We start from the raw sequence: 57,671 nt of genomic DNA, 5'->3' as shown, positions 1-57,671 counted from the left end.
GTCCGCGTCTACGGCACCACCCGCAAGGACGCCCTGGCCAAGCTCACCGAGAAGATCGCCGCCAGCAACCTCGGCCTGCCCGTCGCGGCGGCCGACATCACCCTCAGCGCGTGCCTGAAGTACTGGCTGAACGGCGTCGCCGTCCACCAGGTACGGGAGAACACCCACACCCGATACGCCGCCTGCGTCCGCCTCCATCTCAACCCCGGCCTCGGGGCCAAAAAGCTCGCCCGCCTCACCGCCCGCGACGTCCGCACCTTCCTCGACCGCCTCCGCCTCACCTGCCAGTGCTGCGCCCAAGGACGCGACACCGACCGGCACTCCTGCTGCGCCATCGGCGAGTGCTGCAACAAGCGGCTCTCCCCGCTGACCGTGACCTACGTCCACTCGGTCCTCAAGTCCGCCCTGGAGCACGCCGTACGCGAAGACGACCTGCCCCGCAACGTCGCCCGCAACGTCAAGACCCCCGCACCCCGCCCCCGGCGCTTCAAGCCCTTCACCGCGAGCGAGGCCCGGCAGTTCCTCCACGCCGCCAGCAGCGACCGGCTCCACGCCCTGTACGAACTCGCTCTGCGCACCGGACTCCGCAAGGGCGAACTCCTCGGCCTGCACTGGGAAGACCTCGACCTCGACACCGGAACCGCCGCCATCCACCGGTCCCTCCAGCGCACCCGCACCGGCGGCCTGACCATCCTGCACACCAAGACCCGCACCTCCGAACGCCGCATCGTCCTCCCCACCGAATGCGTCAACTCCCTGAAGACCCACCGGGAACAACAGGAGGAAGCACGCCAGACCGCGGGGACGAGCTGGTCGGACAACGGCCTCGTGTTCACCACCCTCACCGGCGGCCCTCTCGAACCCGCCAACCTCACCCGCAGCTTCAGCCGACTCCTCGACGGCGCAGGACTTCGACGCATCCGGTTTCACGACCTACGGCACTCGACCGCCACCCTGCTCCTGGAACAGGGCGTCGACCTCGTCATCATCAAGGAACTGCTCGGCCACGCCCACATCGGCGTCACCGCCGGCGTCTACGCCCACGTCCGACTCCGCCTCCAGCGCCAGGCCATCGACACCCTCGGCAACGCCCTCCGCCCCACCGGTAACGACCCCGACGACCCACCCGCCACAGCCGTCGTCCACTGACGTTGCCGTCAAACACCTAAGAAGCCCCGCCGGAAACATCCGGCGGGGCTTCTGCTCTAACAGACGGTCAGGCTAGTCAAACTGATATCTGATCCAGTCCGTTCCGCCTATCGGAACCACTCCTGCTTCCGAAAGCCGCTTGGCATCTGCCGTGTAGTAATGGCTGGCCACCCGTGATCGCGCGCCCGACATGGTGTTCTCCACCCAAGCGCCCTTACACATGGACTTCCTGGCGCGCTCCCGCAACCTTTTCCAAACCGGCACGAGTGCCACTTCATCGGTCATAGCCGCCAGGACCGACTCTCTCAGAATGGCGTCCGATTGCTCACCAAGGTTGATGAATAGAGAGTCCGGATTCCTCTTTACGTAATCGAGGGATGAAGTGGCACTCAGATCGACGGAAGAAGGGTTCAGGGAAATACGATCAATGCCGTCACTGCATCTCGTCTTTCCATCTTCTTCCCGAACCCCACCCACCAGTTGCACTTGATAGGTGGGGAAGAAGCGCTCCTCCACCAGGGGCATCCCCGAGTCGCGGGCCCACTCCAAGGCCATCTGGTAGATCTCTTGACGGTCACCGTGGAACTGAAGCGTTACTTTCATCGCGACTCGCTAGTTGTAGGCAACGAAGTGCATTGGGATCCCGATACCTTCAAGATCCTGTAGCGCTTCCGCTTCTCGTTTGATTGGGGCATCAGATCGCATCGTCTGCTTTCCGACGTTGATCCCATACATGCTACCGTCTGATCTTTGCACAAGAACATCAGGGCGACGAGAACCCTTGAATCCTCCAGGCGTAGCAAACTCCCTTTCAGGCAACCTGCCACCTCCCGCAATCACCTGCCCATCCGTTACCTGGTCGCCAACCTCGGTGATCTTCAAGTTGTGCGGCCCTGTACCTGCCGGCTTGGGTCCACGCATCATTGCGGGCTTTCCACCGTTAGCGCAGTCGCATATCGACCTATGGCTAGGGAGGGATCCACCACAGTTATGTACCAGGACCGGCGTGGCCCCCGCCAGCACATAGTACGTGTGGAGGTCGTCGACGGTGAGGTTGTAGACGGTCGTTGATTTGGTGTGGTGGGTGACCGCGGTGATTTGGGTCCAGGCGCCGGTGCTGGTCTGGAGCCATTGGCCGGTGGTGAGGTCGTCGGCTTCGATCCAGCGGCCGAGGGCCGGGACCCAGAAGGGGTGGCCGTCAGTGGCTGTGAGGGTGCTGGTCTTGCCCGTGTCGAGGGTGATGTCGACCAGTTGTTTGTCGCCCGTGCCCCTGATCAGAGCCGTGACCGGGCGGGGGCCCGACTCGCCGGTTTCCGGGTCGGTGGCGAGGACCTGGTCGCCGATCTTGATGTCCTTGATCGGTTTGCGGGTGCCGTCCGCGAGGAGAACCGGGGTGTCTGCCGTAAAGCTGTTTTTGGGGACAGTCAGGCAGGAGTCTCCCCGGGACAGCCATTTGATTTTGCCGATCATTCCGCCGGCGCAGCCCAGTGCCGCTGAGGCGCCGACTTGGCCCCAGTTGACCTTCCGGCCCGACAGCCGTTGGCCCAGCCAGTCCAGGCCCGCCTCGCCGAGGCCGCCGATGACGCAGCCTGCCAGCATCGGGGAGTTGCCCGTGGGGTCCGTGTAGGTCGTCGGGGAACTCAGCGCGTACTGGTAGAGGTTCGTGCGGCCCGCGTAGCCGATCGGGTCCTGGGAGATGAAGCGGCCGGATTCCGGGTCGTAGTAGCGGTTGCGGTAGTAGAGCAGGCCCGTGCCGTCGGACTCGCGGCCCGTGAACGTGTACGGGTTCGTCGAGGTCGCCCCGGACGCGGTCGGCTGGCCGTACGGGTCGTACGTGTAGCTCGTGGCGACCGTGCCGTCCGCGTTCGCCAGGCCCACCACCGTGCCCAGCGCGTCGGTCAGGTAGACCTGCGTCGCACCGTTCTCCGTACGCGTCAGGTACTCGTCCAGGCCCGACGTCGCGACCGTCGCCTTCGCGGCGCCCGCACCGTCCTGCTCCACCAGCGGGTTCGAGCCGTCGGTCAGGTACTTCTGCGTCGCGTCGCCCAGCTTCTTCGAGCTGCGGATACCCAGCGGGTCGTAGCCGAAGACACCCGCAGGCCCGTCGCCAACAGGGGTGAGGGCTGATAGTTGGCCGCGGGCGTTCCAGTCGTACGTCCGTTTGCCGTCGGACTTCAGCTGTCCGTCCGCGTCGTACGTGAACGAACGGCCGCCCAACGACGTGACCCGGTTGTCCTTGCCGAACACGGCCCCCGTCTCAGCCGCCGGCAGCGCGACCGAGGCCAGGCTGCCGGTGAGGCCCGTCTGGAGGCCGCGGGTGTCACGCGTGTACGTCAGGTCGCCGACCGCAGCAGCACCTCGGGTGTAGTCGATTCCCGAGACCACGCCCGTCTTGTCCAGCGTCGTCGTGCGCGTGATGCCGCCCGGCAGACTCGCCGTCTTCTCCCGGCCCACCGCGTCCAGACCGAACCTCACCTCCTGCCCGCCCGAGGTGACCGAGGTCAGGATGCTGGAGGTGTCGTACCCGTAGACGGTGGTGGTCCCGGCCGCCGTCATCTCCTTGCGGCGGTCCGCAGCGTCGTAGTCGTAGCCCACCGTCCCTGTCGGGCCGGTGACCGTCTTCAGCCGGTCGTAGGCGTCGTAGCCGAAGCTCTCCGTGCCGGCCTGCGTGTCCGTGACCGTCTTCGGCAGGTCCACCACGTCGTAGGCGTACGTGGCCGTCGACTCGGCGACACCCGCCGCGTTCACGCCGTACTTGGTGTTCTTCGCCCGCCCCAGCAGGTCGTACTCCGCCGTCGCGACCAGGCCCGCACGGCTCGTCGCCTTCGTCAGCCGGCCCGCCGCGTCGTAACCGAACAACGCCTGCGCGCCCAGCGGGTCCGTCACCGACTCCGTGCGGTCCGCGTCGTCGTACGCCCAACTCGTGCTGTTCTCACGGGCGTCCGTCAGCTTGGTCAGGTTGCCGTTCTCGTCGTAGTCGAGCGTCGTCGACTGGCCGAGCGGGTCGGTGATCTTGCGCGTCTGGTTCAGAGCGTCGTAGGTGATCGTGGTGCGGGAGCCCGCCTCGTCCGTGATCACCGTCGGCCGGCCCGCCGCGTCCAGAAGTTGGGACCCGGTGCGGCCCTCAGCGTCCTTGACCGAGACCAATTCGCCGTTGCGGTAGGTGTATTCGGTAACGGCGTCCGACGCGTCGGTGACCGTCTTGATCTGCCCGTCCGGCGTGAACGTGAGGGTCGTCTTCCGGTTCTCCGGGTCCCTGACCGTCCGCAGATCACCTTCCGCGTCGTACTCAAGAGTGGTCGTGTTGCCCAACGGGTCCGAGACAGAGGTCGGTTGGTCGTACGGGCCGTTGTAGACCGCCGTACCCGACTGACGCGCCTGCGCCGTACCCGCCAGCTCCGTCGTACGGGTGACGTAACCGTTCGCGTCGTACGTCAGCTCCGTGCGCCGCCCGTACGGATCGGTCACCGCGTCGATCCGGTGCCTCGGGCCCCGGTCGTACTGCGTGGCGCGCGCCAGTGAACTCCCGTACGCCTCGGTGTCCTTGACACCGTAACCGTCCGCGTCGAACTCCACCCGCCGCACCGAGCCACCCGGCTGCGTCACACTCGCCGACGTCACCTTCCCGCCGGTCTGCGCGTACGCGAACGAGTACTCCGCGCCCTCGGTGAGCGTCTGGCCCTTCACCCGCCCGTCGGTGTGGAAGGTGTTCTTCATGTACGTGATACCGCGCGCGTCCGTCGCGCTCTCGATGCGGTTCGACGTGCCGTCGTAGGTGTACCGGCTGAACTTGCCCGCCGGATCCTTCACAGCCGCCAGCCGGCCCGCGGTGTCGTACTCGTAGGAGGTGGTACGGCCCGTGTTGTCCTTCGCGGACGTGACGCGGCGGTGCTGCGGGTCGTAGGTCAGCGAGATCCACTTGCCGCCGGAGCTGGTGATACGGGTGATCTCACCTCGGTTCTCGCCGTTCAGCCGGGTCAGCGTCGTCGTGTTCCCGTGCCGGTCGCGGATCTCCTTCAGGGGCGCGTACTGCGGGAACACCCACACCGTGCCGTCGCGGAAGGTCAGGTCCCAGCCGCCCAGGCCTCCCTTCCATTTGATCTTCGATCCCTGGAAGGCGGACGAGGTGTCGAGCGGCTCGAACACCGCGTCCGTCCAGCCGGTCCCCGAGGAGGTGCGGGTGAAGTGGACCGCGCTGCCGCCCGGTATGTAGAGGTCGACCTCCTGCCACGATTTCTTGGAGTGCAGGAACGCGTTGTAGGAGAAGTCGCGGCCGATGCCGAACGCGCGCTTCTCCTTGTCTGCCTGCCAGTACGTGCGAGTGAGTTCGACGCCGCCGTGCGCGTCCGCGACCGCCAGGTCCGTACGGGAGTCGGTGAGCAGGCCCGTCGACAGCTCGACCGGGTCACCGGACAGCCAGTCCATCACGTCCTGGAGCCAGGAGATGTCCCACGGGATCAGGTCGTCCGTGTGGAACATGGCGCCGTGGAAGGCCCAGACGCGGGTCTTCTTGTCGGGTACGACCTGGCGGCCGTCGGCGGACACCTCACCCCCGCCGTAGACGTGCCAGCCCTTCTTCTTCGGGTCGTAGTCCTGGAACTTGACGCGGGTGCCCGGGGCCTCACGCGTGTAGTTCGGGTAGACGATCTGCGCGCCCTTGGGGAAGACGTACGTACCGCCCGGCTGCACGGTGAAGTACACCGGCACGATGCCGTTCTCGGGCAGCGGGAACGGCGGCCGGTCGATGGGGATCGCGGTGATGCCCAGCTCCGTGACCGGCTTGCCGTTCTCGTCACGGACCACCGAGCCCTTCGGGATGCGGACTTCGAGACCCGGGATCTTCGGGGTCTTCAGTACGACATCCGCCTTCGCCGGGGCGGCGAACCTCACCGTGTTCTTCGTGTCCAGCGGTGTCATCCACACCGGGAATCCGAGATCGACCGTCCGGCCCGCCTTCGGGCTGATCCGGATGTCGTAACGGCCGTAACTGCGCCGGGAGTTGTTCGCGCTCGCACCGTCGACCACCAGGGTGGTCGACGTGTCGGCGATACCGCTCAGCAGGAACCGGCCGCGCGCGTCCGTCTTCGCCGACCTCTTGCCCACGGAGACGGTGACCTCGGCCAGCGGCTTCCCGTCCAGCTTGAGGATGTGGCCGGTCAGCGCGGTCTTTCCGAGCGGGGCACGGAGTGCGGCCGGGCCCTTGGGCGCGTCACCCCGTCGTGCCAGCCAGTCGTAGCCGGCGAGGTTTCCCTTGTCCGGCTGCCAGGCGTCCGGACCGCTCGGGGTGCTGCGGGCGGCGGGAGCGGCGGTGTCGGGTCCCGCGTCACCGTCGGTCGGCTTCGCCGACTTCTCCGCCTTGGACGCCGCCGCGGTGAGACCGAGCGTCCAGGTACCGGTCCTGAGGGTGTTCGGGTCGACCGACAGCGTGTAGGTACCCGCCGCCGGAAGCGTCGGCAGCGCGTACGTCACCGCCGACGCGCTCATCGAGCGCCCGTCGACCAGCAGCTTGCCGTCCGGACCGGCGATCGACAACGACCAGGCGCCGGGCGGGGTGTTGAGCCCGAGAGTGACCTTCTGCCCCTGGGTGCCCGTGAACGTGAAGTGCCCGTTCTGGCCCGCCGTCGCGAGGTTGACGGCCTTGCGCGTACCGGTGGTGGTCAGCTCGCCACCGTTCACGTTGGGCACCAGGGTGGCGGTCGTCTTCCCGGTGGCGGGCGCGTTGGGCCGTACGAACAGCAGGTGGGCGCCGGCGGCCAGCGGCGGCAGCAGGTCCCCCTCGGCCGCGGATGTGCTCAGCGAGCCGAGGTCGTTCTCCGCACCCGCCGGTGCGCGGTGAACGAGTTCCGACGTGGCGGTGAGGGTGGTACTGCCGAAGACGACCGCCGCGCCGTAGCCCGCGGTGGCGTTGACGGTGTACTGGAGCTGCTGTCCCGGGCGGGTGATCTCGCCGGTGAGCGCGGGGGTCGCGGTGGAGAGGGCGCCGGCCACGACGGGCTTCGACAGCCAGAGCGTCATCCCGCCGGTCGCGGCCTCCGAGGGCTCGAACACCAGCGAGTACGCCGCTCCCGCCGTCAGACCGTTGAGATAGAACGTGTCGGACGCCTTGCTCGCCAGGCGGCCGACGTCCGTGCCCGCGCCCCCGTCGGGACCGATGAGCCTGATCTCCGTCGACTGGGCGATGGTGTTGGCCGTGATACCCAAGCCGAGGGAGGCCGAGGTGGGTGCGGTGAACCGGGCACGTACCAGCTGTCCGGCGCGGGCCGCCGTCGTCACGAGTCCGGCCGCGTCGACGGTGACGGCGGCCTGCGTCTCGGTGGAGAGCGTGAGGCCCGCCGATCCGACCCCGCCCTTGTAGGGATCCAGCACGACCCGGTAGGTGCCGGTCTCCGGCAGCGCGGGCAGCGGAATGGTCGCCGAGTCACCGGCCGACACGTTCAGTTCGTCGATCACCTCGGCGCCGGACGGCGCGAAGACGCTCAGATCGACATACTGCCCGAAGGTGTTGCCGGTCACACCGAGTGAGAGAGCGGCCCCGGCCTGTCCCTGGAAGGAGGATTCCGCGTTCTGACCGAGCCGGCCGACGCTCGCCGTGATAATGCCCCCGGTCGTCAGCAGCGGGGCCAGGACCACGAGAGGCGACAGGGTCAGCGCGAGCTCACCGGCTCCGATGTCGCTGGTCGGCCGTACGACGAGCGTGTAGGTCCCGGTGACGGGCAGCGGATCGCTGTCCCACTCGTCCCCGACGTCACCGTCGGACACGAGCAGGTAGTCCACAAGCGCGCCGTCGGGCCGCAGGATGTCGACTCGGGTCGACGAGCCGAACCCGGTGGCCGTGGCACCGAGGGACACGCGCTGACCCGCTGTGCCGGTGAACTGGGCGCGTCCCTGCTGGCCCGGCCGGGTGAGTGAGACCTTGAGCGCCGCTCCGGCAGGGTCGAGCGTGCCGGCGTCGGCGTACGGCGACGCGGTCACGGTGACCGTGCCCTTGGCGTCTCCCTCTCCGGGATCCAGCATCAGGGTGTACGTCCCGGACTGGGGCAGCATGTCCAGGTCGATGCCGCCGTCCCCGCCGGCGGACATGAAGCTGTTGTCGACCTCCGAACCGTCCGGTCCGTAGAGACGGGCCCACAGCGGGTGCGGCAACTGCGTGGCGTCGATCCCGAGGGAGAGCGACGTCCCCAACGTGCCCGGGAAGGTAAGGAGTTGATCCTGCCCCGCGCGGTCGAACACGGCCTGCGCAGCCGGTCCGGAGATGGTGAAGGAACTCGTCACCGGCGTCGAGAGCGTGACCACGGCCGTACCGAAGTTGCCCGATCCCGTCTCCAGCACAAGCCGGTACAGGCCGGCGGCCGGCAGGTCCTCGAACTCCGCCTCGCCCTCGGATCCGTCGAAGGTGAAGGACTGCAGACGGTCGCCGAGGGGGTCGATCAGCCGTGCCCTCGTCACGGAGTTGAAAGTCCCCTGGGTGATGCCGACGTTGAGATCCGTACCGGCGGCGGCCTCGAAGGTGGTCTCGGCCATGTTGCCGGGTGTGGTGACCGAGAGAGTCGGCGGGGTCTCGTCGTTCAGCGACGACTCGACGGACATCTCCATCTCGCCGGTGGCGGAGCGTACGTCGAAGCCGGCGGCGGACACCGCCTCACCGTCGGGAGTGGCGACCTGCACCGGGCCGTCCGCCGCTCCGACCGGTACCTGCACCGTCAGGGAGGTGTCGGTACGGCCGGTGACCTCCGCGACCATTCCGCCGCCGAAGCGCACGACGGTGTCGGCGGCGGCGAAGTTGGCGCCGGTGACGACCACTTGGCTGCCCGCGCCGCCGAAGGCCGGCTCGATCTTCGAGACCGAGGGGCTCGGCGCGAAGGTGAACGACTCGGGTGACTCGGCCGTTGTCCCGCCCGTCGTCACCGACACCTTGCCACCCGCCGCACCGGCGGGGACCGTCACCACCAGGCGGGTCGACGTGGCGGAGGTGACCGTGGCCGTCGCCGTACCGAACTTCACCACGTTCGACGCCGGTGTGGTCGAGAAACCGGTGCCGGAGAGGGTGACCTTCGCGCCCGCTTGGGCGCGGACCGGGACCAGGGAGAGAACGGACAGGGTGCTCGACGCGAAACGGTCGACGCCCAGGCGGTTGCCCGCCGCGTCGTACCGGTAACGAGCCGTCTCGCCCGCCGGGTCCGTCACGCCGACCAGACGCGAGGCGGCGTCGTACGCGTACACGGCGTTCTTCGTCGTCGGCTCGGCGGCGGCCCGCGCACTCGCCGGAGCGACCGGGCCAACTGGAGCCGCCGGGGGCACGAGTGGTGGAGCCTGGGTCGTCGTGGGCGCGGAGGCCGGAGACGGTGGTGCGGCCTCCGCGGACACAAGGCCCGCCGACAGGGCCAGCGCGAGCAGACCGACCGTCAGAGACCGTCTGCGCGCGGACATACGTATCCCAAAGCGTTCGCCGTGCATGCGCACCGCGCCCCTCCCCAAAACCCCCTCATGAGCCACTAAGGACCCATGACACTCACACTCCCCATGCAAGCGGTCACAACTTACACACAAACTGTCACCGCGGCGAGGAAAAAGATCAAGATCTTGCCAACCGCCCCGACCAGCAAGGCCGGAGACAACCGGACCCCGCTCCACCGTGGCCGGCGGTTCATATTCCGGGCGGGCAGGGCCCGCACAGGCATCCCGACGATGAAGACGCCCTCGCCCCCGGCTTCCGACCGGGCCTCCCGGAGACCTGCACTTGACCGGATCCCGCCGGTGACCGCAACAACGGCTCCGCGAAGGGCTGTTGCCCTCCGATCAATCGCTCAGCGTGCCGAGAGACGCCTCTCACCGTCCGCGGCGATGCGGTCGAGCCATTCGCCGAGCAGGTGCTGCTCCGCGCCGCTGAGCGCTGTCTGCTCGGGCAGCAGGGCGCGCAAGGTTCGGGCGACGCCGGCGGGGCCCGCGTGTCGCACGACGGATTTCTCGTGCGTGACGGCGGAGACCATGGACTCACGCATGGCGGTGAGCAGGGCGGGGTCGCGCTGATCCTCGGGCAGCGACAGCCACGTGAGCACCGCGCCGCGCGCGGTCGCGTGGATGAGAGCGGCCGCGAGCTTCTCGTCGACGCGGAGCCACCCGCCGGCGGCGAGTCGGCGGATGCGTCCCAGCAGGATCCGCATGCCCGCCTGGAAGGCGGCCGATGTCGTGCCGCGTTTGGGCTCGCCGTACATCAGCGCGTACAGCTCGGGATTGGCGAGCCCGAACTCGACGGCGAGGTCCCAGCCGGCACGCAGGTCCTCGACAGGATCCTGAGGGTGGGTGTCCACGCGCTTCGCCGCAAGGAACGTGGCGTAGCCGTGCTCCGCCACCGCCTCGAGGAGCCCGTCCTTGTCGCCGAACAGACGATAGATCGCGGGCGGTTGCGCCCCCGCGGCAGCCGCGACCGCACGTGTGGTCACCGCGTCGCGCCCCTCGCGTGCGAGCAGGTCCGCCGCAGCCTCGAGAACGCGCTGCCGGGTGACCTCACGGGCGTCGGCGGAGGGTTCCGGCTCCGGGGCGGATGGGGGGTCGGCCTTCGAACCATGAGTCATGTATCGATGATATCAGCGGTGCGGTTCCATTGGAGCTATCGATGTTATCGTCATGGGAGTATCGAGGGAAACATCGAAGCAAGAGGAGCGCGCGATGCCTGAGAAGCTGCACGTCGTGGCCATCGAGGAACATGTGGTTCTGCCGGTCCTGCTCGAAGCGTGGACGAGGACAGGGGTGCCGCCGATACCGCAGCTCGGCTACGGCGACGAGCCGTTCGCGCGGCGATTGCGAGACGTCGGCGACCGGCGGCTGGCCGACATGGACGACCAGGGCGTGGACGTCGCGGTCCTGTCCCTGGCCACACCCGGGGTGCAGAACCTCGCGGCGGCGGACGCCGTGAGCGTTGCGCGGGAGGCGAACGACGCGCTCGCCGAAATCGTCCAGGCCCACCCGCGGCGTTTCCAGGCGTTCGCGGCCATCCCCACGCCGTCCCCGGAAGCCGCCGCGGCGGAACTGGAGCGCGCGGTCACACAGCTCGGCTTCCGCGGCGCGATGCTTTACGGGCGCACCGGCGACACGTTGGCCGACGCGCCGGAGTTCGACGACCTGTACGCCGCGGCCGAGCGGCTCCGGGTTCCACTGCACTTCCATCCGCAGACCCCGGTGCGAGCGGTCCAGGACGCCTACTACGCGGGGCTGCCGAACGGAGTGGGGCGTGCGCTCGCGACCGCCGGACTGGGCTGGTACTACGACCTTGGCGTTCAGTACCTGCGGATGATCTTCTCCGGTGTGTTCGACCGCCACCCCGACCTGCAGGTGATCGCGGGACACTGGGGCGAAGTGATCCTGTTCTACCTGGACCACATCGGGATCCTGCGGGACATGGCCAAGCTGGAGCGGCCCCTGGCCGACTACTTCCGCGAGAACTTCTGGGTGGCGGGAAGCGGCACGGTCAGCGAACGCTATCTGCGGTGGACGGCGGAGGTCGTCGGCACCGACCGCATGCTGTACTCGACGGATTACCCGTACACGTTCGGCACACGGCCCGGCGGTTTCCCCTTCCTGGACACCAGCGGAGGGGTCGCCCGGTCGTTCCTCGAACAGGCGCCGTTCACCCAGGAGGAGAAGGCCGCCATCGGCTCCGGCAACTGGGAGCGGCTGACCGGCCGTGCCGCGGCCACCACGGATGCCGGCAGCCGCGCCAGGGACCCCCGAACCGACTGAAGCCGGCAGGCCGACCTGACGGCCCGCCGGAATCGTTCCGGCGGGCCGCGCCGTCCATCCGGGCAGGCTTGCCCATGCCGGCGGCGGCCAGCAGACCACGACAATCACCGGGCGCTGGGGTCTGGAGGACGACCGTGTGAGCTCGCCCAATGCGGCGGATCGTGGTTGCGGAGGGCCGGTGGCCAAGGTCACCATGCGTGGAGATGCCGGGTGGTCATCCCGGCGAAGTGTGGGAGGCGCTGCTTGTGAACACCGCACCGCGGTTCGCGTCGCCATGCGCGCCGGACGCCGACCACTTCGCTTCGCCCACCGGCTGACCTGCTTCGTTCACGGTGGGCGCTTCCCCTCTGGGAGACCACCGTAGTGTCCGAAGACTTCGGGACGGCTGATCGCCGTCCTCCGGCAACGGTTCTTGCCGCCAACCTCGTTTCGATCGCGGGGAATTGCCTCACCTACATGGGCGTCCCATGGTTCGTGCTGACGAGCACGGGCAGCGCCACAGCCCGACGTGGAACGTCCAGCCGGCAGCCCGGAAGGCTGGATCGGCGAGCGCCTCCGGTCGGCACCGGGCTACCCGGACATGCGGGGGCCCTGGCCGACGGCGAGTAGCCGCCTGCCCCGCCGGGGGCGATGTGGCGCACATCTTCTTCCATCCGAACGGAAGCACCGCTCCCGGTCGTGTCCATGTACGACTTCCCGACGATCTGCGGCCCGCCCGCGCTCGCGCTGCATCGATCCGGGTGGAGGGCGCGGCTTGTTCACATGTTCTGGCCGTGGTGATCCACAAGGACCGTGAGGAGTCGGGCCAACTGCTCGCGTTCCGACGGGGTCAGTGGCGCAAGCACCTCGTTCTCCACCCCGGCGAGCAGTTCGTCCAGCTTCAGTAGTTGCCGGTGGCCCTGCTTGGTGACAGCGATCACGTTCTGCCGGCGATCGGCAGGGTTGGGTGAGCGTTCCACCAGCCCGCGATCGGCCAGCTCGCTGATCACCGCGACCATGTCGCTGCGGAAGATCCCCGTGCGGCGACTCAGCTCCGCCTGGCTGGCGGGTCCGAATTCGTCCAGCGTGGCGAGCACGGCGAAATGCCATTTGCGCGCGCCCGCGCGCGCCAGCTCCTCGTTCACCAGGCGATCCGACCGGATCGCGGCCAGTGACAGAAGCCGGGTCCCCAGGTTCCGCAGCCGCGTGGCAGGGGCCAGGCGGTCAGTCGAGCTCGCCATGTCGGGCGTGCCGTTGCTCATGCCGCGATCGTACGTTGCGTTAGTCCCACCAACAAACTATCGTCGCCGACAAGAGAACCGTTAGTGTGACCAACGATTTGGTGTGACGGACGTTGGCCGGCCGAACATCTGGACGCCACTGAAGCAGCCCCTGGAGTTGAGACCATGATCAAGCCGTTCCGCATCGACATCCCCCAGGCCGACCTCGACGACCTGGCCGACCGACTCTCCCGCACCCGCTGGCCCAACGAGGTCGCCGACGCCGGATGGGACTACGGCTTCCCACTGGCACGGCTCAAGGAGCTGGCCGAACACTGGCGCACCGGCTACGACTGGCGCGAGCACGAGGCCGGACTCAACGAGCTTGCGCACTTCACCACCGAGATCGACGGCCAGAACATCCACTTCGTCCACGTCCGGTCCTCGAAACCGGACGCGCTCGCGCTGATCCTCACCCACGGCTGGCCCGGTTCGTTCCTGGAGTTCCTCGACGTGATCGAACCGCTGTCGCGCGACTTCCACCTGGTGATCCCGTCCATCCCCGGTTACGGCTTCTCCGGGCCGACCCACGAGCGCGGCTGGGACATCGTCCGGGTCGCGCGGGCGTGGGCCGAGCTCATGCGCCGTCTCGGGTACGAGCGCTACGGTGCGCAGGGCGGCGACTTCGGCTCGGGCATCTCGACGGCGCTCGGCGCGGTGGCACCCGAGCAAGTCGTGGGGGTGCACGTCAACTACCTGCCGACCCGGCCGGCCCCGGACGCCGACATCCAACTGTCCGAAACGGATGAAGCCCGGCTGGACAAGGTCAGGCAGCTGATGGCGAGCCGTCCGCCGTACCAGGCTCTGCAGGCCCTCACCCCGCAGACCATCGGCTACGCGCTCACCGACTCGCCTGTCGGCCAACTGGCCTGGATCGCCGAGCGCTTCGCACAGTGGACCGACCCTCGCTCGCCCATCAGTGACGAGCGCATACTCACCGACATCTCGCTCTACTGGCTGACCGCCACCGCGGCTTCCTCGGCACGGCTGCACCGCGAGGCTCCGCGGCGGATCGAGCCGTGCCCGGTACCGGTCGGCGTGGCGGTGTTCGCGCACGACATCACGCAGTCGGTACGACCGCTGGCCGAGCGCTTGTACGACATCAGGCATTGGTCGGAGTTCGAGCGAGGCGGCCACTTCGCCGCCATGGAGGTGCCGGACCTGCTCGCCGAGGACGTCCGGGAGTTCTTCCTCACCCGCATCAAGGACGACCACCGGGTCGCCGTCCCATAGGACGCACTGCTGGCCGCGAACTGCCGTGCACTGGGAGCTCGCGGCCATCAGGCCGTTCGCCTCCGAGGTTCACGCATCCCAACAGGCCACGTCCCTGGGCACGTTCACCCGTACGCGTCTGTGCACGCGAGTCCGCACGCCGACAGACCACCAACGCCCGTGCCCCGAACGCCCTTTCTTCACGGCGGGTCCGTGCATCAAAGGGCCCGCGTCCCCAGGCGCAGCCCCGCGTCGCGGGGAAGCACTCCGGGATGCCGGTGTCCGACGGCTGCCCCTGGGGACCACTGACCACTCCCGCATGGTCCGGTGACAAGTGGGGGCTCACCGCGTGTACGCCGGTACCACCGCCGAGAGGCGAGGTCCGCCCGGATGGGCGTTGCTCATGCTGGCTGTATGGCGGCGCTCCGCAGGCGCTGAGCCAGTTTGACCAGTGAGCGTTCCTGCAGGCGCCCGTTGTGCGCGACGCGTACGTCGCCGCGGGCGGCGTCGATGATGGCGAGCTGGCTCCGTAGAGCGGTGTCCAGATCATCGGCGAACAGCGGACGTTCGGCGCCGTGCCGTGGGAAAAGGGCCTCGCCGAAGGCGTCCCCGGCCAGGACGGTGCCGGTGGGCAGCTGCACGCTCGCCGAGCCGGGGGTGTGGCCGGGGGTCCAGAAGGACCGGCCGATGCCGCCGTACTGGGTGAGGTCCTCATCGTCGTCGAGTTCGAGGTCAGGGGTGACCGGTGCCTTCAACCCACGCATGACATTGGCGGCCAGCATCCGGCCGAGGGGCCGGCGCGGGATCACGTGCAGTTGGCCACCGGCGCGCAGCGCGGCGGAATCGGCATGATGGATGGCCACGCGGGCGCCGGTGGCCGCGCGCAGGGCATCGGCAGCGCCGACGTGGTCGTAGTGGAAGTGCGTCAGCACGATCAGCTGAAGCTTGGCGCGGGTCTCGGTGAGCTTGGCGAGCACCTTCGGCGCGAGGGTCGGGGTGGCGGCGTCCACGAGCATCGCCGTGCCGTCGTCGATGACGAGGTAGGCGGTGGAGATGCCGTCCTTGATCGGGTGGATGTCCATGCGAGAAGCCTCCAAGGGTGTTGTTGTCAGTGCTTGTTGGCGTCACTCCGCCGGGACGCCGGCGCGCCGCTGGACCTCACGCAGCGCCATCGCGCCGGTCTCCTGTACGCGCAAGGTCGACAGTTTGGCGAATGCTTGGGTGAGCGAGTCAGTTCGAGATGACCGAGGCGGAGGACAACGGCACTGCACAGAGGGGGAGTCGGCGACCAGAAGCAGCGGCGCGGACATCACTGGCGCAGGCCAAAAGGGGGTTCCCGGGGCGGTTTGAACGGTACGGGCTACGAGGTGATGAACGTGCTGCGGAATGCCCGGCCCTTTGGCCGGCCGTCTCGGCACGATCTCCGCCGACCCCCCGTACGGTCGCCAGCCGGGGCCCGCTGAGGATGTGCAATCTCGGCAAGTCAGTTGGGCTCGCGAAGCCTTGCGATCGAGCTGATGAGCTCCACTTCGGCTTGGGCAAGGTCCGGCCATGGGAACTCGTAGCCGTTGCGCAACAGAACAAAGCCGTGCATGGCTGCCCACAATTGCGTTGCGGTGGACAGGACGTCTTTCACGCCGGAGGATCCGTCGGCGATGCAGAGCCGGACGCCGTCCATGAGGTAGGCGAACGGCCCGGCGTCAGGGTTGCGGTTGTCAGGCTCGTCCGCGGGGGCCGGGCGGGGTTCCGCCCCACGAAGGAGCCGGTTGCGCTGGAAGAGCAGTCCGTACAGATTCGGGTTGTTGACCCCGAACGCCATGTAGGCGCGGCAGCCGGCGATGAGCTGGTCCCGAGGCGTCTCGATTCCTTGTTTCGCATCCGAGATGAAGCGGCCCAGCTGGGCGAAGGTCTCGACGGTGACGGCCTGCACGATCTCGTCCGGGCCGGAGAAATGCAGGTAGATCGACTGCGGTGCGATGCCGATCCGCCGCGCCAGCCCGCGCAGGGTCACCGAACTCGCGTAGCCGTCCTCGATGAGGATCTCCCGGGCGGCCGTCACGATGTCGTCGCGCAGTGCGTGCCCCGCACCTCGGGCGTTTCGCCGTCTGCTCCCGGCAGCGTCTTTGCTCACGGCCGTAACTTTACGCCGCCGCCGGTTCGGTGCGAACGCGTGTCAGCCGAGAGGGTCCGGGACCTCGTCGGCGGTGGCCGCGGCGCCCAGCAGGGCAGTGTCGTCGCCGCGTAGCGGTTGACCGTGGCCGAAGCAGACGGTGTCGACATCGATGTCGGCGAAGCGACGGAAAGATTCACGGGCCAGCGGGCGGTCGTGGTTGAACGGCCCGAGTATGACCTGGCCCTGGTGCTCGGTGGCGATGTCACCGGTGAACAGGACGGCCTCGTTCGGGAAGTGCAACGCGATGCTGCCGTCGGTATGGCCGGGAGTCGACAGGACGCGGGCGCCGATCGCGTCGAGGATCTCGTCGTCGTCGAGCTCGCGGTCGACACGGGAAGGTGCGGCGTCGGGGATGGTGCCGGCGATGTGGACGTAGAACTCCTCCTCGTTGTGGGTGAGGGAGGGAATCGAGCCGTCGATGTCCCCGCGGATGATCGGGGCATCGCCGCGGTGCGCCCAGATGCGAACATTCGGCCAGGTAGCCAGTTCAGCAGCCGAACCGGCGTGGTCGGGATGCCAGTGCGTCAGTACGACGTGGGTCAACGACTCCCGGTCCAGGCCCCAACCGCGCAACGCCTCGGTGATGGCCTCGCCTTGGCCGGCGATTCCGGTGTCGACCAGCACCGCGTCCGACCCGCGGCGCAGCAGGTAGGCCTGCCCAGGTCCCTTGTCGAGCACCATGCGCAGGTCAGGACGTAGATCAACGATGTTCACAGCAGTCTCCCTTGATCAAACCGGATGGATCCCACCTGCGGGTAGCCGTGAGCGCCAGTAACCTCACGGCCTTCACCTCATGGGTGTGATGTTATGGGTGTGATCTTGGCTTGGCAATACCTCGACGGGCGTCCGGCGACGACGGAACCCTGCGCGCTCGCCGAGGAGTTCGGCCGCGCATGGGAGAGACCCGGGGCACCCCGCCTGGACAGGACTTCGGGGATGCGGCTCTGCGACGACGTTGAGGTTGCGTCAAGCCGCGCCCACGGCGGGGGCGGAGCCGGTACGCAACTGGAAGGCGTCTTCGGCGAACGGCACGTTTCGGACGAGGTGCCGGACTTCAATCAACCGGCGAGCTCGGTGGGTGAGGCCTGTTCCGCACTGAGGCAGGCGACCGCGTAGACCGCCTTGACGCTGATCTTGACGGTCTTGCGATCCGTGCGGCGGCGTTTGAGCTGGATGGCTTGGCGGTGTAGTTCCGCATGCTCGCCCGCCATCCTCGCTGTCGGCGTTCGACGGACCCAGGGTGATCTCACCGACCACCAAGGCGCGTTGCAGCGGATCAGGCGGGGGCACCTGCTGGAGGCTGCGGCTCACCCCGGGGGCGGGTGAGCCGCGGCCTGAGTACGATCCGGACCATCACGGCCCTCAAGGAGTACGCCGCCTACCCGATCCAGTCATCGACCGGGGCGAAGCACCAGTCATCGAAAGCCAGTCCCCTGGACCTGAACGCAGATCACCCCAGGAAGGTGCTCAGCCCCTCCACTCCCCAATCCCGTCCCAGGCGACCTCGACATTCCGCAGAATGGACTGCCGCGTTCCGGACTGCTCCATGCAGAAGGCTTCGGCACTATGAAGCACTCTGACCATCAGGGAACGCCCACCTTCCTCGTTCAAGCGTTCCCCGATAGCTCGAACTTCCTCTCTTGTCGTCGACAAGGCCAGGTGGCCGAGCGAGGCGAGCCTCTCTGCACATTTCTCCTGCTCCAGGGAGAGCGTCTGGGTCGCGGCCGCGAGCCTTTCGAACCTCCCTTCGACCGCTTCCGCATAAGCTTGAGCGATACGCCGTTCGCGCCATTTCCTGAACACTGGGTTTCCCAACTTCCAAGTCGAACAGAGCAAGAGAGGCTTGCGCCTATTCGCAAATCACGGGCGCCTCTGCAAGGAGATCCACTCCGGATCCCCAACCCTTTTACATCATAGGCAGGTTGGTCGACCGTGAGGCCGGAACGTTCCCGCTCCAGCCGGCCCGGGATCACCCCGGATAAGGCCAGGGAATACTCGCGGAGCTGGTCACGGACAAGCGGGATCGGCGATGGCGCGTCGGCGGATACTGTTCAGTCGCCCGCGGTGTCCTCGGCCTCCCAGCGAAGCAGGTCGCCCGGCTGGCAATTGAGCACCTCGCAGAGCGCGGCGAGCGTCGCAAAGCGCACCGCCTTGGCGCGGCCGTTCTTGAGTACCGCCAGGTTCGCGGGCGTGATCCCTACGCGGTCCGCGAGTTCGCCCACGGACATCTTCCGCTTGGCCAGCATCACGTCGATGTCGACAGTGATCGGCATCAGATCACCTCGTCCAACTCGGCCTGCATCTGGGCCGCTTCGACGTCACGGGCGACGGCTTGGGCGAGCAGCATTCGCAGCACGAGCACGATGAGCGCCACTCCCAGGATGGCCACGCCAATCCCGCCCATAATGAGGGTGACGCCGGGGTCTTCCCGTTGGCCGGGCGCATTCAGGGCCGTGACCGCGAACCACACAAGTGCGGCCGCGACGATCGCGCCCATGATGAGGTCCACGTACCGGAAGGCGGCGTCGGAGAACACGGTTCCGTGTCGCACCATCGTCACCAGTCGCCATACACAGACCAGGGCCACCTGGGCTGTTCCGATCCCCAGGATCGTGATCACGCGCAGCGGGGTGAGCGGGAGCGACCCGTCCTCCGGGTCGCTCCCGCTCACCAGGGCCCACACCATCAATGCCTGTACGGACACGGTGCCGGTGAGCACCACCACGAGCACGGCGCGCAGCGCGCGCACTGCCAGCTTTCCCATGACCGATCCTTCCATCGAGTTACGATGGAAATCTATCGAATCTCGATAGGTGGAGCAAGGGGTGGGTAGTCACCGCCGTCCGCATCGTCCGCCGACCACGCTGGTGGTGAGTGCTACCTCGGCTGTACCGTTCGGCCAACGCCCGCCCGGCAGAGGTCCGTTGCCGTGGCCGAGATCCGAGCGAAGCGTCACTGGGGGAACGCGGAGCATGGACAGACTGCTGCATCATGAACTCAGAGGCGCGTTCGCGGCGCTTGCGGCCACCGCCGTCGTCGTTCCGGTGGTCCTGGCCGTCCGTGAGCCCCCAGGACCCGGGGCGGCAGCCCTGGCCGCTACGGCGTGCGCTTTTGCCCTTCTGCGGACCGTGCCGGGTTTCCTGCGCGTTCTTCCCTGGCTGACTGACGTACGTATGTACGACGAGGCCCTCCCTCTGCCCGAGCCCCTGCCCGCCCTTCCGGCCACGCGGCTGCGGAAGCAGAGTCCGTTCAACGGGTTGATGTTCCTCATCCTTCTGGTCCCGAGCCTGGTCCTCGCCCTGGTGTGGCATCCCCTCATCGGGTTCATGCCCTTGCTGCCGGCCACTGACTGGCTCGGTCGCGCAGCGCTCATCGCCGACTGGGAGCGCCGCAACGGCCGGATCCTGTGGCGGGGACGGAACGCCGACGAACCCTGGGCACTCTCGACGAGTCCCCGCCTGCCCCACGCCAACGGTCGGCAGGATGGTCTTTGACGGGTTGACCCCTTCACTCACCTGCCGAATCCGACGGCCGCAGGTTGCCAACGGCCAGGTCAGAGCAGGTTCGCGGAACGGGAGCCGGGGTGTCGTAGCGGAAACGTGTAACGATCACGGAACCGCTTCCTGAGTTTGGTGGTCTGCGGATGTCGAGAACGGGGCGCCAGCTCCGTCCCAGGGGCATCAGCGGCCACCACCGGGCGGCCGCACAAGGGAGAAGGAGAGAACGGCATGGCCATTCAGCGTATGGACAACGTCGGCATCGTCGTCGAGGACCTCGATGCCGCCATCGCGTTCTTCGTGGAACTCGGCATGGAGCTTGAAGGCAGGGCCGAGGTCAGCGGCCCCGTCGCCGACCAGTGCACCGGACTCGACGGCGTCCACTGTGACATCGCCATGGTCCGCACCCCCGACGGAAACAGCCGGCTCGAACTCGCGAAGTACCGTACCCCCGCCGCGGTCGGCACCAAGCCACGCGACCTCCCCCACAACATTCTGGGCACCCACCGCGTCATGTTCGCTGTCGACGACATCAAGGACACCGTCGCGCGCCTTCGCCCCTACGGCGCCGAACTCCTCGGCGAGATCGCCCAGTTCGAGGAGAGCTATCTGCTCTGCTACCTCCGTGGGCCCGACGGCATCATCATCGGACTCGCCGAAGAACTGCACTGACCCACCCCACAAGGCCAGGTCGCGCGCCGCAGGCGTGCTGCCGCCGCCGGACCCGGCAGGCGGATGCACGCCGGGCGGCGAGAGGGCGATGAGTTTTCCCGGGTCGTAGAGTCTCAGCACCGTTGTCTACACCACAGGAGGAACACATGGCTCAGCTGCTGAGAGTCCAGAACTTCGGAATCTCACGCGACGGATTCGGCGCCGGTGAGGACCAGAGCATGGAGCGGCCCTTCGGCCACACCGACCCCGGGGCACTCCTCGGCTGGGCCATCGACACGGCGAGCTTCAATTATCGCTCGGACGGTGGCGGTAGCCGGGGCCTCGACGACTACTTCACCCGCGACTACGCCCGCAACATCGGCGCCGAGATCATGGGTCGCAACAAGTTCGGGCCCCAGCGCGGGCCCTGGCAGGACCATGAGTGGCGCGGCTGGTGGGGTGACGAGCCCCCGTTCCACACACCGGTTTTCGTCATGACCCACCACGAGCGGCCGTCGTTCACGCTGTCCGACACCACGTTCCACTTCGTCGACGCGGACCCCGCCACGGTCCTCGAACAGGCACGGGAGGCGGCGGAGGGCAAGGACGTGCGACTCGGTGGCGGGGCCACCGTCATCCGGGAGTTCCTCGACGCCGACCTTGTCGACACCCTGCATGTCGCGGTCGCACCCGTGGAGCTCGGATCGGGGGTACGGCTCTGGGATTCCCCCGACGAGCTGCTGGACCGGTTCCAGCTGGAGGTCGTGCCCAGTCCGAGCGGCGTGACCCATCACCTGTTCTGGCGTAAGTGACACCAGAGCCAGGGGGATGTCGGCATGCGGCCGATGACCAGTGCCCTTCTGCAGCCGTCAGCAGCAGGTGACCGTACGTTCCGCCAGGGAGACTAATCGTCTTATATCGCTGGTGTGTTGTCGCTGGTCCCCCAGCGCCCTTGCCTATCGTGGCGTCCGCCATGCAGGGCCCAGCTTCGGCGCCCGTCCTGCTCTTCTCCCGACGATGGAAGGAGTGAGCGTGGACGCTCGCTTCGGTATGAGGCGGAAAGTGGCGCTTGGGGTCACGGCGCTGGTCGCGGCCGTCGCCTCGGCCGTCCCCGGATCGGCGTCCGCCGTCACCGGCGGAGCCTGGGGAGGCTCGGACCACTGGGGGGTCATCACCCGCAACACCATCGGCTCTCCCGTCGCCTCCCTGCGGAACGGCCCGTTCGGCTCGTTCGGCGTACAGGGCCCCTCCGCGAGACCCCCCTACGGACGGGGCAGTCTCGGAATCGAGGTGGCCGACAGGTCGACCTCCCTCACCCCGCCCAGTGAGCAGGTCAGCTTCGGCAACGAGGTCGACTTCTACGGCGATCGGGTACTGGCGCTGACGAAGGTCGGCTTCCATGTCTTCCAGACCGGCGAGAACGTCTCGTACGGCGGCACGGAGAACATGCCGAACATCAGGTTCGAGATCAACCCGAAGCTCACCGGAGCCCCGGCCACCACCTACTCCTCGATGGTGTGGAACCCGCCTCCCTCCCCCGTGGTGAATCGCTGGAGCCCCTATCTGGACGCCACCACGACCGGCACCTGGTATCTCACGGGCAACGCGGGGACCGTCACCAACTGCCGGCTGAGCGATCTGTGCACCTTCCAGGAGCTCAAGACCGCGCTCAACGACGGCGGCGCGCAGCCGGTCATCTACACCGCTGCCGTGGGCAAGGGTCGCGACTACATGTGGATCGGCGCCGTCGACGGCCTCCGGATCAACCGGACGGTCTACGACTTCGAAGCCGACGGCGTCCGAGCCCGACACGCCCGCTGAACGTCGGCCCGCGCAATAGCCTCCCCCTGCACCCGCACCGTGGTGCAGGGGGCACGCCGATGGGTTCAGCCGATGGGTGACACCAGGTCCCGGCAGTCGTCCTCGTCCGGGTACACGGTGGTGCTTGTCTCAGCGCTCCAGGGCGATCAGTCCGTCTCGCGAGCCGATGACGAGCAAGCCGTCCATCGTCAGGAGCGCGTTGATCGGAGCGCCGACAGGGAGCGCGTGCACAAGCCCGCCCGTCTCCGGCTCCCAGAGGCGAAGCACCCCGTCGTGGCCACCGGTCGCCACGAGCGGCCGGCCCTCCGGCGTGAGGCATCCCGCGATCGCGAGCCGTTCTCTGCCGAAGTACATCGGCCCCATGCGTCATCCCCCGGTGTTGGGCAACACACCTTAGCCAACGTCCACTTGGAAGTGTGCCGATCGACCACTGTGGGTTGCTTTCCGGACTGGCTGTACCTCGTACGGGTGGGGTGCGCCGCGCGCGTGGGGTCGGTCGGCGTGGGGTGGGGTGGGGGTCGTTCGTGGCCGGCGCGCGTCTCGAAGTGGCGCCGACCGACTCGTGGGCGCCGGTGGGGGTTCGCCGGATCCTGTCGGTGCCCGGCGAGGGGGGCAACTGGCCCAACGCACGGCTCCGCGAATGGCCCAGTCGTCCGGGCCGCTCCATGATTACGGTCGGAGGGGAAACAGTACGGCGCCCGCAGACCCGGCCGCCCCCATGGATCACCGAGGAACCTCATGCGAGCCATCACTGTCCAGGACCGCGACGCCGGTGTCGGCGGACTGACTCTCACCGATCTGGCCCATCCGCACGCCGCCGAGAACGACGTGATCGTACGCGTCCACGCCGCCGGGTTCACCCCGGGCGAGCTGACCTGGCCCGGCACCTGGACCGACCGCGCGGGTCGTGACCGTACGCCGAGCGTGCCGGGGCACGAGTTGTCCGGCGTCGTGACCGAACTGGGCTACGGCACCACCGGGCTGACCGTCGGCCAGCGGGTGTTCGGCCTGGCCGACTGGAGCCGCGACGGCGCGCTGGCCGAGTACACGGCGGTCGAGGCCCGCAATCTGGCTCCGCTGCCGGCCGATGTCGACCATGTCACGGCCGCCGCCCTGCCGGTCTCCGGGCTCACCGCCTGGCAGGCCCTCTTCGACCACGGCCGCCTCACCACGGGCCAGACCGTGCTGGTGCACGGGGCCGCGGGGGGCGTCGGTTCCCTCGCCGTGCAGCTCGCCCGGGAGGTCGGCGCGAGGGTGATCGGCACCGGGCGGGCCGCGGACCGGGAGACGGTCATCGGCCTGGGTGCGGACGTCTTCGTCGACCTCCAGGCCGAGCGCTTGGAGGACATCGGCGAGGTCGACCTGGTCTTCGACGTGATCGGCGGTGACATCCTCGAGCGCTCAGCGGCGCTGGTCCGGGCCGGAGGCACGCTGGTCACCATCGCGGAGCCGGTCACCGTGCGGCCTGCGGACGGACGGGCCGTCTTCTTCGTCGTCACCGCCGACCGGGCCCAGCTCGTGGAGCTGGCGGCGCGGCTGCGGGACGGGCGGCTCAAGCCGGTCATCGGCTCGGTACGCCCACTCGCCGAGACCGCCGACGCGTTCGCGCCGCGGAAGCGTGTCCACGGCAAGACGATCATCCGCGTCGGCGAGGACTGAGGAAGCCGCCAGGGTGCCCCGAGGCTGCGCCGGCGTGCGCTCCGGGGGTGCCGGTGCACTGGGCTGCTCGGCCGAGGCCGGGCAAGGTGTGCCGTTGGTCCGGCGTCCGGGCCACACCCTGCCCAGGTCCGCACGGGTCGGAGTCGAACCGTGAGATCGCGAGGTCCAGTCGTTGCCGGTCGAGCATCTCGAAGCGGTTCGCGATGCGCTTGCGGATCCAGAAGCTCGCAACGCCGGCGCCTCGGGCGAGACCGTCCGCTCACCGGTGGGCCACCACCGAGCAGGGGCACCCCCGGGGGTGCGGGGTCATCGGCGGGCGTGGCGTCCCGAGGTAGCTGGTGGCGGCTCCTCGCGACCGGAGGCGGCCTCGTCCTCGCCGGATGTGCCGGCCCCGGACGGCGAGAGACGTCCCGAGCCGAGGACGCCCCTGGCGCGCAACTGCTGTATCGACTCCAGTCCGGCCGGCCGGTAGAGCCCACCGGTCTCCAGATCCGCCTCGGCCGCGCGAACCCGGCGGGCCGACCCCGGGGGCAACTGGGGTACGGCGGGGACCTGTTGCTGGGGGCCTTGGCCTAGTGGCCGGCGCGGGACCGTCATAACCAAGATCGTACGGCCAACGCCTCACTCACCAACTCGCTGGCCACAGCACGGACTTCCGCGTGACGAGCTGGATCAGCCGGGCGCGTCCGAGCAGTCCTCCGTGGCCGCGGTTCCGGCGAACGCCCTGGAGAGGTGTTCACCGATCATCCGGATCGCGGCCTCGGCGGTCTCGACCGGCTTGGTGTGGGTGAACGCGTGGTCGGCGCCGGGGAATTCATGGTGGGTGACGTCGACACCGGCCGCCGCCAGGTCGCGCGCGAAGTCGTCGGCCTCCCGGCACAGCGTGTCGTGCTCGCCGGTCAGAACGAGCGTCGGCGGCAGTTCGCCCCGGCGCGGGTGGAGGGCGGGAGAGGCGAGGGGGGAACTGAGGTCGGTGTCGGCGAAATAGGTGCGACGCATCAGCGACATCATCGAAGGGGAGACCATGGGGCGCTTCCTGACCGAGACGCGTGTCGCGTCCTCGCGTGTCAGGTCGAGGACCGGGTACTCCGCCGATACAGCGGCCGGACGGTGGTAGTTGTCGTCGATCGCCAACAGGGCGACATTGAGGGCGAGTTTGCCTCCGGCGCTGCCGCCCCCGACGGAGACCGCGTCACGGTCCCAGCCCTGGTGTTCCGCATGCTCACGCACCCAGCGGTACGCGTCGTACGCCTGCTCCTCGGCCACGGGGAACCGGACGCGCGGAGCGGTGTCGTAGTCGGGAAGGACGACGTAGCACCCGACCTCGGAGGCGAGATAGCGGGCGACGTTGTCCTCCTGCTGCGGAAGCCGGACGATGAAGGCGCCCCCGTGGAGGATCAGATGCACGGGCGGGCGGGAGCCGGCCGCCTCGTGCCGGGCGATCCGACGGGCAGGCGGGGCGTACACGAGGGTGCGTATCGGTCCGTGGCGGGTGGGGATCGTTGCGGTCGTCGGTCTCGCGGTCGGTTCGGTGGCGAACCGCAGCCGGGCAGAGGAGAACAGCAGGGGCATGAACACCCTGGACAGCGCCTGCATCCGGCGGGCCTGGAAGGCGGCACGCCGTGTGATTCGGGGGTCGCGTCGTGGCATGTGAGGACCTCGAATTCGGGCCGTGGCCGGTGGGTTCGGGTGATGCGAGGCTGTTTCCGTGGGCAGTTCGACCGGATGGTCGGCGCGTACGGGCACGACGGGGTGTTACGTCCCTGGCGCGGCGGCACCTGGGTGCCAGGGGTGCGGCGGCTCGGTGCTCGATGTGTCCTGGCCGTTCAGGGCCTGGTGGCGGTAGTCACGGGGCGGCAGGCCGAAGGCGGCACGGAAGGTGCGGGAGAAGACCGCCGCGTCGGTGAAGCCGCAGCGGACGGCGATGTGGTGGACCGGGGTGGTGCGGTGGGCGGGGTCGGCCAGCAGCCGGCGGGTGCGCTCCAGACGCTGCTCGCGGATCCACGCCGCCAGGGTGGTGGGGTGGCCCAGGGTGCGGAAGACGCTGTGGAGATGGCGGACGGAGATGTGGTGGGCGGCGGCGATCGTACGCGGACCGAGGTCCGGGTCGTGGAGGCGGTGGCGGACGAAGGCCTGGATCCGCAGCGCGAGGGCGCGGGTGCGGGTCTCCGGCGGGAGTTCGTCCTCGGCGTTCAGGTGGTGGGCGAGGGTCGCGGCGAGCAGATCGACCACGACCGACTCCAGGCGGGGCCCGTCCGACGGGTGGAAGCTGCCCGAGTCCTGCCGCCCCAGTTGAACGAGGGCCCCGGCCAGCAGGGCTCCCGGCCCCTCCGTGCCCGATAATCGCCGGGTCACCATCCGGCGCACCTGGTTGCCGGAGAGTGGCAGGAGTTTGAGGGGCACTTCGAGCCCCACCAGGGTGCTCTCCGCGTTGGTGCAGTCGAACGGGTCCGAGGTGGTGACGACGTAGATCTCCCACGGCCCGTGGAACCCGCTCCCGCCCGCCTGACTGACGCCTGTCCCCCCGCTCAGCGGGAGACTCGGATGGCAGATCTCCGGATCGGACCGCCGTATGAGCCGGGGAGTCCGCCGAAAGCTCATGGGCTTGCACCGTCCCGGCCAGACACTCACCTCACCCAGCCCGCGCAGGCGCATCTCCGCCTCGAACTGATCGGTCCGCTCGGTCCTCATCTCCATCGGGCTCATCGTGCTGGCCATCCGATCACGCCACAGGTCGAATCTGTCCTCCGGAGCGACATCAGAGGTCCGGAACACCGTCTCGATCACCAAGTCCCCCACGCTCGACGTGACTCTGTCCTGCGGTGAGACGGACGGTGCCGCCAACTCGGTTTCATCGGGGGTGGCTTGTCTTGATGGGCCGGCCACCGAGTCCGATTCCGTTCAGGCCCTGCGCCGGGGGGGCTGAACGACTGGGCGATCCCGGCCGGAAGAGAGCGACGCCATGCGTATGTCTGCCTATTAGGGGATACAAGCACCTGTTACGGATATGTCCGCGTTCTGTAACGTGACCCGTGTCCTCCGGGAGCTGGCCCGGCGGGTGCGCGAGCGTGTGGGGCGCCTCGGCCAGTCGGGCCGGGGATCCTCTCGCACACCGGCGCGGACTCGCCCGGTGCGCACGTACCTTCAGGGGTCTTCATGTCTTCTTCCTCCCCCCGCCGTCTCATCGCGGGCGCCCTGGCCGCCGGTGCCCTGGTGGGCGCCGCCGCCCTGCCGGCGTCCGCCGAGGACGGCCGCCGGGCTCCCGCCCGCTCCACGGTGGTCCTGGGCGACATCCAGTACGACAGCCCCGGCCGCGACAACCGCTCCAACCGCAGCCTGAACGCGGAGTGGGTGGAGGTCACCAACACCGGCCGCAGCACCGTGAACCTGAACGGATGGACGCTGTCCGACCGCGACGGGAACCAGTACACGTTCACCATGCGGCTCTCGGGCCGCTCGACCGTCCGGGTCCACACCGGCGAAGGCCGTGACAACCGCTCCCACGTCTACCAGGGCAGCCGCTACCACATCTGGGCCAACAACTCCGACACCGCGACCCTGCGCGACAGGCGCGACCGCGTCATCGACACCGAGTCCTGGGGCCGCCGCCACTGACACATGAACGAAGACCGCAGCCCCTCCTCGGAGGGGCTGCGGCACGTAGCGGCGGCGGAGCTCAGCGCTCCAGCTTGTCGTTACGGCAGTTCTTCGGCGCGGACACCGGGTTGCAGCGGGCGACGTCGGAACCGGGGAGAGAGACGTAGAAGTCCCGGTCGTAGCGGGCGGACATGCCGGCCGCCGGGAAGTCGGTGGACACGATCTGAGCCCCGCTCCCCAGTGCCAGCTCCCGCATGGTCGTGTCGCGGCTGAGCACGGTGGTCATCGGAACGTCGGAACGGGTCCGTACGATGTACCCCTTCTCGACCAGGTCCGCGATCTCCGCCGCGTTCGCGCCGCTCGGATCGTTGCGCTTCATGAACGCGGCCGAGGGGGTGCCCGGTGCGGAGTCGGTGAACAGCACCCGGCGTTCGAGGTTCGGGTGGCCGGCCAGGTACGAGGTGCGCACCTCGTTGGTGTTGTCCATCGCGAACATCACCTTGCCCGCCGACTGGGCCACGGTGGGCCAGCCGTGCCGCAGGACGGACTGCTCAAGAGTCAGTCCGGGCCGGCGCACGTCGTCAGGCGTGATGAGCTGCTTCCGGCCGAAGACCGAGCGGATCTCCTCCTCGACCGTCCGGAAGGTCGACTCCTCCCAGGGCGGGCTCTCGACGCCGCCGAGGGCTTCGAAGCGGTCTTCGCTGCCCTTGAACTCCATCATCACCAGCAGCGGGACATGGCCGGGGTTGGACTGCGACCAGCCGCGGATCTGGTTCAGGCACTCGGTCAACCGGACGCAGGTGGTGTTGTAGTCGGCGTCGACCATGTGGAAGACCTTCGTGCCGGGCTCTGCCCAGGCCGGGTTCTCGAGCGGCGGAAGGCCGGCGTTCTTGCGTACCAGCGGCCAGCGGTACAGGCCGCCCTTCGGGTCGGGTACGACGTCGAGTTCGACCGAGCGGACCTCCTGCTCGTCCAACTGCTCGACCAGCGGCGCGTGCGAGTAGTACAGGTTCGGGCTCGCGCCGGGGTCCACCTTCAACTGGGCCTGCTGTTCGGCGCCGGAGAGTTCACGGTGGTAGCTGTTGTGGGTGGCCACCACCTGGATCTCGTTGATGCGTGTGCCGCCCGTGTTGGCGGCCGCCTGCGACGAACCGGTCGATGCCGCCTGCGTGGCGAGTGCGGTGAGAGCGGCGCCGACGGCCAGCCAGCGGGGGAGATACATGTGGTTCCTTTTCGGCCGAGGGGTGGTTGGGGACCACGCCCACGGTGGGAAACCCGGGTGGACCGGTTGTTTCGCCCGACGGCCGATCAGCCATCCCGGAAGTGAATCTTGGTCGTTCCGGAAGCCCGCCTTCCCGATGGAAGAGGCATGAGGCGGCCGTGCCGGCGATATCGGCCCACGATCACAGAGTGGCCATCTCCCGCTACTCTCCGCTCTCACGCTCGGGCGGAACCGATCTTCCGAGAGTGATTAAATAGGGAGAAAGCGGCGGATAATTTCGGGTGCGGTTGATCCTGACCCATCGCGGCCCGAAACCCGTTCAACCGCCTTTGCCGAGGGGGCATAGTGGAGCGTGACGTCTCGCCCTTGAGCACCCCGGGGTCCGAGGCGGTGCGTCTCGCGCGCCGCCACCGCGTGATGGCGGCGGCACTACGGCTTCTGCACACCCGCCTGGGGGCCACCACCAGCACGATCTATCTGCCGGTGAGCACGGGGGACCGCCTCTCCGCGGCCATGTCGGTGGACAACTCCGCGGCCTTCACCGTCGTACCGGGGATGGCCACGGACGATCGGCTGTACTCGTCGTCCACCGCGTATCGCACCGGTGAGGCGGTGGTGCTGGACGAGGGGGGCGTCCACGAGCTGGTGCGTGACGATCCGGCGGTCCTGTTCAGGGCCCCGGTCCCCATGGTCGTGGCGTCGGCCCCGCTGAACACCTCCGTCCACCGTCTTGGCGCGGTGACGTTGCGTTGGTCGCCCCCGAGGCCGGTCACCGCCGATGTGCTGCGTTTTCTGAGGGGCGTGGCGGAGGACCTGGCCAGAGAGCTGGACGCCCAGGCGCGGGAAGGGCTGAGCATGGTGGCGCCCGGGGTTCCGCTCTTCGTACCGGAATCGCCCCTCGCCGAACCGCACGGTGAACCGCGGGTGCCGCCGGAGAACCGGGCGGCAGACCTGTCACCGTCACGACCCGGCGGGCCCCCGATCGCGGGCAGCACATTCCTGTATCAGCTGGTGCAGCTCACGTCGGCGCTGACCGCCGCCATACGCCCCCGTGAGGTTCTCTCGGCCTGTTGGGAGCAGATGGCCCGCCCCTTCGGCGCGAGCGCGGTGATGCTGGGTCTGGTCGACAAGGGGCGTCTGCTCGCCATGGGTGGAGCGGGCTTCCCGAGGGGCACCGTCCGCGGGATCCACGGTCTGCAACTCTCGGCACCTCACCCGGCGACCGACTGCATCACGCGCGTCGAGCCGCTCTTCTTCGAGTCGGCGGAGGCCCTGCACGACAGATATCCGGATTTCGCCCCGGAGGACGATCAGCGGGCCTGGGCGTTCTTGCCGCTGATCGTCAACAAGGAGGCCATGGGATGCGGGGTGCTCGGTTTTCCGGCACCGCTGCACCTCAACTCCCAGGAGCGGGCCTTCCTTCTGATCATGCTGGAGGCCGTCGCGCAGGCGCTGGTACGCGCCCGGTCGCACGACCTGGAACACCGGCTGGCGCAGGGCCTGCAGCAGGGGCTGCTGCCCCGGAGCCTGCCGCATCTGGCCGAGGTGGAGATCGCAGCTCGTTATCTCCCCACCACCGGCGGCGCGGTCGGCGGCGACTGGTACGACGTGCTCTCCCTGCCCCAGGGGGGTCTCGGATTCGTCATCGGGGATGTTGAGGGGCGCGGCCTGGAGGCGGCGGCGGTCATGGGGCAGCTGCGCAGCGCGGTGCGCGCGTACGCCTCCGAAGGGCATGACCCCGCCAGCCTGCTCACGCGCAGCAATCGCCTCCTCACCGAGCTGGACACCGGCCTCTTCGCCACCTGCTGCTGTCTGTGGCTGGACCTGGACACCGGGAGCAGCGAGATCGCCAGCGCGGGCCACCCACTGCCCCTGCTCGCTCCCCAGGGCGACTCCGCGACCGAACCGGCCACATCCGTCGGCCCGCCGCTGGGTGTCGAGCCCGGCGCGATGTACGAGCAGACGGAGGTCGAACTGCCTCCCGGGGGCATCGCCGCCCTCTACAGCAACGGCCTGCCCGATGACCGGTCCGGCGGCTCCCCCGCCGTCGACTGGGTGTCCCGGCGCGTGACCGAGAGCTTCGGGCAGAACCTCGACCTCGTCGCCGAACGCCTCACCGGTTCTCCCGGGATCGAAGCGCCGCGTGACGACGACGCCGCGCTGCTGCTCCTGCGCTACCGGGGGGCGCGCCCCACAACTCACCGGCGTGTGGCGCGTGTTCGGCTGGAACGGCACGAGCTGCAAGGACTTCGGCGTGTCCGTGACGCTCTGCGCGGTCTGGCGGGAGAGTGGAACCTCGGGCTGATTCTCGACCGGTTGGAGTTGCTCACCACCGAAGTGGTGACCAACGCGCTGATCCACGCGGACAGTGAGGTGGATGTCCGGCTGCGGGAGTGCCCGGGAGGCGTCCGCGTCGAAGTACGCGACAGCGACCCTCGCCCGCCGGTGCCCGTGACGATTCTCAGCACCGACGAGTCGGAGAACCGGCAGGCCGAGTCCGGACGCGGACTCCTCATCGTCGACGCCGTCGCCTCCGCCTGGGGCAGCGCACCGGTCGGCCGGGGCAAGATGACCTGGTTCGAACTCGGCGTCGGTACGTAGGTCGTGTGACCCACCCGGATCACTTCTGGCAGGTGGGGTCTTCGGCAGGAAGGTCTCCCGACGTCAGATAGGCGTTCACCTCGGCGTCCACGCAGGCGTTGCCGTACTCCCCGTACATGCCGTGACCGATCGCCCCGCGCACGGTCAGGAGGCGGGAGCCGGTCAGGAGGCGGTGCATGGCCCGGCTGCCCCGGTAGGTGGTCGCCGTGTCGCCGGTGGCGGAGACGATCAGGGCCGGCGCGTCGTTGGAGACCGTGGTCGGCGGTTCGGCCGGCGGGGCGGGCCAGAAGGCGCAGGGGTCGATGTTGTTCGTGACCGGACCGAAGAGCGGGTGCTGTCGGCGGCTGCGCTGAATGTCGCGCCAGTAGACCTCGGTGTCTCCCGGGGCGGCACGGTCCGCGCAGATGATCGCGGCGGCCGGGCTGACGTCCTTCGAGCTCGCGCTGTCGAGGACGAATCGCAGGGAGCCCTCCAGTTGCGGGGTCGGCTCGACGGGAATCCCCCGTGCCGCCCTCTCCAACACCCGTACGGTGGAGGCGAACACGGCCCGCGCGTCTTCGTGGTCGCTGCCGACGCCGAGGTAGATCAGGTACGGGACCACATGCTCGTCGATCCGGTGGGAGCCGACGGACAGGGGCCGGTCCGACGACGCCTCGACGATCCGCCGCACCGTGGCGAGCACCGCCTCGCGGGTGGGTCCCAGACCATGGACACGGTGTCGCGCCGCGGCCCAGGACGCCCAGGCGTTCAGCGCGCGCTCCGCGGCGGGCTCGGTGCCTCGCAGCAGACGGGGTCCGGTCCGGCGCGGATCACCGGCGCTGTCGAGCACCACCCGGTCGGTCCGGTCCGGGAACATCCGCGTGTAGACGGCGCCGAGGTAGGAGCCGTAGGAGTATCCGAGGTAGGACACCCGGCGTTCACCGAGCGCGGCGCGGACGATGTCCATGTCGCGGGCGGTGTTACGGGTGGAGACATGGGGCAGCAGGTCGCCGTGGCGGCGTACGCACCGTTCGGCCAGATCCTTCTGGAAGGCGACCTGGCGGTCGAAACCGGCGCGGTCCCGTCCCGCCGCGCGGAGCCAGATTCCGGCGGGCCAGCCGCAGTCGAGCGGTGTGCTGCGTCCGACGAACCGCGGATCCATCCCTACCAGGTCGTAGCGGGCACCTGTCCCGCCCATGTACGCGCGGGTCTCCAGCGGCATACCGAGTGTCGGCTCACCGGGGCCGCCGTGGTTGAGCATCAGGGTGCCGATGCTGTGTGCGGGGTCGCTCGCCCGGAGCCGCGACACGGCGAGTGTGATCGTCCGGCCGGTCGGCCGCCGGTAGTCCAGCGGAACGGTGACCTCGGTGCACCGGGCGCCGTTGCGGTCGAGCTCCGCGCCCACTTCGTCGTCGGGGCCCTGTCCGCAGTCGGTCCAGGTGAGGGGCTGGTTGTAGTACGAGGCGAGGCCCGGGACGGAGTCCCGCGCGGCAAGCGCCTCGCTGCCTGTGCCGGCGCCCGTCGCGGTGCCCGCGGCGGTGCCGGAGACCACCGTGATCAGTGCCGCGGCGGGTGCGCCCAATCGCCGTACCAGAGCTGATCGTTGACTCCTGGACCGCGTACGAGGCTGCCTCTCGGTCTGCTGCTTGGTCTGCTTCTCGGTCTTTTTCGTCGTCATGACGGCGAAGTTAGGCTCGGCGCGCCACACGCGGGAATGGTGCCCGCTGCCTGCCGGCACTACAGCCCGCTGTAGTGCCCCACCGATCAGCCTGCCGGATACTGAGGGCCCGACTCGCGGACGGAGGTGAGGACATGGGCGAAAGATGGGGTCAACGCCCGCGCGGCGTCGGCTACTTGTTCGGCGGCCTGGCGACCGCCGTCGCAACTGTCCTGGCACTGCCGCTGCTTGTCCTGCCGTCTCCGGCACGCGCCTGGGCCGACCGGCACCGGCGCCGTGCCACGCTGCTGCTTGATGTCGCGGTCCCGGATCGCGACGCCCCGCCCGCCGCAGGCCCTCGCGGCTGGTGGCACCGCGTTCGTACGGACCCGGACGCGCGCCGCGACCTGTGGTGGCTGCTGGTGCATGTGGTCACGGCCCTGCCGTCCGGCGTGGCCGCCGTGGTCTGCCTGGGCAACGTGGTCACCGGTATCTGGGCCATGACGTTGTGGTGGGCGCTGCCGGCGGAGGCTGTGCCGAAGCTTCTCGGCGACATCACCGTGGACGGCTGGGGGACGGCGCTTCTCGCCGCCCCCGCGCAGACCGGCCTGCTGATCGCGGTGTCGTGGTGGGGCCTTCCGCTCCTGGCACGCACACACGCCCGCCTCTGCCTGGCCGTTCTGTCTCCTTCCACCAGCCGTCAACTCACCCGGCGGGTCGAGGTGTTGACCCGTACGCGGACCGAGGCCCTGGACGCGCACGCGGCGGAGCTGCGCAGGATAGAGCGTGATCTGCACGACGGCGTACAGGCCCGGCTGGTGGCCGTCGCGATGCGGCTGGGGGTCGCCGGCGAGTCGCTCGCGGATGCCCCCGAGGACGTACGCGAGCTGGTTCGGCAGGCACATGAGGGGGTCGAGGAGGCGATGAGGGAGCTGCGTCATGTGATCCGCACCGCTTATCCGCCGATTCTGGCCGACCGCGGTCTGGGCGGGGCGCTGACGGCGTTGGCCGCCGACTGCGGCGTACCCGCCCGGATCCGCTTCGGTGAGGTGGGCACGGTCCCGGCGGCCGTGGAGGCGGTCGCCTATTTCGTCGTCGCGGAAGCGCTCAGCAACGCGGCGAAGCACGGCCGTGCCCCAGGGGCCGAGGTACGGGTCGGGCGGACCGGCACCGGGCTGTCGGTGCGGATCACGGACGACGGGATCGGTGGCGCGGACGAGGGGCGCGGCACCGGAATCGCCGGGATCCGCCGCCGCGTTCTGGCCCTGGACGGCAGCGTCCTGGTCAGCAGCCCGCCCGGCGGCCCGACCACGATCGCCGTGGAGGTGCCGTGCGGGTCGTGATCGCCGAGGACAACGTGCTGCTCTCCAGCGGCCTGGAACTGCTCCTGGCCGCGCGGGGCTTCCGGATCGCCGCGATCGCCACCGACGGCCCGGGGTTCCTGGCCGCCGTCGACAGGCACCGGCCCGAAGTGACGATCGTCGACGTGCGGCTGCCGCCGACTTTCAAGGACGAGGGGATACGGGCCGCCCTCCGGGCCCGCGCCGACCGTCCCGGCCTGCCGGTGCTGGTGCTGTCGCAGTACGTGGAGCGGGAGTACGCGCGGGAGCTGCTCTCCGACGGGAACGGCGGTATCGGCTATCTGCTCAAGGACAGGGTGGGGAGGGTCGCGGAGTTCACCGGGGCGCTGCGCCGCGTCGCCGCCGGCGGCACCGCCATGGACCCCGAGGTCATCGCCCAGCTTCTTCTCGGCCGCGACCGTGATCCGCTCGGTGCCCTCACTCCTCGTGAACACCAGGTGCTCGCGCTCATGGCCGAGGGCCATGACAACGCCGCCGTCGCCGACCGGCTGGCCATCACCCTGAACGCCGTGCACAAGCACATCGGCGCGATCTTCGCCAAGCTCGGCCTGTCGCCCGCCGACAGCGGCCACCGCCGCGTCCAGGCCGTACTCACGTATCTCGACCGCCGGCAGCGTCCCCAGATCCGGTGATGGCGGGAACCGTCGCGGTCGCCGTCGTCGCGGTCATCGCGCTGCTGGCCACCACGCACACGGTGGACGGTCCAACTGCCGCGCCCGGCACGGGTGGCGGCGGCGTCGACGTCGCGACGTCGCGGACCGGAGAGGCATCCGCCTCCGTCAAGGTGACGATCTCCGCGGGCTCCGGCTGCACGTACCCCGACCGGGGTGACCGGACCACGGTGCTGTGCACGACCTACCCTCCCGGTGACCGCGCGTCCGACCTCACCTCGCTGGTCGTCGGCTTGAACGACGGCGACGACCGTCTGACGATGGCCCCGGACAGCCACGCCTACACCCGCATCGACGGCGGTCCGGGCGACGACATTCTTCGCGGTAGCGGTTACGACGTGTTCTGCGGCGGCGCGGGCGCGTACGGCGAGGGATCCGCACGGTGGTCCCGGCGACGAGGTGCTCACGCACTGCGGTGAGTCCTGCCACCAGGACTGAGCGGCCGGTCTGCGGCTGCGCGGCCGTCGACGCCCCGGCCGGGACGACGACGCCATAATCGGACATGTGATCGAATTCGAGACGAAGCACCGCCCTTGGCCGCCAGTCACGCCGGGTGGCGGAACCTCGGGGAGCGGCGCCGGCGAGATCACTGGTGATGCGCGGCGCTCCGCCCTGTTGTTCCATGGACCGAGAAGTCAAGACCGCGCCCGTACATGTGTGCGGCTCGGATTGACAGCCCCGTACCCGTCCCACGTCCTTCGATCCCTGGAGACATCCCGGGGCGCAGCAGGAGATCGACGCCCCCGGGCTGTCGCCACGACTCCGAAACGGCGGCGATCCAGTTGTCTTCTCCACGTTCGGGCGAAGGTTCGTCCCCCGGTCTTCCCGCCGGTGATGTCGCCACGCTCGCGGCCGCTCTGAGCGGCGAGGTGTTCCAACCGGGCGACGCCGGCTACGCGGCCGAGTGCGCCGCCTTCAACCTCTCGCTCACCCAGCGCCCCGCCGTCGTGGTCGGCGCGGCCGGGCCGGCCGATGTACAGGCTGCGGTGCGGTTCGCGACCGATCACGAGCTCCCTGTGGCCGTGCTCGCCACGGGACATCAGGCCATCATGGCGGCTGACGGCGCCCTGCTGATCAACACGCGGAGGATGTCCGGTGCCACCGTGGATCCGGACAGGCGCCGCGCGGTGGTGCAGGCGGGGGTCCAGGCGGGGCAAGCCGTAGAGGCGGCCGGCGCGTTCGGTCTGGCACCCATCGTCGGCTCGTCACCGTCGGTCGGTGTCGTGGGATTCACCCTCGGCGGGGGCCTCAGCCCGACGCTGGGCCGCCCCTTCGGATGGGCCGCCGACCACGTACACGCGATCGAGGTCGTGACGGCGGACGGCCGGCTCAGGCGGGCCACCGCGGAGGAGGAGCCGGACCTGTTCTGGTCCCTGCGCGGCAGCCGGAGCAACATGGGTGTGGTGACCGCGCTGGAGCTGGAGGTCCACGAGGTGACCCGGCTGTACGGCGGGGGGCTCTTCTTCTCGGGCGAGGACACGGCCGCCGTGCTCCACGCCTTCCGGCGTTTTACGCGGACGGTGCCGGAAGAGCTCACCTCCTCCATCGCGTTCCTGCGGCTGCCCGACGCCCCGGCCGTCCCCGAACTGCTGCGCGGCAGGTTTGTCATCCACGTACGAATCGCGTTCCTCGGGCCTTCGCCGGAAGGTGAGCGCCTGGTCACCCCTCTCAGGCAGGCTGCTCCTGTCATGAGCGACACGCTCGGCGAAATGCCTTTCGCGGACTTCGCGTCCATCCACAACGATCCCGCCGACCCGATGTACTTCCGCGAATGGACGGGAATGCTGGCCGAGTTTCCGGACGAGACGGTCGATTCGATCGTGGAACTCGCCGGACCGCGGGCGGACAACCCGGTGGAGTACGTCGAGTTGCGGCATCTCGGGGGTGCTTTCGGGCGGCAGATCGGGCCGCCGAGCGCCGTGAGCAACCGCGACGCGGAGTTCGCCCTCTGGATGATGTCGATGGGGCCGCCCTCCGAGGGCGACCCGCAGGCCGCCTACGCGCAGAGATTCCTGGCGACGGATCAGCCGTGGACCACGGGCCACGCCTATCTCAACTTCAGCTCGTTCGGCACCGATCCGGAGCGAGTGCGTCAGGCGTACCCACCTGAGGTGTACGAGCGGCTCCGCCGGGTGAAAACCATGTACGACCCGAGCAATGTGTTCCGTATCAATCACAACATTCCGCCCCTGGGCGAGGCGTGAGCAGAGGAGAGGCAATGGTCACCGTCGAACTGACGCGCCTCCGGGTGGACGCGGACAAGAACGAGCTGCTGCTGTCGACGCGCTCGGCGATGCTCGCGGACTTCCGCGCGGACAGGAAGGGATTCCTCGATGCCCGGTTGGTCCGGCTGCCGGACAACGAATGGCTGGACATCATCACCTGGGAGACGCCGGAGGACTTCGCCGAGTCGCGGGACAAGGGCCCGAACAGGCCCGGGATCGCCGATTTCTTCTCGGCGATCGCCGAAGTGATCAGCGCGGAGGAAGGCACGCTCGAACAGGGCGGTCCCGAGTAACACCCGCGCCGGGAGCCGGGGCCCCGGCTCTTGGGACGGGCGGCCGGACCCCGCGCCCCGGTGTCGGCGGGCCGATCCGGGACGCGGGAGCGTGCCGCTCAGAACTCGTAGGCGCCGACGTCGAAGGGTGCGGACCGCTGCTTCCGGTCGGCGTCGACCGTGGGGGCGTTGCGGTCCGTACCGGCGTTGACCGCCGGGGAACCCTGCTTCAGATGGAGGTCACCGCCGGGGTGGTCGGCGAAGTACCTGGAGTACTCCGTTCCCACCGTGATGTTGTTCGAGTGCTGGGTGTTGACCGCGGCGCCGGTGTTGAAGGTCCGCGCCAGGTTGTTGCGGATGATGTCGCCGCTCGACGGCGTTCCGTCCTTCTGGTTGGTGAGCCGGATCTCGCTGTCCGTGGCCGGGTATCGCGGGACGACGGTGTTGTTGACGATCCTGCTGTCGTTCATGCCGTACAGGCCCATCGCGAGGCCGACTTCGACCTGGACGACGTTGTTCTCGATGGTCCAGTTCCGGTAGGGACCGTCGAAGGCTCCGATGCCCTGGATCGTGTACTTGCCGTTGTACTGGAAGGGGATCTTGCCGTAACGGGTGCCCTTGCGGCTGGTGAAGACGTTCCCGCGCAGGACGACGTCGTTGACCGGGGTGAAGCTGCCGTCGCCGCGGAAGCTCTGGAACATGTCGCGGTGCGGCGGGTCGTTCTCCGTGCCCGCGGGGACGACCGCGTAGCTGTTGACAGCCGAGTTGTACTCCAGCAGGCAGCCGCTGACCTTGCAGCGGTAGGCGTCCTCCCAGAAGTGGTCGACGCTGTTCCCTCTGACGACGGCCCCGGTGGCGCCCGCGCCGGCCTGTGAGGTGCGTTCGAGCATCACGCCGTTGCGGACGTTGCGGATCTTGTTGTTCAGCACCTGATTGTTGGCGCCGACGACCATGACGGCCGTACCGCTGCGGGCGACCCAGTCGTTGTTGTACCAGGTGTCGGCCGCGCCGTCGCCGGCCGCCCGGACCTGCGAGTTCTGGAGTACGTCGTGGGTGGCGCCGGCGTCGAACCGCACGAGGTCGCCCGTGGTGTGGGTGCCGTCGGCCTCCTGGGGCGAGACGAGCACGCCGTCGACGGTCCAGCGCGAGGCGCCGGAGGCGAACCTCAGTGTCTTCATCCTCGGGGTAGCGCCGGGCGCCGCCTTGACGGTCCGGACGCCGGACGCGATGCCCCCGGTGACGACGGGGCTTCCGTGGTTGCCGTTACGGAGGTAGATGACGTCGCCCGCCCCGAAGGTCCTCCCCGACGCGAAGACCTCCTGGAGGGTCCGCCACGGCCGGTCCGCCGTACCCGGGTTGGCCGACGAACCGGTGGCCGGGTCCACGTAGTAGACGGCGGCCGCCGCGCCGACGGGGGACGCCTCCGCTCCGAAGGCGGCGCCGCCGACCGGGAGTCCGAGCGCCGAGAGGGAGACGACGAGGACCAGGGCGTGTCTGCCCGCTCGACGCGCGGAGGGAATGGCGGCCATGGCTGAACCTCGGCTTCTTGTGGGGGAAGAGGCGCCGAGGGGTGCGGCGCCTGGTGAGGAGTGTGGGTGAAGTCATGCCATGAGTCAACGGATTCATTGGAATGAATTGGTAGTTGACTGGCCGTCAGTCACCTCGCCTCGGCGGACCGCGCACGTGGCGGGCGGGAGCGTAAACTCGTCGTCCCGGGACCGGTGATGCGTACCGGCGCCCGCCCAGTGCTCGTAGGCGACGGAGGGGACCGGACCGCGATGAACGCGTCGTCACACCCTTCCGTCGCCGCTGCTCCCACAGCAGCCGCACCCCCCGCGGCCGGTCCCGCGCCACGCGGACAGAAGACGCGTCATCTCGCGGACGAACTGCGCCGGGCCGTCGCCGAACTGCGCTGGCCCGCCGGCAGACTCCCGACCGAGCAGCAACTCGCCCGCGACCAGGGAGTGAGCGTCAACACCGTGCGGCGCGCGGTCGATCTCCTCGTCCAGGAGGGTCTCGTCTACCGCAGACAGGGGTCCGGCACCTACGTCGCGACGCCGCCCGCGGTCGGCACCGGATACGCCGTGGGCGTCGTCGTACCCTCGCTGACCTACTACTACCCGCGCACCGTCGCGGGCATCGAACGCGAACTCTCCCGCCACGGCTGCCGGATGCTCCTGCGCTGCACCGAGTGGGACTTCGCCCTGGAGCGCGAGGCCGTCGAGGAGCTGATCCGGTCGGGCACGGACGGGCTGATACTCGTCCCCACCCTCGGCGACGACGGGCCCGGGCACTGGCTCGGGGAGGCCGAGGAACTCGCCGTGCCCACCGTGCTCGTCGAGCGCGGTGCCGAACTGCCCGCCACCTCCCACGAGTTCGTCTGCTCCCACCACGCGGCGGGGGCCCGGACCGCCGCCGAACACCTGCTGGGTCTCGGGCACACCCGGATCGGTTACGCCGAGAGAATCAGCCCGCACACCGCGCCCCAGGTCCGGTCCGGCCTCTCCGCCGGACTGCGCCGCGCCGGACTCGATCCGGCCCCCGTGGTCTCCACCTCGCTCCCCCGCTGGACGCCCGAGGACGCGGACCGCTTCCTCGACGCCCTGCTGCGGCGCGGTGCGACGGCCGCGCTCTGCTTCGCGGACCGGGAGGCGTCGCTGCTGGTCACCGCCGCCCGACGACGAGGTCTTGGCGTGCCCGGGGACCTCTCCGTCATCGGATACGACGACGAGGTGGCCGACCTGTGCGAGGTGCCGCTGACCACGGTGGCCCCGGCGAAGACCGACATCGGCCGACGCGCCGCCGACCTGATCAGGAACCGCATCGCCGACCCCGCGTCACCCCGCCGCCAGGAGGCGTTCGTGCCACGCCTCGTCGTCCGCGACTCCACCGGCCCGGCGCCAAGCTAGGAGCCGTGCCGCAGCGGCGTTGGAGGCCGCACGGACAGCGTCCTGGTATGCCCTGGTCCGGGCGACCGACAAAGAGGCGGAGCGTCTGATCGAACTCCGCCGCCGGCCGCAGGCGCTCGTCACCACGGGACGGGAGCCGTGCGATGAGTGACGCCCGCGTGCTCAGATGTCGAGGAAGCGGACGTCCTTGGCGTTGCGCTGGATGAAGGAGCGCCGGGCCTCGACGTCCTCGCCCATCAGGACGGAGAAGAGGGCGTCGGCGACGGCCGCGTCGTCCAGGGTGACCTGGCCCAGGACACGGTGCTCCTGGTCCATGGTCGTGATCCGCAGCTCCTCGGCGTTCATCTCTCCGAGCCCCTTGAACCGCTGGACGGAGTCGTCCTTGACCCGGCGGCCGTCCTGTCGGCCCTCTGCCAGCAGCACGTCGCGTTCGCGGTCGGAGTAGGCGTACTCGACGTGGTCCCGGCTCCACTTGAGCTTGTAGAGGGGCGGCCGGGAGAGATAGACATGGCCCTCCTCGATCAGCGGGCGCATGAAGCGGAACAGGAAGGTCAGCAGCAGGGTGTTGATGTGCTGGCCGTCGACGTCGGCGTCCGCCATCAGGATGATCTTGTGATAGCGCAGTGCGGCGATGTCGAAGTCCTCGTGCACGCCCGTGCCGAACGCGGAGATGATCGCCTGGATCTCCTGGTTGTGCAGGATCTTGTCGATCCGGGCCTTCTCCACATTGAGGATCTTGCCGCGGATGGGCAGGATCGCCTGGTACCGCGGGTCGCGGCCGGACTTGGCCGAGCCGCCGGCGGAGTCCCCTTCGACGATGAAGATCTCCCCCTTCGCCGGATCGCGGGACTGGCAGTCGGACAGCTTGCCCGGCAGGGCCGCTGATTCCAGCAGGCCCTTACGGCGCGTCAGGTCCCGTGCCCTGCGGGCCGCGACCCGGGCCGTGGCCGATCGGACGGCCTTGCGCACGATGTCCGCGGCCTCGTTGGGGTTACGGTCGAACCAGTCGCCCAGGTGGTGGTGAACGACCTTCTGCACGAAGGTGCGCGCCTCGGTGTTGCCGAGTTTGGTCTTGGTCTGCCCCTCGAACTGGGGCTCACCGAGCTTGACCGAGATGATCGCGGTCAGGCCCTCGCGGATGTCCTCGCCGGAGAGGTTCGCGTCCTTGTCCCGCAGCAGTCTCTTCTCCCGCGCGTAGCGGTTGACCACGGTGGTCAGGGCCGCGCGGAAGCCCTCCTCGTGGGCGCCGCCGCCATGGGTGTGGATGGTGTTGGCGTAGGAGTACACGCTGTCGGTGTACTGGCCGTTCCACTGCAGGGCCGCCTCGACCGACAACAGCCGTTCCGTGTCCTCGGCGGTGAGGGTGATGACGGACGGGTGGACGGGCTCGCCCTTCCGGGAGTTGAGGTAGACCACGAAGTCGGTGATGCCGCCGTCGTAGCGGTAGGAGACCGTCCTCGCCGGCCGCTCCCCGGCGGTGCCCGGACCCGCTTCGTCGGCCGCGGCCGTCGCGCGGGCCGACTCGCGCTCATCGGTGAGGGTCAGGGTCAGCCCCCGGTTGAGGAAGGCCATCTCCTGGAACCGCCGGGCCAGCTTCTCGAAGGAGTACTCGGTGGTCTCGAAGATGCCGGGATCCGCCCAGAACGTCAGAGAGGTACCGGTCTCCAAGGTGGCCTCATGGCGGGCCAGCGGGGCTGTCGGCGCACCGTTCTCGTACTCCTGGGTCCACCGGTGGCCGTCGGTCCGGATCTCCGCGGACAGCCTGTTCGAGAGAGCGTTGACCACCGACAGACCCACGCCGTGCAGACCGCCGGAGACGGCGTACCCGCCGCCGCCGAACTTGCCGCCAGCGTGCAGCACCGTCAGCACCACCTCAAGTGCCGGCCGCTTCTCCAACGGGTGTGTGCCGACCGGGATTCCGCGCCCGTTGTCGGTCACCCGTACGCCGCCGTCGGCCAGGATCGTCACATCGATCCGGTCGGCCGCCCCGGCCAGCGCCTCGTCGACCGAGTTGTCCACGATCTCCTGCACCAGATGGTGCAGACCCCCTTCGCCCGTCGAGCCGATGTACATACCGGGCCGCTTGCGTACCGCGTCGAGTCCGTCCAGGACGGTGATCGCGCCGGCGTTGTACGCGGCAGACCCGGCCCGGCCGCTCCGCTCGGCGACGGAAATCTCGGCGACGGAAATCTCGGAGGCGAAGCTCTCGGGTACGGAACTCTCGGAGGCCACATGAGTGCCGGAAGTCTCCACAATGCTCTCTTTTCGGACACGACAAACCACGCCCCCGCGCATCACGGTGCGAGAGGGGTCGGATCGCCGAACGGAAAACGTGCCGCGGGCAGGCCGGAACAGACCCTCAGGGCCCGCGACTCCCGCCGCCGGGAAGGCGGCGGGACGCATGCCAAGCTACCGGAAGTCCCTCATGAACCCAGGGCGAGAAGTCTCCCAGAAGCCCCTCTCGCCGCCAACCTGCCTATCGGCCAATCCCCCCTACTCCGATCGCCGGAAATCCCCGGAGAATGGAGCACGGGAGCTTTCTGGGCTCATTGGCGCGGCGGGGTGCGGCAGCATTTTCGAGGGTGACGCTCCGCAGTCGGGGAGCAGACGCGGGGCCGTCTTCCAGCTGTCCTTTCCGACTGCCGGGTACAGCGCGGGGCCGCACCGGGTGATCCGGTGCGGCCCCGTGTCGGGCTTCAGGGAACGAGGTGGCCGGCGGCGCGGAAGAGTTCGTACCACTCGGCCCGGGTGAGCGGGAGTTCGGAGCCCTGGGCGGCGCCCGCGACGCGCTCCGGGCTGGTGGTGCCGAGGACGACCTGCATCTGGGCGGGGTGGCGGGTGATCCAGGCGGTCGCGATCGCGATGGCGGGGACGTCGTACTGGGCGGCGAGACGGTCGATGACGGCGTTGAGCTCCGGGTAGTCCGCCGACCCGAGGAAGACGCCCGTGAAGAACCCGGCCTGGAACGGTGACCACGCCTGGACGGTGATGTCGTTCAGACGGCAGTAGTCGACGATCCCGCCGCCGTCGAGGGTGACCGCCTGCTGCTCCGCGAGCATGTTCGTCGCGACGCCCTGGGCGATGATCGGCTCGTGGGTGATCGAGAGCTGGAGCTGGTTGGCCACGATGGGCTGACGCACGTACTTGCGCAGCAGGTCGATCTGGCGCGGTGTCTGGTTCGAGACACCGAAAGCGCGCACCTTGCCCGAGGATTCGAGCTCGTCGAAGGCGCGGGCCACCTCCTCGGGCTCGACAAGGGCGTCCGGGCGGTGCAGAAGGAGGATGTCGATGCGGTCCGTCCGCAGGGCCGCGAGTGAGTTCTCGACGGACTTGACGATGTGCTCGTACGAGAAGTCGTAGTACGGCCCGTCCGTGACGATTCCCGCCTTGGTCTGGATCGTGATCTCGTCGCGCTGCGACGGGGTCAGCGCCAGCGCCTCGGCGAAGCGGCGTTCGCAGTGGTGCAGTTCGGCGCCGTAGACGTCGGCGTGGTCGACGAAGTCGATGCCCGCGTCGCGCGCGACGCGGACGAGTTCGCGGATCTCCTCGTCCGTCTTCTCGCCGATACGCATCAGGCCGAGCAGGACGTTCGGGGCGAGGATGTCGGTGCCGGGCATGGTGAAGGTCTTCACGACGGCTTTCCTTCCAGATGTTCAGGTCTGCACAGTACAAACGGCGGCCACCTGCACACTTTAGGGGGCGGAGGGTCCGGCGGCGGAGAGCGCGTGCCCGGCGGCGATCAGCGGGACCCGGATGCTCGGGGGCCGGCCCCGGGGAGCCGCGGACCGGCCTGTCAGCGCCGCCGCGCGTCACCGCACGGTGATGACCAGCTTGCCCGTGGTGCGGCCGGTCTCCCCCAGGATGTGGGCCCGGGCGCCCTCGGCGAGGGGGAACGTGCCCGAGACATGGGCGCGGAGTCTGCCGCGCTCGACGAGTTCGGCGACGGCCCGCATCCCCGCCCGGTCGTGCTCGACGAGCATGACGACGGCGCGGACCTCTGCCTTCTCCGCCGCCGCCGGGGTGTCGGCGCCGTTCGGTACCAGGGACACGAGGACGCCGCCGGGACGGAGCACGCCCACGGAACGGGTGGCTGTCTCCCCGCCCAGCGCGTCGAGGACGACGTCGTAGCGCTCGTCGGTGTCGGTGAAGTCCTCGTGGCGGTGGTCGACGCAGGCGTCCGCGCCGAGTTCGCGCAGGAAGTCGTGCTTGGGGGCGCTCGCCGTCCCCGTGACGTGCGCGCCGCGCTCCTTGGCGATCTGTACGGCGAGATGACCGACACCGCCGGCCGCCGCGTGGATCAGCACCCGCTGCCCGGCCCGGAGGTCGGCGGTGTCGACGAGGGCCTGCCAGGCGGTGAGCGCGGCCAGCGGCAGGGCCGCCGCCTGGACGTGGTCGATCCCGGTGGGCTTGGCGGCGAAGGCGCGGGCGGGGCCGGTGACGTACTCGGCGTGGGATCCGGCTCCGTACGGGTAGGGCAGCATGCCGAACACCTCGTCACCCGGCCGGAAGAGGGTGACGCCGAAGCCGGTCCCGACCACGGTGCCGGAGACGTCCCAGCCGAGGGTCAGCGGCGGGGGCGGCAGGAAGATGCTCAGCGCGCGGTGCTTGAAGTCCGTGGGGTTCAGTCCGGCGGCGTGCACGGCGACAAGGATCTCGCCGGGGCCCGGCGCGGGCCGTGGAATCTCGGTCAGCCGCAGGACCTCGGGGCCGCCGAGGGCCGTCTGGTGCAGGGCCAGCATCAGGGGGGTCCCGTCCGGGGCGGTGGGGGCCGGGGAGTCGTGGTTCTCACGGGTGTTGGTCGAAGTCATGCCTCGATCCTGGCCGTACGGGTCGGCCCCGGGCGATGGCATGAACGTCATCCTCCGATACATTTCTGCCATGCCGACCGACCCCGCCGCCCGTCACTCCCCCGGTACTTCGGGCACTCCCACCGTGCGCCCCTCGCCCACCGCCGCCTCCCGGGACCGCGTCCTCGCCGACCGGGCGGCCGAACTGGAGGGCCTGATACAGCCCGCGCCACTCCCCGGCGCCCACAAGGTCGTGGTCCTCGCCCTCGACGGTGTCTATCCCTTCGAACTCGGCATCCCGCACCGGGTCCTGGGTTCCGCCGACGGCCGCTACGAGGTGCTCTCCGCGAGCGTGGACGGCGGGCCCGTGCGTACCGACGCGGACCTGACCGTCACCCCCGGGCACGGGCCCGAGGTGCTGGCCGGCGCGGACACCGTGATCATCCCCCCGTACGCGATCTCGCGCGCCATGATCACCCCGGACCCGGGCGCTCTCGCCGCGCTGTCCCGCGTGCGCCCCGGCACCCGTCTCGTGTCCATCTGCACCGGCGCTTTCCTGCTGGCCGCCGCCGGTCTCCTGGACGGGCGGCGGGCCACCACCCACTGGGCGCTCGCCGGTGTCTTCCAGGAACTGTTCCCACGGGTCGAGGTCGACGCGGGGGTCCTCTTCGTGGACCACGGTGACGTGCTGACCTCCGCCGGGGCGGCGAGCGGTGTCGACGTCTGTCTGCACCTGGTGCGCCAGGACCACGGCAGCGAGGTGGCCAACCAGGTCGCCCGGCGCTGCGTCGTGCCGCCGTACCGGGACGGCGGGCAGGCCCAGTACATCGAGCGGCCCCTGCCGCCGGCGAGCGGAGCCGGTACCGGGCCGACCCGTGACTGGGCGCTCCAGCGGCTGGAACTGCCCCTGTCGCTGGACGAGTTGGCCGCGCACGCGGCGATGAGCACCCGTACCTTCGCCCGGCGTTTCCAGGAGGAGACCGGGCTGAGCCCCGGCCGCTGGCTGACGCAGCAGCGGCTGCGGCGGGCGCGGCACCTGCTGGAGTCCAGCGACCTGCCGGTCGAACGGGTGGCCCACGAGGTCGGCTTCGCGACCGCCACCTCGCTTCGGCGGCACCTGGCGGCGGAGGCGGGGGTCGCCCCGTCGGCGTACCGGCGCACCTTCCGTGCCTCGGGTCCGGGCCCGAGTGCGGGTGCGGGTTCTGGCGCGGGCACAGGCACGGGCGACGTCAGGGAAGCATCGGTGGCCGGTGGGGGCTGAGGGACCCGGTGCTGAGCGCGGACGGATCACCGGCGGGGTCCCTCGCCGAGGGCGCCGGACCGTTGCGGATGCGCCGATCGCACCGATGGGCGCAGACTTGAACGAGGCGGTCCGACGGCGGGCCCGTCCGGGGCGACCGTCCACTTCGCCGTGGCGCTGGACTCGGCCCACAGGGTGTCTCCCACGCGGTCGGTCGACATGCGTGCCGGCCTGAGTCCGCCCGAACACGACGAGGAAGAGCTCGCAGCCCGGCCCGGCGCCGGGCCATGCACCACCCGGGCGCCTTCTGCGGCGTCCCCGCGCGGAAGGAAAGGAACGATGGGACTCTCCTGGCAGCAAGGACCGCTCGCCCCGGGAACCGTCGGGCAGTTCCTGATCCCCGACCCCCTCCCCGAGCGGATTCTGTACGCCGAACCGCTGCGCCGCCGTATGCGGGCCAAGCTGGGTGACACCTGGGTCATGGACAGCGAGAACGCCGTACTCCTCCATGAGCCCGGCCGCTACCCCGTCGCCTACTTCCCGCCGGACGACATCGCCGCCGACGTCCTGGAACGGACCGGGCACACGACACAGCACCGGGATCTCGGACCGACCTCGTGGTTCACCGTCCAGGCGGGGCCCGAGAGCAGACAGCGGGCCGCGTGGCAGCACACCGACCTCCCCGGCCACGCCAAGATCCTCGACGGACACGTCGCCTTCGCCTGGCGGGCGATGGACGGCTACTACGAGGAGGACGAACGGATCGTCGGCCACGCCGCGGACGCCTACCACCGCATCGACATCCGCGGCACGAGCCGTCATCTGGTGGTCCGGGACGGCGAACGCGTGGTCGCCGAGAGCCGGAGTCCACTGGTGCTGTACGAGTCCGGGTTCGCCCCTCGTTGGTACGTTCCGCGTGCGGACGTGGACGAATCCGCGCTGACACCCGCCGAGGGGCAGACGTTCTGCCCGTACAAGGGCATGGCCAGCTACTACGACATCGGCGGTGCCCGGCGCGCGGCGTGGTCGTACGAGGACGCCTGGGACGGTGTGCGCCGTATCTCGGGAATGGTGTCCTTCGAACCCGACGAGATCCGGGTGGACCTCGACGGCGTACGCCAGAGCCTGGAGCCGGGCCAGAACGTCGTCTCCCACGGGGCGGACCGCAACCTGGACCCCGGTGAAGCGGGGCACGGCCGGCATGCCTGACCACCGTCGTACGCGTCACGGCTTCGAGGGGAGGGCCCGATGCCTTCGTTGCTCTCGGTGAATGTCGGCATGCCGAAGAACGTGCCGTGGGAGGGCCGGACCGTCCACACCGGTGTGTGGAAGTACCCGGTGGAGGGACCGGTGATGGCCCGCCGTACCAACCTCGACGGGGACGGTCAGGGCGACAGGGCCGGTCATGGTGGTGAGCAGCGTGCCGTGATGGTCTACCAGATCGACTCCTACCGGCACTGGCAACAGCACTTCGGACGCGACGACTTCGAGCACGGCCAGTTCGGGGAGAACTTCACCATCGACGGTCTGCCGGACGACGAGGTGTGCGTCGGCGACCGTTACCGCATCGGTGAGGCGGAGTTCGAGGTCACCCAGCCCCGGGTCACCTGCTACCGCGTGGGCATGCGGCTCGGCGAACCCGAGCTGCCGGCTCTGCTGGTCAGCCATCACCGCCCCGGTTTCTATCTGCGGGTCATCCAGGAGGGGCACGTCCAGGCGGGCGACGAGATCGTCAGGACGCGGACCGGGCCCGGCGCGCTGAGTGTGACGGAGATCGACGCGCTGCTCTACCTGCCGGACAGGGACATCGAGAAGCTGCGGCTCGCGCTGGACATCCCCGCGCTGAGCCCCGGCTGGCAGGGCTCCTTCCGTGACCTGCTCAAGGAGGCCGAGGAGACCGGCGACGGCGCCGCGTCGCCGGCCGCGCAGGCGGCGTGGGCCGGTTTCCGGGAGCTGCGCGTGGCGGAGGTCGTACACGAGAGCGAAGCGGTCTCGTCGATCTCCCTGAAGGCCGCCGACGGGTCCCGGCTGCCTCCCGCCCTCGCCGGGCAGTATCTGACACTGCGTATCCCCGGCGCCGGGGAGCCCGAGCCCGTTCGCAGCTACTCGCTCTCGTCGGCGCCGGGCAGCGACCCCTACCGGATCAGCGTCAAACACGAACCCCACGGAGTCGCGAGCGGGTATCTGACCACCCGGCTGCGCCCGGGAGCCGTACTCGATGCCGCCGCGCCCCGTGGGGACTTCGTCCTCCAGGAGGGTGACGGGCCGGTCCTGCTCATCTCCGCCGGCATCGGTGTCACCCCCGTGCTCGCGATGCTCCACCAGCTCGCGGACGCCCGCAGTGAGCGCGAGGTGTGGTGGATCCACGGAGCCCGCAGTCCTCGGGAGCATCCGCTGGCGGCCGAGGCACACTCGCTGCTCGCGGCGCTTCCACGGGCGACCGAGCACGTCTTCTACAGCGCGGTGAAGCCGCGGAGGGCGGGAGACGGGCAGGCCACGTCCGGCCGTCTCAGCCGGGACGGCCTCGCCGCGCTGGGTATCCCGGCGGACGCCAGCGCCTACGTCTGCGGACCCGCGTCGTTCATGGCCGACATGAAGGACGCGCTCACGGCCTCCGGGCTTGAGGAGGAGGACATCCACTTCGAGTTGTTCGGCGCCCTGCCCTCCATCAACCCCGGCCTGACCGGGGAGGCGAGGGCGGAACCGCATCCGCCTACCGGCCTGGCCGGGACCGGCCCGACGGTCACCTTCGCCCGGAGCGGGATCTCCACCCCGTTCCGTGACACCGAGGGCAGTCTGCTGGAGCTGGCGGAGGCATGCGACGTTCCCGCCCGCTGGAGCTGTCGCACCGGGGTGTGCCACACGTGCGTCACCCCCGTGCTGTCCGGGGCGGTCTCGTACGAACCGGACCCACTCGAAGCCCCGCCGGAGGGGCAGGTACTCATCTGCTGTTCGCGGCCCACCGGCACGGAGATCGTCCTCGACATGTGACGACCCTGGTTCCGCCGGCCGCCCCGGCGGGGGCCTCGCTCAGCCGGTCACATAGGCGTTGAGCGGTGACAGACCGTCCAGGTCCACCTGGAGGCCCTTCAGCTTGGAGGTGTGGAGGAAGGTGCGCACCGGCACGTACACCGGGATGGCCGCCGCCTGCTCCATCACCCTGCGGTCGACCGTCGACCACTTCTCCCCCGCCGCCGCCAGGTCCGCCGTCGCGTTGGCCTCGTCTATCGCGTTGTTGACCACCGAGCTGTCGAGCCGGGAGAAGTTGGAGGTGGTCGGGTAGGTGAAGCGTCCGTCGAACGAGTCCGGCAGATACGTCGACGCCAGCGGCAGGCCGCCGGTGTTCATCGGGATGCGCAGGAGGTCGAACTCGCCCTCTCCCGCCTTCTCGTAGAGGTCGGACACGTCGACGTTCTTCAGCGTCACCTTGAAACCGGCTGTGCCGAGCGCGCGTTGAACCACCTTCGCCCGTGCCTCGTCGGCCGATGTCGCGAAGGCGAGGGTGAGCGGATAGCCGACCTTGCCCGCCTCGGCGAGCAGCTCACGGGCCCGGGCGGGGTCGCCGTGCGCCCCGGCCCCGTGGACGTCGAAGTCCCGTGAACCGCGGATGCCCGGCGGCATGAGGTGGTGCGTGGCGATGCCGTCCTCGCCGCTCGCGGCCATGACGTCCGCCACCGGGTACGCGGTGGCGATGGCCTGACGGACCTTCAGTTCAGGTACGCGCTTCGTGTCGACCGTGTAGGCGTGGACGAACGGTGCCGGTGATGTCACCCGGTGCGTGCCGCTGCTGGCGGCGCCGTCCCCGGTGCCCAGGCCGTCCTTGTCCTGCGAGCCGGAGAACGTCATCACGGCGGATTTCGCGCCGGCGGCGCGGATGCGGGTCTTTATCTCGTCGAGCGCGACCGCGCCGGTGATCTCGTAGCGGTCGGGGTACGCGGTGCGGACGGGGTCGGTGTCCGCGCGCCACTTCGGGTTGCGGGTGAGGGTGAGGTTCGTGGCGTCGGTGAACGAGTCGACCTGGTACGGGCCCGTCGACGGGAGGACGGTGGAGGTGGCGGAGATCTTGCCCACCCGCTCCGGTACGGGCGCGCTGTTGGGGCCGGCCAGGACGACGTTGAAGTCGGGGTGGGCGCCGTCGAGATGGAAGACGATGGTGCGGTCGTCCGGGGTCTCGATGACACCGGGCGGCATCTCGTGCTCGCCGCCGATGCCCGACGCGTCCTCGGGGCCCAGCAGGAAACTCCGGAGGGTGCGGTCGCCCATCGCGAAGGCGTCGGGGTCGAGGGTGCGTCTGATCGCGTACACGAAGTCCTGGGCGCGGACGGGCGATCCGTCGTTGTAGACGAGGCCCGGCTTGAGGGTGAATGTCCAGTCGCGGCCGTCCAGCGACGGACGGCCGGTGTCCTCGGCGAGATCCCCGACGAGGCGGACGGTGCCGTCCGGCCGGGTCTTGAGGGCGGTCAGGCTGCGGTGGACGAGGCGGGAGATCAGCCGCTCGGATCCGGACCACATGTTGCCCGGATCCAGGGTGGTGAAGGTTTTGGGTTCGAGGACGGTGACGGTGCCGCCCTTGCGGGCGTCCCGCACCGCCGGGGCGGGGCCCTTGGAGTCGGCCTCGGAGCCGAGCGTCAGCGTCTGGGTCTTGGCCACCGGGGCGACCGTGCCGGAGGCTCCCGACCCGCCCACGCTGTTCTTGCCGTTGTTCGAGTCGCCGTCACCACCGAATGCCTGGACGGCCAGGAGCGCCACCGCGAGTACGGCGGCGGTCGCCGAGGCCCCGACCCATGCGCCGCGCCGGCGGCGCGCGGCCGAGGGAGCCGTGATCGTCGGCTGTTCCTTGGGAACCGGTGGAGGCAGCGGGAAGAGCTTGTCGGGATCGGGGCGCACTGCGCCGGCGACGAACTGCCGCAGTGGTGAGGCGGCGGGTCTCGGAGGGTGTTCCGGATGGTCCGGGGGCTCCACGGGAAGGGTGGGCGCCTCGGCGGGAAGGGTGTCGGCCGCGAACCGCTTCGCGGGCACGGCGAGTTGGTCGAACAACGCGCGCGCCTCGTCCGCCGTCGGCCGCCGGTCGACCGGCTTCGCGAGCATCCGGCCCACCAGCTCGTCCCACTCGGGGGCCAGCCCGGGGCGCCGTTCCGACGGTTTCTCCGGCGTCTCGTACACATGGCTGTGCATCAGCGCGGGCGCCGACACCGACTCGAAGGGCGGGGCGCCGGTGAGCATCTCGTACACCATGCAGCCCAGCGCGTAGACGTCCGTACGGCCGTCGTCCGCGCCTCGGGTGAAGCGCTCCGGTGCCATGTAGGGCAGTGTGCCGATGGGCGAGTCGGTGGTGGTGGTGAGCCGGCTGCCGATCGTCGCGTCGAGGAACTTGGCGATGCCGAAGTCGAGCACCTTCGCGGTGCCCTCGTCGGTGAGCATCACGTTCGCCGGTTTGATGTCGCGGTGGATGATGCCGGCCCGGTGGGCGGTCGCCAGCCCCCGGCAGACCTGCGCGGCGAGGTTCGCGACCCGCTCCGGCTCCAGCGGCCCCTCGGCCAGCAGTTCACGTACGGTGCGGCCCGACAGCAGCGCCATGACGAGGTAGGGCGCTTCGCCGTCCGTCCCGTGGTCGAAGACGGGCACGATGTACGAGCTGTCGAGGGCGGCGGCGGCCCGCGCCTCGCGGCCGAACATGGCGAGCAGCCGGTCCCGCTCGGCGCCGGCCGTGCCGGGTGGCAGGCTCAGCAGCTTGACGGCCACCTGGCGTTCGAGCCGGGAGTCCGTGGCCCGCCAGACCTCTCCCATACCGCCGGCACCGATCCGCTCAGTGAGCGTGTACCGACCGTCCAGGGTCGCGCCGCGCATCCCAGCCCCCTCGTTCAAGGAATCGGCGGTCTCAATGTACCCGCGCGGCAGGGGAGTTGAGGGTCCGGGGGCACCAGCCGGACGCACACGGGCCGGGGCCGGTCGGAGGAGAGCCCCGGCGGCGTACCGTGCACGCGGGACCGTCGAGTCGGGTCGACCGGGACAACCCGGTCCGGCCGTCCCGTGGTTCGCGTGCCGTACGTCCGCCGGGGCGTGACTGTCAGGGGGCCTCGGTCAGCACCACGGGGGGATGCCGTTCACGTTCTCGACCCAGCGGGCGGCCACGTAGCCGCCGTTCTTCAGCAGGTACCAGCGGGGATTGCCGTCCACGACCTCGCCGTTGACCTTGCAGCGGATCTTGATGATGGTGCCGTACGGGAGCGAACCGATCGGCTTGTGGATGGTGTTCGGGGTCTTGCGCACGTTGGCCGACGGGCGGGCGATGACCCGGCCCGTGTACGCGGCGGAGGACTGGCCGGCCTGCTCGGTGAGGGAGACCGGGGCCGGGCCGGGCCGGTGGTCGGCGGCGGCGGCCGGGGTGGCGAGAGCCGTACCGGCCAGCAGGAGCCCGGCGAGCACGGAGAGAGTCCGATACCCGGTGTGCGGTGCGCTCATGGCGTTTCCTCGTGATTCTCGGTGAGCATCCGGGAGCTTCCCGGGTGCGACACCTTCATGGCACGGCCGGAACGCGGCGGGGCCTTGTTCCTGTGGAAGAAACGCCGACTCCCACCCATATGGGCGCGCTGGCGCCGAAACCGCCCGGGTGGGACGGTGTCCGGCCGCCCCTTCGAGAACGTCGTGCCCTCGGGGTCCCGGCGGTGATCCGCCGGTCGGACGGGCGTGGCACCGCCGCCGTGGGTGCTCGTCGGCGGCGGTGCCACGTACGCGGGCCCGAGGGTCAGTGGCGTCCGACCGGGGGCAGCGTGAACGACGCGGGGCCGGCCGGCAGGTCCACCGTGTACTGGCGCAGGTAGGTGTCCAGGAACGGTGCGCGAGCCCCGGCGGTGGCGCGGTCGTCGGCCGGGTCGTCCAGGGCCAGCCGCACCCGGGCGTCCTTGACCTCGATGGTCTCGCCGGAGGGTGTGTCACGCCAGGAACCGGTCTGGATGGAGCCGATCTCCACGGCGAGGACGTGCCCGGCCGCCAGGGTCCAGTCGGTCGCCTTGAGGTCGACCGTCAGCGCGCGCGAGTCCACCAGGGAGACCTGCTCGTCGAACATGACGGCGGTGCCGTCCGGGGCGACGTCGTACAGCTTCAGCATCACGTTGCCCTCGCCCTTGGCGGTCAGGGAGACCTGGGGCGTGCCGGTGACACGTACGGCCCGCTTGAGGGGCTTGGACCATACGAAGAAGCTGGAGGTGATCTCACCGGCTTCCTGGCGCTTCGCCTGTCCCTCGGCGAGGCCCTTCGGCGCGGCCGGGTCGAGCGCGGGCGCGTTCTCCATGTCCCACTCGCCGGAAGGCTGCTTGTGCGGCCGCGGCGTCGCCTCGCCGGACGGGGCGAGGCCCACGCGGGCGGAGGCACCGCCGTCGTCGACGTACGAGCCGTCGCCGAGCTTGACGGTGGCGGACCGTTCCACGACGGGCCAGGTCTTCTGGGCGCGCCAGGTGCCGGTGGAGTCCTGGATCGAGTAGGCCGGGTGGTCGACCTTCGGCTTGATGCCCTTGAGGTACTGGTCGTAGAAGGAGAGCGTCTCCTCGTACCAGCCCTCGCGTCCCATCGCCAGGCGTCCGTCGCTGGTGTGGTCGCCGCCGCGCACGTGGTCCCACTGGCCGAGCCATCCGCGCTCGGGGCCCTTGTGGTTGGCGAGGTACTCCTGCATCTCCTCGGGCTTGGTGTTGTTCTCGATGAAGCCCTGGGTGACGAACAGCGGGGTGTCGGTGTGCCTGGCCATCCTGGCGAGGTCACGTGAGGTCCAGTGCTTGTCCCGCTGGTCGGGTATTCGGTATCCGGCCGAGTTCTCCGTGAGGCACTCGGGGTGGCTCTCCTCCCACCGCGCGTTGGCCAGGTAGCGGGGGTCGTCGTCCGCCATCTGGTCAAGGGTGGCTATGGAGTTGTAGGCGTTGGCGGTGCCGGTGACGTTCGGGCGCGGCACGCCGTTGGAGTAGATGTACTGGTACATGTCCCACACGGGCTCCTGGGCCACGACGGCCTTGAGCGCGCGCTGGTCCAGGTTGTTGCCGATGAGCCCGGTGACGGCGTCGTACGACTTGCCGTACATGCCGACCGCCCCGGTGGACCACGGCTGCCTCGCCGCCCAGTCGACCGCGGCCTTGACGTCTGCCTGTTCGCCCGGCCCGCCCCAGTCGAGGCAGCCGGTGGAGCCGCCGAAGCCGCGCAGGTCGACCATGACGAAGGCGTACCCCTCGTCGAACAGGTCCGCGCCCTCGATGAAGTCCTGGAAGCGGGAGGAGGGGCCGGTGTGCGTCCAGTCCTCGACATCCGTCTGCCCGGAGTGCCCGAAGTACGGGCCGACCGAGAGGATGACGGGCACGCGCTTCTTCTTCTTGGCCAGTGCCTCGGGGAGCAGGACATCGGCGTGCAGTTCGGTGCCGGAGCCGTCCGACGACGGGAAGTAGCTCTGCGTCCAGACCGAGCCCTCCGGGACGCGGTCGTTCTCCGCGTGCGTGACGGGGTCGGTCGCGGTGGCGACCGCGCCTGTGCCCGCGTCCGCCCGGTCCCGCGCCGCGGCGGCGGGACCGGTGAGCGTGCCGGTCAGCGCGAGCACGGCGACGAGTGATGAGGCGGCCCAACTGACCGTACGACGTCTTTTCACAAGCGTCTCCCAGAGTCGTGGGTACGGAGAAGTGCGACCGTAACGGCCCGCGTACGCAGGGGAGTTGTGCCACGGGTCCGGTCGGAGCTGACGGCGTGGGAGCCTACGATCATCATTTGATCGCGTCAATGCGGCAGCTCTTCGCGAAGGCCGGACCGAAACCCCGTCCGCGCAGGTCGGATCGGGGCGGATCACTCAGCGACCCGTCGTTCCCGAGGCCCTCGGTGGGTCAGCGCTTGGACCTGGCCCGTGGACCGTCCGAGGGGGCCATCCGTACGAGTGTTCGTACCGCCGTGTCGATCAGATCGCCGGAGGGCGCGTCGCTCCCGTGGGTCAGAAGTCGCGCGAGGGTGCGGACCACGACCGGGGTGGCCATGACGCGGCGGTTGAGGAGCGGCCGGTACCCGGAGCGGGCGAACACCAGGTCGGCGACGGTGTTGCCGAGCCGGTAGTAGCGCCCCCAGCGACGGCTCACCTCCCGCTCGTACTGGTGCAGGGCCTGCTCACGCCGCGCCCCGCCGGGACGGTGCAGAGCGAGCGCGACGGTTTCCGCGGCGACCTCCCCGGCCTCCATCGCCTGGACGATGCCCTCGCCGCTCCACGGGCTGATCATGCCCGCGCTGTCGCCGACGAGGAGCAGGCCGCGGCGGTACTGCGGCCGGCGGTTGAAGCCCATGGGCAGGGCGGCACTGCGCAGCGGGGAGTCGGCGTTCTCCTCCCGCAGACCCCAGTCCTGAGGCAGCCGCAGCAGCCATTCGTCCATGGTGGCCCGCAGATCGACCGCTCCGTGCCGCCGGTGGGGCAGGGCGCCGAGGCCCACATTCACGCGTCCGTCGCCGAGCGGAAAGATCCATCCGTATCCCGGCAGGTCGCGGCCGGTACGGGAGCAGCGCAGATCGGCCCAGAGTTCCAGGTACGGGTCGTGTGTGCGGACGTCGCTGCGGTAGTAGCGGCGGGCGGCGGTGGCGATCGGCATGCCCCGATCGCGTTCCAGCCCCATCGCGAGGGCCGTTCTCGCCGACGCGCCGTCGGCGGCGATCACCAGGGGGGCGTGGTAGGTCCTCGGCTGTCGGTCGGGTCCGGTGGTCGCGCTCACGCCGACGATGCGCCCGCGGCTGTCGGTCAGGGGGCCTGTCGCTTTCGTGTCCAGACGCAGTCGGGCTCCGGCGGAGACCGCCTGGCGGGCCAGAATGTCGTCGAAGTCGTGCCGCGTGCGGGTGAGCCCGAAGTCCGGGTGGCTGCCCGAGCTCGGCCAGTCGATATGTACCTGGCGGCCCTCGCAGATCCAGCGCATTCCCTTGTTGCGCTGCCAGCCCGGGGCGTCGATGTCGACGCCCATCCGGACCAGCTGGTGTACGGCCCGTGGGGTGAGGCCGTCACCGCACACCTTGTCCCGCGGGAACGTGCCCTTCTCCAGGAGCAGTACGTCCACTCCCGCGCGTGCCAGGTAGAGGGCCGCGGTGGAACCGGCCGGGCCCGCGCCCACCACGATCACCTGCGCCTGGTTGTCACCGACGTCGGCGGATTCGTGGGATCGCCCTGTTGGCGGCACGTGCGGCCTCCTCACCCCTTGGTAACCGGTGACGCGCCGGCGCCACGCGCCTCCGCGAGTCCGTTCACGTGCGCGTGGGACAACTACCCAGTCCGGTGCGCGGCAGACTCGTCGTGTGCTCCGAAGGCCTGACGGGGACCGAGCGAACATGTCGCCGCCGCACCGCTTGTCGAGCTGGCGAACGCTCTGGCCGATCTACCCGATCTGGCCGCCGGAGCGCTTCCCCCGGCTCCGGACGGGCGCGGTTGGTATTACGGGACTCCGGAGAGCCGAACCGTGCAGGGCGGGTGAGGCGCGATCCACTTTCGCGAGACGTCATGGAACGTGTGTACGGTCGGCGCATGACCCTTCAACATCCCGCGAACCGCGGCGGTGACAGGCCCGGCCGCTTCGCCCGCCTCGCCGAGTACGCTTCCAACTTCTCCAGTTCACCGGCGTTCTTCGGGGTCTGCATGGTCCTCGTCGGCATCGTCATCGGTGCGCACTTCGCCAAGCTCGACGTGACCTGGCTGCTGCTCGCGGGCGAGTCGATGACCGCCGTGACCCTGCTGCTGCTCGCCCTGCTGAAGAACTCCGAGCGCCGCGCGGAGTACGCCATCCAGCTCAAGCTGGACGCCATCGCGGCGGCTCTCCTCGAAACCCAGGAAGGCAAGCCGGGCACGGCCGTGCACAGCCTCAAGGAGGCGATCAAGATCGAGGACGACACCTGACACGCCCTAGGCTCTGTGCCGTGCAGTCCACTCGCCTCGACACCGCTCGGATCCTCGCGGCCCGCCAGGTGATCGACCCCGTCTTCCTCGACACCCCCCTCTACCGC

General features: G+C 69.7%; 44 protein-coding genes (2 of these 44 only partly in view). 21 read left to right on the top strand and 23 right to left on the bottom strand.

What is annotated here, in order from left to right; genetic code table 11:
- On the top strand, nucleotides 1–1,149 hold the 3' portion of the coding sequence (locus ACFWU9_RS05525) for a tyrosine-type recombinase/integrase (RefSeq protein WP_384315067.1). Its footprint begins 135 nt before the window's first position; only the last 1,149 of its 1,284 coding nucleotides appear in the window; its start codon lies off the left edge, out of view; its stop codon occupies nucleotides 1,147–1,149.
- Between the two features lie 72 nt (nucleotides 1,150–1,221).
- Here the strand turns inward: ACFWU9_RS05525 and ACFWU9_RS05520 are convergent, their stop codons facing one another.
- The 3 genes from ACFWU9_RS05520 to ACFWU9_RS05510 form a co-directional block, all read right to left on the bottom strand.
- On the bottom strand, nucleotides 1,222–1,752 hold the full coding sequence (locus ACFWU9_RS05520) for a hypothetical protein (RefSeq protein WP_384315066.1): 531 nt from the start codon (nucleotides 1,750–1,752) through the stop codon (nucleotides 1,222–1,224).
- 9 nt (nucleotides 1,753–1,761) lie between these two features.
- Nucleotides 1,762–9,576 (bottom strand): RHS repeat-associated core domain-containing protein, encoded by a 7,815-nt coding sequence (locus ACFWU9_RS05515; RefSeq protein WP_384315065.1) that lies wholly within the window; start codon nucleotides 9,574–9,576, stop codon nucleotides 1,762–1,764.
- Nucleotides 9,577–9,953: 377 nt separating this feature from the next.
- Nucleotides 9,954–10,721, bottom strand: coding sequence for a TetR/AcrR family transcriptional regulator (locus ACFWU9_RS05510; protein WP_384315064.1), 768 nt, complete (start codon nucleotides 10,719–10,721; stop codon nucleotides 9,954–9,956).
- A gap of 94 nt (nucleotides 10,722–10,815) precedes the next feature.
- Between ACFWU9_RS05510 and ACFWU9_RS05505 the strand changes: the two genes are divergently transcribed.
- Complete coding sequence (locus ACFWU9_RS05505; protein WP_384315063.1) at nucleotides 10,816–11,886, top strand: amidohydrolase family protein; 1,071 nt, start codon at nucleotides 10,816–10,818, stop codon at nucleotides 11,884–11,886.
- Nucleotides 11,887–12,644: 758 nt separating this feature from the next.
- Here the strand turns inward: ACFWU9_RS05505 and ACFWU9_RS05500 are convergent.
- Complete coding sequence (locus ACFWU9_RS05500) at nucleotides 12,645–13,127, bottom strand: MarR family winged helix-turn-helix transcriptional regulator (RefSeq protein WP_384315062.1); 483 nt, start codon at nucleotides 13,125–13,127, stop codon at nucleotides 12,645–12,647.
- A 144-nt stretch (nucleotides 13,128–13,271) separates the two neighbouring features.
- Here ACFWU9_RS05500 and ACFWU9_RS05495 point away from each other — a divergent pair, with 144 nt between their 5' ends.
- A complete protein-coding gene (locus tag ACFWU9_RS05495) occupies nucleotides 13,272–14,378 on the top strand; it encodes an epoxide hydrolase family protein (RefSeq protein ID WP_384315061.1) in 1,107 nt (368 codons plus the stop codon).
- A 380-nt stretch (nucleotides 14,379–14,758) separates the two neighbouring features.
- On the opposite strand, the gene ACFWU9_RS05490 is transcribed toward ACFWU9_RS05495, so the two are convergent.
- The 6 genes from ACFWU9_RS05490 to ACFWU9_RS05465 form a co-directional block, all read right to left on the bottom strand.
- Complete coding sequence (locus ACFWU9_RS05490; protein ID WP_384315060.1) at nucleotides 14,759–15,439, bottom strand: MBL fold metallo-hydrolase; 681 nt, start codon at nucleotides 15,437–15,439, stop codon at nucleotides 14,759–14,761.
- A gap of 401 nt (nucleotides 15,440–15,840) precedes the next feature.
- A complete protein-coding gene (locus ACFWU9_RS05485) occupies nucleotides 15,841–16,488 on the bottom strand; it encodes a TetR/AcrR family transcriptional regulator (protein ID WP_384315059.1) in 648 nt (215 codons plus the stop codon).
- A gap of 42 nt (nucleotides 16,489–16,530) precedes the next feature.
- Nucleotides 16,531–17,244 (bottom strand): MBL fold metallo-hydrolase, encoded by a 714-nt coding sequence (locus ACFWU9_RS05480; RefSeq protein ID WP_384315058.1) that lies wholly within the window; start codon nucleotides 17,242–17,244, stop codon nucleotides 16,531–16,533.
- Nucleotides 17,245–17,588: 344 nt separating this feature from the next.
- Nucleotides 17,589–17,741 (bottom strand): hypothetical protein, encoded by a 153-nt coding sequence (locus ACFWU9_RS05475; RefSeq protein WP_384315057.1) that lies wholly within the window; start codon nucleotides 17,739–17,741, stop codon nucleotides 17,589–17,591.
- 840 nt (nucleotides 17,742–18,581) lie between these two features.
- On the bottom strand, nucleotides 18,582–18,803 hold the full coding sequence (locus ACFWU9_RS05470) for a helix-turn-helix domain-containing protein (protein WP_384315056.1): 222 nt from the start codon (nucleotides 18,801–18,803) through the stop codon (nucleotides 18,582–18,584).
- Nucleotides 18,803–19,294 (bottom strand): DUF2975 domain-containing protein, encoded by a 492-nt coding sequence (locus ACFWU9_RS05465; RefSeq protein WP_384315055.1) that lies wholly within the window; start codon nucleotides 19,292–19,294, stop codon nucleotides 18,803–18,805. The genes ACFWU9_RS05470 and ACFWU9_RS05465 overlap by 1 nt, the downstream gene beginning before the upstream one ends.
- Before the next feature lie 208 nt (nucleotides 19,295–19,502).
- Here ACFWU9_RS05465 and ACFWU9_RS05460 point away from each other — a divergent pair, with 208 nt between their 5' ends.
- The 4 genes from ACFWU9_RS05460 to ACFWU9_RS05445 all read left to right on the top strand — a co-directional run bounded on the left by ACFWU9_RS05460 (nucleotide 19,503) and on the right by ACFWU9_RS05445 (nucleotide 22,499).
- Nucleotides 19,503–20,024 carry a hypothetical protein gene (locus ACFWU9_RS05460; protein WP_384315054.1) on the top strand — a complete coding sequence of 174 codons (522 nt, stop codon included), beginning with the start codon at nucleotides 19,503–19,505 and terminating at the stop codon, nucleotides 20,022–20,024.
- Between the two features lie 234 nt (nucleotides 20,025–20,258).
- Entirely contained in the window at nucleotides 20,259–20,699 is a 441-nt protein-coding gene (locus tag ACFWU9_RS05455) for a VOC family protein (RefSeq protein WP_384315053.1), read from the top strand.
- 146 nt (nucleotides 20,700–20,845) lie between these two features.
- Nucleotides 20,846–21,490, top strand: coding sequence for a dihydrofolate reductase family protein (locus tag ACFWU9_RS05450; protein WP_384315052.1), 645 nt, complete (start codon nucleotides 20,846–20,848; stop codon nucleotides 21,488–21,490).
- 220 nt (nucleotides 21,491–21,710) lie between these two features.
- Nucleotides 21,711–22,499, top strand: coding sequence for a hypothetical protein (locus tag ACFWU9_RS05445; RefSeq protein ID WP_384315051.1), 789 nt, complete (start codon nucleotides 21,711–21,713; stop codon nucleotides 22,497–22,499).
- Between the two features lie 129 nt (nucleotides 22,500–22,628).
- On the opposite strand, the gene ACFWU9_RS05440 is transcribed toward ACFWU9_RS05445, so the two are convergent.
- The gene (locus ACFWU9_RS05440; protein ID WP_384315050.1) at nucleotides 22,629–22,862 is read right to left on the bottom strand and encodes a hypothetical protein; all 234 of its coding nucleotides are present in this window, start codon (nucleotides 22,860–22,862) and stop codon (nucleotides 22,629–22,631) included.
- A 375-nt stretch (nucleotides 22,863–23,237) separates the two neighbouring features.
- Between ACFWU9_RS05440 and ACFWU9_RS05435 the strand changes: the two genes are divergently transcribed.
- Nucleotides 23,238–24,158, top strand: coding sequence for an NADP-dependent oxidoreductase (locus ACFWU9_RS05435; protein ID WP_384315049.1), 921 nt, complete (start codon nucleotides 23,238–23,240; stop codon nucleotides 24,156–24,158).
- Between the two features lie 672 nt (nucleotides 24,159–24,830).
- Here ACFWU9_RS05435 and ACFWU9_RS05430 read toward each other — a convergent pair.
- Together ACFWU9_RS05430 and ACFWU9_RS05425 are read right to left on the bottom strand one after the other, a co-directional pair.
- Nucleotides 24,831–25,808, bottom strand: a complete 978-nt coding sequence (locus tag ACFWU9_RS05430) for an alpha/beta hydrolase (protein ID WP_384315048.1) — start codon at nucleotides 25,806–25,808, stop codon at nucleotides 24,831–24,833.
- 105 nt (nucleotides 25,809–25,913) lie between these two features.
- Nucleotides 25,914–26,855: a helix-turn-helix domain-containing protein gene (locus tag ACFWU9_RS05425; protein ID WP_384315047.1), complete on the bottom strand. Its 942-nt coding sequence runs from the start codon at nucleotides 26,853–26,855 to the stop codon at nucleotides 25,914–25,916.
- 459 nt (nucleotides 26,856–27,314) lie between these two features.
- Here ACFWU9_RS05425 and ACFWU9_RS05420 point away from each other — a divergent pair, with 459 nt between their 5' ends.
- Nucleotides 27,315–27,773 carry a lamin tail domain-containing protein gene (locus tag ACFWU9_RS05420; protein WP_384315046.1) on the top strand — a complete coding sequence of 153 codons (459 nt, stop codon included), beginning with the start codon at nucleotides 27,315–27,317 and terminating at the stop codon, nucleotides 27,771–27,773.
- 61 nt (nucleotides 27,774–27,834) lie between these two features.
- Here the strand turns inward: ACFWU9_RS05420 and ACFWU9_RS05415 are convergent, their stop codons facing one another.
- Nucleotides 27,835–28,977 (bottom strand): phosphatidylinositol-specific phospholipase C1-like protein, encoded by a 1,143-nt coding sequence (locus ACFWU9_RS05415; protein ID WP_384315045.1) that lies wholly within the window; start codon nucleotides 28,975–28,977, stop codon nucleotides 27,835–27,837.
- A gap of 366 nt (nucleotides 28,978–29,343) precedes the next feature.
- Between ACFWU9_RS05415 and ACFWU9_RS05410 the strand changes: the two genes are divergently transcribed.
- Nucleotides 29,344–31,578, top strand: a complete 2,235-nt coding sequence (locus ACFWU9_RS05410) for a SpoIIE family protein phosphatase (protein ID WP_384315044.1) — start codon at nucleotides 29,344–29,346, stop codon at nucleotides 31,576–31,578.
- A gap of 19 nt (nucleotides 31,579–31,597) precedes the next feature.
- On the opposite strand, the gene ACFWU9_RS05405 is transcribed toward ACFWU9_RS05410, so the two are convergent.
- Nucleotides 31,598–33,235 (bottom strand): alpha/beta hydrolase, encoded by a 1,638-nt coding sequence (locus ACFWU9_RS05405; protein WP_384315043.1) that lies wholly within the window; start codon nucleotides 33,233–33,235, stop codon nucleotides 31,598–31,600.
- A gap of 134 nt (nucleotides 33,236–33,369) precedes the next feature.
- On the opposite strand from ACFWU9_RS05405, the gene ACFWU9_RS05400 reads away from it, so the two are divergent.
- From ACFWU9_RS05400 to ACFWU9_RS05380, 5 genes are all read left to right on the top strand, one after another.
- Nucleotides 33,370–34,557 carry a sensor histidine kinase gene (locus ACFWU9_RS05400; protein ID WP_384315042.1) on the top strand — a complete coding sequence of 396 codons (1,188 nt, stop codon included), beginning with the start codon at nucleotides 33,370–33,372 and terminating at the stop codon, nucleotides 34,555–34,557.
- Nucleotides 34,545–35,207 (top strand): response regulator, encoded by a 663-nt coding sequence (locus tag ACFWU9_RS05395; protein ID WP_384315041.1) that lies wholly within the window; start codon nucleotides 34,545–34,547, stop codon nucleotides 35,205–35,207. The genes ACFWU9_RS05400 and ACFWU9_RS05395 overlap by 13 nt, the downstream gene beginning before the upstream one ends.
- A complete protein-coding gene (locus ACFWU9_RS05390; protein WP_384315040.1) occupies nucleotides 35,207–35,665 on the top strand; it encodes a hypothetical protein in 459 nt (152 codons plus the stop codon). Before ACFWU9_RS05395 ends, ACFWU9_RS05390 begins: the two co-directional genes overlap by 1 nt.
- Nucleotides 35,666–36,028: 363 nt before the next feature.
- Entirely contained in the window at nucleotides 36,029–37,450 is a 1,422-nt protein-coding gene (locus ACFWU9_RS05385; RefSeq protein WP_384315039.1) for an FAD-binding oxidoreductase, read from the top strand.
- A gap of 14 nt (nucleotides 37,451–37,464) precedes the next feature.
- On the top strand, nucleotides 37,465–37,764 hold the full coding sequence (locus tag ACFWU9_RS05380) for a hypothetical protein (RefSeq protein ID WP_384315038.1): 300 nt from the start codon (nucleotides 37,465–37,467) through the stop codon (nucleotides 37,762–37,764).
- Between the two features lie 98 nt (nucleotides 37,765–37,862).
- On the opposite strand, the gene ACFWU9_RS05375 is transcribed toward ACFWU9_RS05380, so the two are convergent.
- Nucleotides 37,863–39,272, bottom strand: coding sequence for a choice-of-anchor Q domain-containing protein (locus ACFWU9_RS05375; protein ID WP_384315037.1), 1,410 nt, complete (start codon nucleotides 39,270–39,272; stop codon nucleotides 37,863–37,865).
- A 249-nt stretch (nucleotides 39,273–39,521) separates the two neighbouring features.
- Here ACFWU9_RS05375 and ACFWU9_RS05370 point away from each other — a divergent pair, with 249 nt between their 5' ends.
- A complete protein-coding gene (locus ACFWU9_RS05370) occupies nucleotides 39,522–40,652 on the top strand; it encodes a substrate-binding domain-containing protein (protein ID WP_384315036.1) in 1,131 nt (376 codons plus the stop codon).
- 162 nt (nucleotides 40,653–40,814) lie between these two features.
- On the opposite strand, the gene gyrB is transcribed toward ACFWU9_RS05370, so the two are convergent.
- From gyrB to ACFWU9_RS05355, 3 genes are all read right to left on the bottom strand, one after another.
- Nucleotides 40,815–42,905: a DNA topoisomerase (ATP-hydrolyzing) subunit B gene (gene gyrB, locus ACFWU9_RS05365; protein ID WP_384315035.1), complete on the bottom strand. Its 2,091-nt coding sequence runs from the start codon at nucleotides 42,903–42,905 to the stop codon at nucleotides 40,815–40,817.
- Between the two features lie 443 nt (nucleotides 42,906–43,348).
- On the bottom strand, nucleotides 43,349–44,284 hold the full coding sequence (locus ACFWU9_RS05360) for an aldo/keto reductase family oxidoreductase (protein ID WP_384315034.1): 936 nt from the start codon (nucleotides 44,282–44,284) through the stop codon (nucleotides 43,349–43,351).
- 177 nt (nucleotides 44,285–44,461) lie between these two features.
- Nucleotides 44,462–45,460, bottom strand: a complete 999-nt coding sequence (locus ACFWU9_RS05355; RefSeq protein WP_384315033.1) for an NADP-dependent oxidoreductase — start codon at nucleotides 45,458–45,460, stop codon at nucleotides 44,462–44,464.
- Nucleotides 45,461–45,530: 70 nt separating this feature from the next.
- Here ACFWU9_RS05355 and ACFWU9_RS05350 point away from each other — a divergent pair, with 70 nt between their 5' ends.
- From ACFWU9_RS05350 to ACFWU9_RS05340, 3 genes are all read left to right on the top strand, one after another.
- Nucleotides 45,531–46,700 (top strand): GlxA family transcriptional regulator, encoded by a 1,170-nt coding sequence (locus tag ACFWU9_RS05350; protein ID WP_384315032.1) that lies wholly within the window; start codon nucleotides 45,531–45,533, stop codon nucleotides 46,698–46,700.
- A 318-nt stretch (nucleotides 46,701–47,018) separates the two neighbouring features.
- On the top strand, nucleotides 47,019–47,888 hold the full coding sequence (locus tag ACFWU9_RS05345; RefSeq protein WP_384315031.1) for a DUF427 domain-containing protein: 870 nt from the start codon (nucleotides 47,019–47,021) through the stop codon (nucleotides 47,886–47,888).
- Nucleotides 47,889–47,927: 39 nt separating this feature from the next.
- Nucleotides 47,928–49,670, top strand: coding sequence for an MOSC domain-containing protein (locus ACFWU9_RS05340; protein WP_384315030.1), 1,743 nt, complete (start codon nucleotides 47,928–47,930; stop codon nucleotides 49,668–49,670).
- A gap of 39 nt (nucleotides 49,671–49,709) precedes the next feature.
- Here the strand turns inward: ACFWU9_RS05340 and ACFWU9_RS05335 are convergent, their stop codons facing one another.
- The 4 genes from ACFWU9_RS05335 to ACFWU9_RS05320 form a co-directional block, all read right to left on the bottom strand.
- Nucleotides 49,710–52,526, bottom strand: coding sequence for an ABC transporter substrate-binding protein (locus tag ACFWU9_RS05335; RefSeq protein WP_384315029.1), 2,817 nt, complete (start codon nucleotides 52,524–52,526; stop codon nucleotides 49,710–49,712).
- A gap of 234 nt (nucleotides 52,527–52,760) precedes the next feature.
- Nucleotides 52,761–53,141 carry an SH3 domain-containing protein gene (locus ACFWU9_RS05330; RefSeq protein ID WP_384315028.1) on the bottom strand — a complete coding sequence of 127 codons (381 nt, stop codon included), beginning with the start codon at nucleotides 53,139–53,141 and terminating at the stop codon, nucleotides 52,761–52,763.
- 283 nt (nucleotides 53,142–53,424) lie between these two features.
- Entirely contained in the window at nucleotides 53,425–55,302 is a 1,878-nt protein-coding gene (locus ACFWU9_RS05325) for a CocE/NonD family hydrolase (RefSeq protein WP_384315027.1), read from the bottom strand.
- 229 nt (nucleotides 55,303–55,531) lie between these two features.
- A complete protein-coding gene (locus tag ACFWU9_RS05320) occupies nucleotides 55,532–56,854 on the bottom strand; it encodes a geranylgeranyl reductase family protein (protein WP_384315026.1) in 1,323 nt (440 codons plus the stop codon).
- 341 nt (nucleotides 56,855–57,195) lie between these two features.
- Between ACFWU9_RS05320 and ACFWU9_RS05315 the strand changes: the two genes are divergently transcribed.
- Nucleotides 57,196–57,564 carry a low affinity iron permease family protein gene (locus ACFWU9_RS05315; protein ID WP_384315025.1) on the top strand — a complete coding sequence of 123 codons (369 nt, stop codon included), beginning with the start codon at nucleotides 57,196–57,198 and terminating at the stop codon, nucleotides 57,562–57,564.
- 20 nt (nucleotides 57,565–57,584) lie between these two features.
- On the top strand, nucleotides 57,585–57,671 hold the beginning of the coding sequence (locus tag ACFWU9_RS05310) for a threonine/serine dehydratase (protein WP_384315024.1). The gene runs 894 nt beyond the window's last position; 87 of the gene's 981 nt are visible here — the first part of the coding sequence; the start codon lies at nucleotides 57,585–57,587; the stop codon falls past the right edge of the window.

The organism is Streptomyces sp. NPDC058653, assembly GCF_042716895.1.
Classification (GTDB): Bacteria; Actinomycetota; Actinomycetes; order Streptomycetales; family Streptomycetaceae; genus Streptomyces.
The sequence above is the reverse complement of the archived record's forward strand: the minus strand, read 5'-3'. Positions and strand labels throughout refer to the sequence as shown.

Bases quoted from the DNA above. Each gene is read 5' to 3' on its own strand.
- ACFWU9_RS05345 (WP_384315031.1), top strand. From the start codon at position 47,019: ATGGGACTCTCCTGGCAGCAAGGACCGCTCGCCCCGGGAACCGTCGGG.
- ACFWU9_RS05330 (WP_384315028.1), bottom strand. From the start codon at position 53,141: ATGAGCGCACCGCACACCGGGTATCGGACTCTCTCCGTGCTCGCCGGG.
- ACFWU9_RS05415 (WP_384315045.1), bottom strand. From the start codon at position 28,977: ATGTATCTCCCCCGCTGGCTGGCCGTCGGCGCCGCTCTCACCGCACTC.
- ACFWU9_RS05420 (WP_384315046.1), top strand. From the start codon at position 27,315: ATGTCTTCTTCCTCCCCCCGCCGTCTCATCGCGGGCGCCCTGGCCGCC.
- ACFWU9_RS05335 (WP_384315029.1), bottom strand. From the start codon at position 52,526: ATGCGCGGCGCGACCCTGGACGGTCGGTACACGCTCACTGAGCGGATC.
- ACFWU9_RS05405 (WP_384315043.1), bottom strand. From the start codon at position 33,235: ATGACGACGAAAAAGACCGAGAAGCAGACCAAGCAGCAGACCGAGAGG.
- ACFWU9_RS05450 (WP_384315052.1), top strand. From the start codon at position 20,846: ATGGCTCAGCTGCTGAGAGTCCAGAACTTCGGAATCTCACGCGACGGA.
- ACFWU9_RS05430 (WP_384315048.1), bottom strand. From the start codon at position 25,808: ATGCCACGACGCGACCCCCGAATCACACGGCGTGCCGCCTTCCAGGCC.
- ACFWU9_RS05465 (WP_384315055.1), bottom strand. From the start codon at position 19,294: ATGGGAAAGCTGGCAGTGCGCGCGCTGCGCGCCGTGCTCGTGGTGGTG.
- ACFWU9_RS05375 (WP_384315037.1), bottom strand. From the start codon at position 39,272: ATGGCCGCCATTCCCTCCGCGCGTCGAGCGGGCAGACACGCCCTGGTC.
- ACFWU9_RS05455 (WP_384315053.1), top strand. From the start codon at position 20,259: ATGGCCATTCAGCGTATGGACAACGTCGGCATCGTCGTCGAGGACCTC.
- ACFWU9_RS05460 (WP_384315054.1), top strand. From the start codon at position 19,503: ATGGACAGACTGCTGCATCATGAACTCAGAGGCGCGTTCGCGGCGCTT.
- ACFWU9_RS05510 (WP_384315064.1), bottom strand. From the start codon at position 10,721: ATGACTCATGGTTCGAAGGCCGACCCCCCATCCGCCCCGGAGCCGGAA.
- ACFWU9_RS05505 (WP_384315063.1), top strand. From the start codon at position 10,816: ATGCCTGAGAAGCTGCACGTCGTGGCCATCGAGGAACATGTGGTTCTG.
- ACFWU9_RS05440 (WP_384315050.1), bottom strand. From the start codon at position 22,862: ATGGGGCCGATGTACTTCGGCAGAGAACGGCTCGCGATCGCGGGATGC.
- ACFWU9_RS05350 (WP_384315032.1), top strand. From the start codon at position 45,531: ATGCCGACCGACCCCGCCGCCCGTCACTCCCCCGGTACTTCGGGCACT.
- ACFWU9_RS05515 (WP_384315065.1), bottom strand. From the start codon at position 9,576: ATGTCCGCGCGCAGACGGTCTCTGACGGTCGGTCTGCTCGCGCTGGCC.
- ACFWU9_RS05370 (WP_384315036.1), top strand. From the start codon at position 39,522: ATGAACGCGTCGTCACACCCTTCCGTCGCCGCTGCTCCCACAGCAGCC.
- ACFWU9_RS05435 (WP_384315049.1), top strand. From the start codon at position 23,238: ATGCGAGCCATCACTGTCCAGGACCGCGACGCCGGTGTCGGCGGACTG.
- ACFWU9_RS05400 (WP_384315042.1), top strand. From the start codon at position 33,370: ATGGGCGAAAGATGGGGTCAACGCCCGCGCGGCGTCGGCTACTTGTTC.
- ACFWU9_RS05475 (WP_384315057.1), bottom strand. From the start codon at position 17,741: ATGGCGGGCGAGCATGCGGAACTACACCGCCAAGCCATCCAGCTCAAA.
- ACFWU9_RS05500 (WP_384315062.1), bottom strand. From the start codon at position 13,127: ATGAGCAACGGCACGCCCGACATGGCGAGCTCGACTGACCGCCTGGCC.
- ACFWU9_RS05390 (WP_384315040.1), top strand. From the start codon at position 35,207: ATGGCGGGAACCGTCGCGGTCGCCGTCGTCGCGGTCATCGCGCTGCTG.
- ACFWU9_RS05340 (WP_384315030.1), top strand. From the start codon at position 47,928: ATGCCTTCGTTGCTCTCGGTGAATGTCGGCATGCCGAAGAACGTGCCG.
- ACFWU9_RS05470 (WP_384315056.1), bottom strand. From the start codon at position 18,803: ATGCCGATCACTGTCGACATCGACGTGATGCTGGCCAAGCGGAAGATG.
- ACFWU9_RS05425 (WP_384315047.1), bottom strand. From the start codon at position 26,855: ATGGAGATGAGGACCGAGCGGACCGATCAGTTCGAGGCGGAGATGCGC.
- ACFWU9_RS05380 (WP_384315038.1), top strand. From the start codon at position 37,465: ATGGTCACCGTCGAACTGACGCGCCTCCGGGTGGACGCGGACAAGAAC.
- ACFWU9_RS05315 (WP_384315025.1), top strand. From the start codon at position 57,196: ATGACCCTTCAACATCCCGCGAACCGCGGCGGTGACAGGCCCGGCCGC.
- ACFWU9_RS05355 (WP_384315033.1), bottom strand. From the start codon at position 45,460: ATGACTTCGACCAACACCCGTGAGAACCACGACTCCCCGGCCCCCACC.
- ACFWU9_RS05490 (WP_384315060.1), bottom strand. From the start codon at position 15,439: ATGGACATCCACCCGATCAAGGACGGCATCTCCACCGCCTACCTCGTC.
- ACFWU9_RS05520 (WP_384315066.1), bottom strand. From the start codon at position 1,752: ATGAAAGTAACGCTTCAGTTCCACGGTGACCGTCAAGAGATCTACCAG.
- ACFWU9_RS05495 (WP_384315061.1), top strand. From the start codon at position 13,272: ATGATCAAGCCGTTCCGCATCGACATCCCCCAGGCCGACCTCGACGAC.